The following is a 50,376-nucleotide window of genomic DNA, read 5'->3' on the forward strand; positions in this document are numbered from 1 at the left end:
TGGCCTGGCAGCACGGCGGGACCACCGGGATCAGCAATCTCGGACAGCCCTGCCCGAAGCACCACAAACTCCGGCACTCCACCGGCTGGGAACCAACACCGGCCACCAAGGATGACCCACCCGGCTGGACCTCACCGTCCGGGCGGCACTACAAAAGCGAACACCAGGACTGGGAACCACCCCACTGGCCGGAGTCTGCCCTGTCCGCCATGCCCGCGGGACTAAAACCGGAGGAGCAGCCCCGGGAACGTCATAAGGGACAAGCGCACCGCCCGCCGCACTGCACGTCCACGCCCACTGAGCCCGGCGGCCACGTGGACTATCTGTACATTCCACGATCCCCGGCGGAAGACAGCCTGCGCCGATTCCTCTACGGCGGCTCCTGATCGTTGTGCAGCTCTCCCCGTCGAGCCCGACTTCAGCGTGACGCCGATTCAGCCCGGCTGCGCACGTTCAGCAGCATTTTGCGCATCATCCAGAAGTCGCCGAACTCAAGCAAGAGGGAGAAAGCTATGGTGGGTGAAAGCCACCGGTACCGCGAGCGCACACGGCTGATCAACCGCGTTGAGCCGTCCGGCATGGGATCGAGCTGCCACGTCCAGGTGGTGTCACCGGGCGTACCCCAGATCATGGACTTCGGTGCGTCCATCGCCTGGACTGGCATGCCGTGCTTGCCGTCGGGGCTCATCGGCACAATGTCGCCGACGGCGAGGTGTTGAAATTCGGGGATGATGCGCCGGGCGCTTGGACGGCCCAGGTTGTCGAGGATGTCGTAGCTGTACCAGCCGGCACGGGTCAGGCCGGCCTGGACCAGCCACGGCCAGATCCGCTCCGGTGGCGCGCCAACCGTGACCGCTCGCGTGGCGTTGAAGGTTGGTCTCGGCACGAGCTCATCTCCGGGCAAAGCACGTGAGATCTCTGCAGGCGTCGCGCCCCAATGGAGCTGCCACGCACGCACGTACCGGGCATAGGTTGCGACCGCAGCGCCAGCTGCGAACACGATGACCAAACGCCTGTGGAACCGCATTACCCCAGTCTGCGCGTCACCCCCGTGCCGGATCCAGAGGCCAAACGTCCCGGGCGGTTCAGCGACCGCCGAGGCCTTGGAGGATTGCTGCGCCCCACTGCACGCTGTTAGCCAGGACCACGAAACCGACTGCCGGAACGCTCAACGCCCAGGCTGCCTGCCGCCGTCGTGCTTGTTCAACCATCTTCCGGAGGGCAGTGAAGCTGTCCTGAAGGGCCGGCAGATCGCTCGCGGCAGGTGGATTCCGGCACCAGGTCCCCGGCCGGACGGCCGCCGACGCGATCTGGGTTACCTGCTCCGGGCCCAGGGCGGGCTGGCTCCGGCGCAGCCAGGCAAGGAGCCGTGCGTCCCTCACCACGGCCACGCGCTCGGGCCGCGCTTTGATGGTCAGGCTCTTCGGCTGGACGATGACCACGACGCCAGTCACCTCGACGGGGAAGCCAGCAGCGGAGCCCAGAAGTTTTGCCGCCCGGGCAGCTTCGTACGCAGCGCTCCGAATGTGGTGTGTCCTCTTTCCCGCAACCAGGAGTGCCCGCCCGGCCACCCACACGGGCTGGCCGGAGTGGTTCTTGGTGTTCAAGGTGAACACTCCCGCTGGCCCTACCAGCACGTGGTCTATATCCGCGGAGCCTGCGCCCACCGGCACTGCATGCAGGACCAGCCACTCGGGGCCGAGCCCCTCAAGGATCCGCCCAACGGCGATCTCGCCGAGCACCCCCTTGTACCCCATGATGGTTTCCGGTCTGAGCGGGCTGGCACCAAACACCCGCTGCAGCCAGTTGCGGGGCGGAACGCGGCTTTGGAGCGCCATCAACTCTTCGAGCACTGCCTGCCCGGGAACCCGCTCGCCCAACAGCAGTGGTGTGGCATCAGCGCTCATGGCCGTCTCCCAAACTTTCGGATGCTGGACAGCGTAGATCCGGAAGGGTTCGAAAAACAGCGGCTGACGGCCCGGTTCCTGAATGCTTCCGGAATATTGACAGGACGTTGAGCACTTCTTGCGGAAGAGTGAATGTGGTGCCCTATCCAACGCTTCGCAGCGTCCCGCCACGTACCTTCTACGGCAGCCCGTCCGCCGCGCCGAGCCCACGCCGGGCCACAACGTACCCCCACAGCAACAGCGCGTGTGGACGCGTTCCCCGCCAGCTGAAGGGGACAGAAAAGCCGTCCCGCTCCACAACAGTGGCCGACCACCGGCGGCGTACCAGCCTGGGCCGGCGGAGCCGGAGGTTGGTGAGGGAGGCATACGGGATCCAACGTCCTTCGTGCTGCTTCGCGAGCCTGACGGCACGCGCCGGTGTAACGGTGGCGCGCTGAAAACGGGGGTTCTCGCCCTGGTCCAACGGACCGTGCGGGATGGTTCCAGCGGGCAGGATAAGGATGCCGTTCATGTTGACCCACACTTGAACCCGCCGGCCATCGCTGGCGGCGTCCCCGCAAACCAGCCGGCACAGGTCATCGTCCTCTTCAGGTTCCACCGGCTGCTCCGGATGGGACACAGTTGCTGAAACGTCCAAAGTGACGGCGCCACCGGCCGGGACTTCCGGCCGCTCCGCGACAGAGGGGTCATGCGCCCTCACGTTGGCAGCTGCGACAGCCTGCATCACGGCTGCGCGCAGTCCATCGGCACACAACCGGGGCGCGTCAACGGCAAACACCTCCCGATCGAGCTGGACAACCGAGCGGACGCCGGCCTGCCCGCCCAAGAATTCGGCCAGATCGTCATGGTCGGGGCGAACAAACAGACCTACTTCATCACCCAGTCCCACCTGCCAGCCGTGACCGGGAATCTCGGGTTCGGCCTCGAGCTCCACATCGATCCAGCCCGCCAACTCCGCCGCACCAACGGGTCTGAGATCCTCCCCCGCAATGCAGGGCACGAGGAGTCCCAAACGCCGGACAACATCAGCGGTGTGAACAGTACAGTCATATTTGTTCACTCGGTGCTGCACCAGCAAGCTCCCCCAGAATTAGTGCGGACCAGGACCGGGACCGCCCTAAGGGCGGGCATCGGTACCCGTCCTGGGTCCGCAGCGACATGTCATCGAATCAGCCTGTCTCGAAGTGAGTTCGATCGTAAGTCATTTCGCCTGGGATGAAGCAGACCCCGGACCAATAGTTTTGATCCTGTACCTGGGTATGGGCTCTATTTCCGCGCCGCCTGCCCAGGTGTGGCCCTGGCTGGTGCAGATGAGGGTTCACGGGGCTGGACTGCAGTTCATCCTCCACGAAGCGGACGACGGCGGGACGCAGCTGCTGCTGCGGACACGCACCGGTCCGGGGCGGCCGGCAGGACTGCGCTTCATGGACTTCCTGCTTCAGCCGGGTTATTTGGTCATGGATCGCGCGATGCTGTTGGGCATCAAGCAGCGCGCTGAGCTGGCGAAGAAGGATCAAACCTTTGCGGGAAGCCCGCTCAGCTGATTCCGGCCTGTGCTCCGGGCGATCGGGACAGAGCGAGTGCCCATCCACCGGCGGTTCCAATGGCCAGCAGCACGGTGACGAAGCCGATGGCCGGTGCGCTCGGCCATGTCAGGGCGCCGCCATACCGCAGCAGGGCAAGCGCCTGCAGAATGACGAAGGCAACCGAGGTCAGGGCCACGGGGCGTACGGTGCGGAGGTCGGCGCTGGACTGGCCCTGCGCAGCCGACCATCCCAGGCCGACCAGCCACGCTCCGACCGCCCTCGCCGTGAGCTCGGACAGTGTCCAGGGCCACCACGTGGCGGCATAAGCCGGTACTGCCAGAAGCGCCATACCATAGCACAGCAGTACTCCGGCGATCCCCGCCATGAGCAGCCGTAGCGCAGGGGGCAGCACCGGCCGACCCGCCGTCACGGACGTTGGGGCAGGACGCCGGGAGCGGATCTGCATCCAGCTGATCACGAGCATCGCCACGGGCACCATGGCATAGATCGCCAGCCACGCCCAAGTGGCTATCTGGGCCAGTGCGCCATTTTCTGGCGAGAGGTGGAAGCGATCCAGATGAAGCAGGGTGACCCCAAGAGTCAGCGTGGTGAAGACGAACACGGGCCAGACTGCCAGCCTCGCTGACTCCCAACTCGCTGAGCGGGCGCCCGTCACCTCCAGGCCGGCGGCCGACCAGTATGCCGCCCCGAGGAAGACGGCGGTCATGGGCGGATTGACTGTCCATGCGAACCATTCCGCTGTCCGCAGCGGAAACACGAACAGCACGAGCCCGGCAAGAAATACCAGGAATGCAGCAACGTAGAGCAACAGCCTCATCGCCGGGATCAACGGTGTGGCCTCAGTTGAAGCGGACATCTCCGGGCAGCTCCTCGGGTACGGCAGCATCACCTGGGGCAGGGGGCGAAGCAGGCAGGGGGTGCTCGGCCAGGTACGTGTGGAGCATAGAAACCACGGTGGCGCCGTCCCCCACGGCGGTAGCCACCCTTTTGATGGAACCGGCCCGCACGTCGCCGATCGCGAAGATGCCGGGCATGCTGGTTTCCAGGGCCAGCGGATTCCTGCCGGGCCTGAAGGACCCGGCGTCATTCACATCCCGGTTGGCGCCAGTGCGGAGGAAGCCGGCCTGGTCACGCTCTACGGTGTCGGGCAGCCAGGAGGTCCGCGGCACCGAACCGATGAGCACAAATAAACCGCCGGCTTCGATCTCCTCACCCGGCGCTGCGTCGGGGGCGCCGGGTGCGGCGACCTTAACCGAGGCAAGGAATCCGTCCCGGTCGCGTGCGCCCACGATCACGGTGCCATAGCGGATCGCAACGTTCCTGGTGGCCTCCAGCTGGGAGATGAGGTATTCCGACATGCTCACCGACAGAGTGGGTCCACGCACCAGCAGCGTCACCTTCTTCGCGAACTTCGCAAGGTGCAGGACCGCCTGTCCGGCCGAGTTGCCGCCCCCCACAACGCAGACGTTCTTTCCGGCCATCGACGGCGCCTCGGAGACTGTGGCCCCGTAGAAGACGCCCCTGCCCACCAGATCCTCTATCTGGGGTATCCCAAGGCGGCGGTAGTCCACTCCGGTGGCCACCACCACTGTTCGGCACCGCACCACGCTGCCATCGGAAATCGACACAGAGTACAGTGCTCCGTCCGCGCCGAGGCCCTCCACCTTCCGTAAGAACAGGAAGTCCGTGCCCAAAGTCCAGGCCTGGTGGAACGAGCGGTAGGCCAGATGGGCGCCACTTACACCGCGGGAGAAGCCAGGGTAGTTGCGGATCAAGGAGCTGGTGCCGGCTTGGCCCCCCACAGCCTCTCCCTCAACCACCATGGTGGCGAGGCCCTCCGAGGAGGCATAGACGGCGGTCGCAAGACCGGAGGGGCCGGCCCCAACCACCACTACATCGAAAATCTTGTCCGGTGGTGGCGGTCGCGTCACCCCCATCGCTTCGGCAATCTCCAGGTCAGTTGGGTTCTGGAGGACAATGGGTGAAGCAGTGAACTCCAGCACCAGGACCGGCAGCATGGGGTCGCGCAGGCCAAGGCTCTCCAGCGTCCGTTCCGCCGTCTCGGACCCCACAGGATGGAAGCCCACCGGGATGTGGTTTCGGCTCAGGGAGTCGCGCAGCGAATGGGTCCTCCCGTCGCCGACCTCCCCGATCAGCCGGACCGCCTCGAACCCGACCCCCTGGGCCAGGTGCCAGTCGTCGAGGGCGTCAGTGATCGCCCCGTGGAATTCTTCGTCGCGCGGGCGTTCGGGGCGGATGATCAGCAGTTCGGCATAACCCTGCCCGATCGCACGGAATACGGTGGGGGCGCTGGCGAAGTCACCCCAGGTCACCACAACTGCACGCTTTGCAGCCGGGTGGAAGCCATAGGCACGACGCAGGAAATCGAGCCCACCGCGGTCAGCCGGTCCGTAACACCCGAGTATGAGCGCGACCGGGCGGTTCCAGCGCCTTAGCCCCTCAAGCACCGCCCGCCCGTGGGCGTGCCCCTCGCAGGCCACCACCTCATAGTCGGCGCCGTAGCGTCGGCGTAACTCATCTCCCAGAATGCGCCGGGAGTCCGAGTCTGAGGTGGCAATCAGCATGATCGGAACCGAGTGATCCATGGCCGCCGTCTTTCCGGTTCAATGGTTCGGTGGCGCTCACGATACTCGCGCTGGGACAGTGCAGACAAGGGCGCGGAGATTCTGCCAGAATTGCTCCCGACAGGGGCAGCCGGGATGACCTGAGCAGGACCGGAGTGATGGACATGGAGTACCCCTTGGAGGACCGCCCTATCGCGGGAATCAACCTTGCTGCCACACCCAGTGGAACAGGGTGCCTGGAGTGCCTTGGCGGTGACGGCCCGGGTTGGTGGCTGCATCTTCGCCGCTGCGCACAGTGCGGCCACATCGGATGCTGCGATTCATCTCCCTCCCAGCATGCCAGTGCCCACGTGCGAAAAGCTGGTCACCCCGTGATGCGGTCCTTTGAACCTGGGGAGGCCTGGTTCTACGAACACACCACAAAGAAGTTCTTCCGCGGACCAAGGCTTCCGGATCCCCAATCCAGGCCACCGGAACAGCCGGCACCTGCACCGGCGGACAAGGTACCGGCAGACTGGCGGGAGCGCCTGCACCCAGTAGGTAGCGATCCGGAGTAAACCGGGCCAACTCCTGCTAATGACCCGGAAGCTGGGAGTGGCTAAAATCAGGGTTCAACGCTCCAACCGGCTGAGGGCACGGCGTCCGTGGAGCCGAAGAGTCCCCGGCGAGCAGAGAGGCCAGCCATGGATTTCAGTGCGTCCCCTGAATATCAGCTCAACCCTTTCCCCTACTACGAACGCATGCGGGAAACTGCCCCCGTCTATTACGACGAACAATCTGGCAGTTGGCACGTCTTCCGGTACGACGACGTTCAGCGGGCTTTGTCCGAATATGCCACCTTCTCGTCGCACATGGGAGGTGATGATGCATCGGGGACCGGCCAACTGTTTTCCTCGAGCCTGATCGCCACCGATCCTCCAAGGCACCGGCAGCTGCGCTCCCTTGTTACCCAGGCGTTCACTCCCAAGGCCGTGGATGCGCTGGCTCCCCGCATCGCCGGGCTCACGGACGAGCTGCTGGAGGGGATCGCGGACCGCGGCAGCGCGGACCTGATCAAGGAGTTGGCCTACCCGTTGCCTGTCATAGTGATCTCTGAACTCATGGGAATCCCCCCGCAGGACCGTGAGCGCTTCAAACGGTGGTCGGATGTGATTGTCAGCCAAACGCGGACCGGTTCGGCCGGTGAGAATCACACCGCAGCGCACATGGAGATGACGGAGTACTTCCTGGCCTTGATCGACGAACGCAGGAGCCGCCCGGGCCAGGACCTGATCAGCACCCTGCTGGCAGCGGAGATTGACGGCCAAAAACTGACGGTGCCCGAACTGCTCGGTTTTTGCGCTTTGCTGCTTGTCGCAGGCAATGAAACCACCACCAATCTGATCGGCAACGCAGTTCTGTGCCTGTCCGAGAACCCCGGCACCATGGACCGTCTGATAAGGGAACCCGCTCTGCTGCCCCAGACCATCGAAGAGGTGCTGCGTTTTCGATCGCCGGTCCAGTCCATGTATCGAATGACTGTCGCGGAGGCAGCCTTGGGAGACGAAGTTATTCCTGTCGGCGCACCGGTCGTGGCCTGGATAGGCTCCGCCAACCGCGACGAGAGGCAGTTCCAGCGGCCTGCCGAGTTCGATGTTGATCGCGGCCACAACCGGCACCTGGCATTCGGCCACGGCATACACTTCTGCCTCGGCGCGCCGCTGGCCCGGCTAGAGGCCAGGATCGTCCTGGAGGCACTGCTGGCCCGTTTGCCCGGGCTTTCCCTGGAACAGGGCGTTCACCTGGAACGAATGGACAGCACCATTGTCTATGGGGTGAAGGCACTCCCGGTGAGTTGGCAGCCGGCCTGACCGGTAAGACTTGGTGCGACTATGGCGGCGAGGGACAGGCGGCAGGTGGTTGCGCTTGCCGCGTGCTCGTTAATGACCCTGATGGGGTGCTCTTATGACTACCCTGAGCCGGAGTATCCGCCAGCAAGTGGCACTGATCCATTGAACAAGCCAACCTCTGCCCCGGATGCGCCGGCCGTGTCCCCGCCGGTGTACGTTGACCCGCTGGTCCTGGAGCGGGAGGTCAAGAACTATGGTGAGCTGGACCGGCTCCTCAAGGCAGTGCCGGGACCCGCCATTCTTTTTGAGGAGGGGCCATTGGATGGCCCGGTCAGGGGCTTTGGAGCAATGGAGAAGGTGCCGGCGGCCGGACAGTACACCGTCACCGCAGCCTGTGTTGGTGCATCAGGCGCCAAGGTTTCCGTTGGCCAGGAGCATCCGGGCGCGCCCTTTCAGCCTCTGGAGCTGGCGCTAGATTGTGCCGGGTCCACTTCGGAAGTCATTGAACTCGAACAGGGCTACATTTTCGCGCACCTGGTCCTTCCCGGGCGCGGTGATACGCCGTGGACGGGCGAAGTTGGCGGGGTCCGCGTGACAGGCCCCCTTCCCGCAGCAGAAGGCGGACGATAACGTCCCACTGCTCACCCCGGCTGGTCCTCAAGGGACGAGATGATACTGCCGCAGCCCTGGAAGAACATCCGGCGGCCAAGACCGCCGTCGGCCCAGATCCAGACAATGGAGTGGTCGCCCGTCATGGCATCCACGACGCCCGTGCCGGACAGGCCGGCGTCCAGGAAGCTCACCCTCTCCCCTACAGTGAACCGCGGATGCCGGGTCCTCTTCCGGCGCAGCCTCGAGTGGGAGGTTCCGGCTACCACTGGAGGACGCCTGTTGGCTGGGAGGTGAACACGTTCATGAAATTCCTTGGGTCGCGGGCGGTTCTGCCAGCTCATTACAACCCTGCCCGCTGCTCCCAGGTCACGCATACACGTGGTGAAGCCACAGTATCCGTATTGGTGGGACGCTGCACCGGGAACGCTTGTTTTTCGAATGTGACCGGACAACACCTTCCAGCCATAGACTGCATCCATGAAAACGGGTTGGGGGATCCTGGGCGTCGCCGCGCTGATCGCGGTCACGCTGCCGGCTGCGGGCTGCAGTACGGCGTGTCCCGCCATTGGCTACGTCAGCACCCTCGAAGTGACCGTTCAAGGCGGTGCGGAAGCTGTCGACGACGTCCAGCTATGCACGGACGAGGGGTGCTCGGCGCCGGAACCCACTGCAGCCCCAGCCGCTTCCCTCGCAGTCACCGACCACTGGATACAGCTTCCCGGTGGAGGATTCTCCCCCGCACCCGGCCCAAGTGTCCCGCCGCCCGCCTACCCCGACACCCGCTACATCGGCAGCAGGCAGGGCGAGGACACCTGGCGGTTCACCTTCATCCCTGGCCCGGTACCCAGTTACATCACCCTGCGCGCCCTCGCTACGGACGGCTCGGTGCTTGCCGAGCAGGTGAACGATCTGGAGTGGACCAGGGAAGACCCCTTCAATCCTTGCCCCGGCCCGGTCACTACTCCCCCGGTGGTCTTCTTGGTGGGTGAACGATCACCGTGAGTGGCCTGTGACCTGTGGCCGGCCGGTTTCCATGGGCCCGGGTGCACACTGCCATCGTGAGGGTGGATAGGCTGGGTGGATGGCGACAGTTATCCTCGTGCGGCACGGACGCACCACAGCCAATGCCACTGGACTGCTGGCCGGGCGGGCCGCCGGTGTCAGCCTGGACCAGACCGGGCGCGAGCAGGCGGCTTTGACCGGAGAACGGCTCGCGGCGGTGCCGGTCGTCGGGGTGGTATCGAGCCCGCTCGAGCGTTGTCAGCAAACCGCCCAGCTCATCCTCGACCGCCAGGCCGGCACTCCGTACGCGCCGGTGGAACCCGACCTTACCGAGTGCGACTACGGCCAGTGGCAGGGCCGCATGCTCAGTGACCTCGCAACCGAAGATCTGTGGTCGGCTGTGCAATCGCAGCCGTCCGCCGTCGTCTTTCCCGGCGGCGAATCCATGGCCGGAATGCAGGCCCGGGCGGTGGCAGCCATTCGACGCCACGATGCAGCCTTCGAAACCGGGTACGGGCCAGGAGCCGTATGGGTGGCGGTGAGTCACGGTGACGTCATCAAAGCAATCCTTGCCGACGCGCTGGGCATGCACCTGGACCTGTTCCAGCGAATTAATATTGGCCCGGCATCCGTATCGATCGTGCGCTACAGCGCCACAAGGCCAAGCGTTTACGCGACCAACACCGATGCCGGGGACCTGTCGTGGCTGTCGAACAGCATCCTTTCTGCCGACGCGCCGGTGGGCGGCGGTGCAGGGCAACAGGCGCCATGAAGCGCCTGTGCCTAAAATGCTCTTATGCCTACACGTGTTCATGAGTTCGACTGGCCCGATCGGGTCGTCGTCGGCACCATTGGCCTTCCGGGGGCACGGACGTTCTACCTGCAGGTGCGGGCTGGGAACCAGATCGTCAGTATCGCCATGGAGAAGCAGCAGTCAGCCCTGCTCGCGGAGAAGATCGACGAAATCCTCGACCAGCTTCTCACCGTCGAGGGAAACCCCCACAGCGTTCCCACCAGCACTCCCATTGAGCTGGTTGACAATGACGGGCTTGAGGCCGTTGAGGAGCAGTTTCGGACCGGCGCCATGGGCTTAGGGTGGGACCCGACGACGGCGCAGGTGGTGATCGAGGCCTACCCGATCACCGATGTCGACGCTGATAGTGATGACGAATCGCCAGATGCGGATGACGCCGAGGTGCCCGAAATGCTGCTGGTGCGGATTCCCGTTGGCACCGCCCGCGCATTTGCTAAGCGCACGCGGGAGGTTGTGGGCGCAGGGCGTCCCGCGTGCCCGCTCTGCGGTTACCCCTTAGACGCCGACGGGCACGTCTGCACTTTGCCCGAGGCCTGATGCCGGCGCCGGACCTGGTGGCGGCCGAGCTGACGCTCACCGGACGCATTACGACGGCGTCCAACGCCACTTTCGTAGGCAGCATCGGCGACACCACGGTTGTCTATAAGCCGATAGCCGGGGAGAAGCCGCTGTGGGATTTTCCTGACGGCGTCCTTGCCCACAGAGAAGTTGCCGCCTACCTGGTCTCGGAGGTCCTCGGCTGGAATGTGGTGCCCCGCACCTGGTTGCGCGATGGTCCGTTAGGCGAAGGGATGGTGCAACTGTGGCAGGAGACAGACCCCGACCAGAACGCGGTGGACCTCGTTGCGTCGGACGACGTACCTGAGATCGGCTGGAAACACGTCCTCGAGGGTCAGGATGAGACCGGTCGGATGGTCGCCCTCATCCACGAGGACTCCCCGGCGCTCAGGCGCATGGCGGTGTTCGACGTCGTCGTAAACAATGCCGACCGCAAAGGCGATCACATCCTTGCCATGACGGACGGACACCGGCACGGCGTGGACCACGGGCTTACCTTCCACTGTGACCACAAGCTGCGCACGGTGCTGTGGGGGTGGCTGGGGGACGCCCTGACCGCCGAGGAACTTGAGGGCATCGACCGCGTCAGCGCAGGACTGGACGGTGAGCTGGGCCGAAACCTGGCGGACCTGCTCAGCGCTGGGGAAATTGCTTCACTCGCCGCACGCTGCGCCCGGTTGCGCTCGGCGGGCCGGTTCCCCGCTCCACGCGGTCAGATGTCGGCGGTGCCCTGGCCGCTGTTCTAAGCAGGAACCGCAGCTTCTGCAAAACAAGGCACAAAAGAGGCCCGAACCCGCGAATCACGCGGGTCCGGGCCATGACCAGCCCTTTGGGCGGGCCTCAGACGGAAACTCTTAGAAGTCCCAGTCCTCATCTTCGGTGTTGACAGCCTTGCCGATCACGTAGGAAGAACCTGACCCGCTAAAGAAGTCGTGGTTCTCGTCCGCGTTCGGCGACAGGGCGGAGAGGATGGCCGGGTTCACGTCGGTAACGGAAGCCGGGAACATCGCCTCGTAGCCCAGGTTCATCAGGGCCTTGTTGGCGTTGTAGTGCAGGAACTTCTTGACGTCCTCGGCCAGTCCCACGCCGTCGTAAAGATCGTGCGTGTACTGGACTTCGTTCTCGTACAGCTCGAACAGCAGCTCGAAAGTGTAGTCCTTGATTTCCTGGCGGCGCTCCGGGGAAACAGCCTCCAGGCCACGCTGGAACTTGTAACCGATGTAGTAGCCGTGCACTGCCTCATCGCGGATGATCAGGCGGATCAGGTCAGCCGTGTTCGTCAGCTTGGCGCGCGAGGACCAGTACATGGGCAGGTAGAAGCCCGAGTAGAACAGGAAGCTCTCCAGCAGCGTGGAGGCCACCTTGCGCTTCAGGGGGTCGTCACCCTGGTAGTAGTCCATCACGATCTGGGCCTTCTTCTGAAGGTTCTCGTTCTCGGTGGACCAGCGGAATGCCTCGTCGATCTCCTTGGTGGAGGCCAGCGTGGAGAAGATCGAGGAGTAGCTCTTGGCGTGCACGGACTCCATGAACGCGATGTTCGTGTAGACGGCTTCCTCGTGCGGGGTCAGCGCATCCGGAATCAGGGAGACCGCACCTACCGTGCCCTGGATGGTGTCCAGCAGGGTCAGGCCCGTGAACACGCGCATGGTGAGCTGCTGCTCCGCCGGGGTCAGCGTGTTCCACGACTGGACGTCGTTGGACAGCGGCACCTTCTCGGGCAGCCAGAAGTTGTTGACCAGTCGGTTCCAGACGTCCACGTCCTTGTCGTCCTGGATGCGGTTCCAGTTGATGGCCTCGACGTGGCTAAGCAGCTTGACCTTCTCGGTCATGTCATCCCCTAAACGTTGGGTGGTTTTCTCTAAGTTAAAGCGTACGACGGCGGGCGGGCACCCGCCGTCGTACTTGGCTAGTTAGTTGAAGCTAAAACTAAAGCATGCATGAAACACAGCCCTCCACCTCAGTCCCTTCCAGCGCGAGCTGGCGGAGACGGATGTAGTAGATGGTCTTGATGCCCTTCTTCCAGGCGTAGATCTGGGCCTTGTTGATGTCGCGCGTGGTGGCGGTGTCCTTGAAGAACAGCGTCAGGGACAGGCCCTGGTCCACGTGCTGGGTGGCTGCGGCGTAGGTGTCGATGACCTTCTCGTAACCGATCTCGTACGCGTCCTGGTAGTACTCCAGGTTGTCGTTGGTGAGGTACGGCGCCGGGTAGTACACGCGGCCCAGCTTGCCTTCCTTGCGGATCTCGATCTTGGACGCCACCGGGTGGATCGAGGAGGTGGAGTTGTTGATGTAGGAGATCGAGCCGGTGGGCGGAACAGCCTGCAGGTTCTGGTTGTAGATGCCGTGCTCCATGACCGAAGCCTTCAGCGCCAGCCAGTCAGCCTGCGTGGGGATGTGCACGTTCTTGAACAGCTCCGCAACCTTCTCGGTCTGCGGAACCCATTCCTGCTCCGTGTACTTGTCGAAGAACTCGCCGGAGGCGTACTTGGACTTCTCGAACCCGCCGAAGGTCTGGCCGGTTTCGATGGCCAGCAGGTTGGACGCGCGGACTGCGTGGTACACCACCGAGTAGAAGTAGATGTTGGTGAAATCCAGGCCCTCTTCGGAACCGTAGTGCACCCGCTCACGCGCCAGGTAGCCGTGCAGGTTCATCTGGCCCAGGCCGATGGCGTGGCTCTGGTCGTTGCCCTTGGCGATGGACGGGACCGAGGTGATGTTGGACATGTCCGACACTGCCGAGAGGGAGCGGATGGCCGTCTCGATGGTCAGGCCGAAGTCCGGGCTGTCCATGGTCTTCGCGATGTTCAGCGAGCCCAGGTTGCAGGAGATGTCCTTGCCGGTGTCGTCGTAGGACAGGTCATCGTTGTACGTGGTGGGCTGGGAAACCTGGAGGATCTCCGAGCACAGGTTGGACATGATGATCTTGCCGTCGATCGGGTTGGCCCGGTTCACGGTGTCCTCGAACATGATGTACGGGTAGCCGGATTCGAACTGGATCTCGGCGAGGGTCTGGAAGAACTCGCGCGCCTTGATCTTGGTCTTCTTGATCCGGGAATCGTCCACCATCTCGTAGTACTTCTCGGTGACGGAGACGTCGGAGAACGGCATACCGTAGACGCGTTCAACGTCGTACGGGGAGAACAGGTACATGTCCTCATCCCGCTTGGCCAGCTCGAACGTGATGTCCGGGATGACAACGCCGAGCGAGAGGGTCTTGATGCGGATCTTCTCATCCGCGTTCTCGCGCTTGGTGTCCAGGAACCGGTAGATGTCCGGGTGGTGTGCGTGCAGGTAAACGGCGCCGGCACCCTGGCGGGCACCAAGCTGGTTGGCGTAGGAGAAGCTGTCTTCGAGGAGCTTCATCACGGGGATGACGCCGGAGGACTGGTTCTCGATCTGCTTGATGGGTGCGCCCACCTCGCGGATGTTGGTCAGCGCGAAGGCCACGCCGCCACCGCGCTTGGACAGCTGCAGGGCGGAATTGATGGAGCGGCCGATCGACTCCATGTTGTCTTCGATGCGGAGCAGGAAGCAGGAGACCAGCTCGCCGCGCTGCTTCTTGCCGGCGTTCAAGAAGGTGGGCGTGGCCGGCTGGAAGCGGCCCTCGATGATCTCATCCACCATCTGCAGGGCGAGCTGCTCGTTGCCGCGGGCCAGGTGCAGGGCGACCATGCACACGCGGTCCTCGTAGCGCTCCAGGAAACGCTTGCCGTCGAACGTCTTCAGTGTGTAGGACGTGTAGAACTTGAACGCGCCCAGGAAGGTCTCGAAGCGGAACTTCTTCTTGTAGGCGCGGTTGAACAGCTCACGGATGAAGTTCATCGTGTACTGGTCCAGCGTTTCACGCTCGTAGTAGTCGTTCTTGACCAGGTACTCGAGCTTCTCTTCCAGGTCATGGAAGAACACGGTGTTGTTGTTGACGTGCTGCAGGAAGTACTGGTGCGCAGCCTCACGGTCGGCCTCGAACTGGATCTCGCCGTTGGGGCCGTACAGGTTCAGCATCGCGTTGAGCTCGTGGTAGCCCAGGCCCTTGTACGCTGCGGGCATCTCGGGCTTCTGGGCCCTGGTTACTTCTGTGTCTGCGACAGTCGTGTCCAAAACGTGTCCAATCCATTGTTTACGCGGGCCACGTCTTCTGGCGTGCCCATTAATTCGAAGCGGTAGAGGTGCGGCACTCCGCACTTGGCGGCGATGATGTCCCCCGCCATGCAGTAGTTGTCCCCAAAGTTCGTGTTGCCGGCCCCAATAACACCGCGCAGAAGCTCCCTGTTCTGCGGGGTGTTCAGGAACCGGATGACCTGCTTGGGCACGGAACCTTCTCCCCCGGTGCCGCCATAGGTGGGCACCACCAGCACGAACGGCCGGGTGGCGAGGAGGGGGGCATCCTTGGCCAGCAGCGGGATCCGCGCCGCGTCACGGCCAAGCTTCGAGACAAAGCGGCTGGTGTTCTCGGATGCCGAGGAAAAGTAGATGAGCCGGCTGCCGGTGACCACCGGCGGGACCGGCACTGAAGGGTCCACACGCTGAGCCGTGTGGATGTCCTGGACTGCTGGTGCTGCCGTTGAAGTCACCTCGGCTGGTTGCTGGCTGCCGGAAGCCGGCAGGGAAAGGGTCCTTATGCCACAGAGGAAACGGCGGAGAGGGCCAGTTCCTCGATCTTGTCCGGGCGGAAACCTGACCAGTGGTCCTGGTCCGTGACCACAACGGGAGCCTGCATGTAGCCCAGTGACTTCAGGCGCTCGAGGGCCTCGGCGTCCTGGGAGATGTCAACGCTCTGGTAGGTGATGCCCTTTTTGTCGAGCGCCCGGTAGGTGGCGTTGCACTGAACACAAGCAGGCTTTGTGTAAACCGTTACGGTCATGGTTCCTGTCCCCTTTTCTGGAAAACTTGCTGGTCCGGTGTCCCCGCCCAAGCTGTACCTAGATACTACATCTAGTGCAGACGCCTCTTTGGAACCCCAAGATGATGTATTACAAGTATGTCATTTAATGCACTTTTAATCCACAGGCAGGTGCCCCCAAAATGTCCGGAATCCCGCTGTTTTTGGGGACGGCGTCCACACCCTGTGGAGTACTTAGCCACAATTTTCGCCCAGCGTGTCGGGGAAAAGACGGCGTGTCGCGCGCCCCCGGCCAGCTGCACGGGGCACCAAAAAGGGGCCCCGACGTGAGCTTCGGAACCCCTTATGGTGATGAAACACACGGCGGCTGCAGCCGCCCGGGTGCAGCCGCTACAGCTGCGCCTCCCGGCGGTCCAGCACAACCTGCTGCACGTCCAGGTAGCCGGACTGGAAGCCTGCCCGCGAGTAGCACAGGTAGAACAGCCACATCCGTTGGAACACCGAATCGAATCCCAGCTCCCCTACCTCCTGCGAGCGCGAAAGGAACCGTTCCTCCCACAGCCGCAGCGTGGCGGCGTAGTGGTCCCCCATGCCCATTCGTTCGCGCACCCGCAGCGTGGTGTGCTGCTGGGTGATGCTCTCGATGGCGCGGACGGAGGGCAGGAAGCCGCCGGGGAAAATGTACTTGTGCACCCAGGTGTAGGCGTTCCGGGTGGCGAGCATCCGGCCGTGCGGCATGGTGATCGCCTGGATGGCAACCTTGCCGCCGGGCGCCAGCACCCGGTCGATGGTCTGGAAGTAGATGGGCCAGTACTCGTAGCCCACGGCCTCGATCATCTCCACGGAAACAACGGCGTCGTACTCCCCCTCAACAGCCCGGTAGTCCTGCAGCGCCACGGTCACCTTGTCCGCATAGCCGGCAGCCGCGATGCGTTCCTGCGCGAGGGCCTGCTGTTCACTGGACAGGGTGACGCTGTAGACGGTGGCGCCGCGGGCCGCTGCCCTCAGCGCCAGCTCACCCCAGCCGGTGCCAATCTCCAGGAGCCGGGTGCCGGCCCCGACGCCGGCCTTGTCCAGCAGCCTGTCGATCTTCGCCTGCTGCGCTTTCGCCAGTTCCTCCCAGCCAACAGAAGCCAGCGGTCCCGAGGTAAGCGGAAACAGGGCCGACGAGTAGCTCATGGTGGAGTCGAGGAAGTTGGAGAAGAGCTCGTTGGAGAGGTCGTAGTGCCGCGAGATGTTGCTGCGGGTGTTCTGCTCTGCGTTCCGCTCCTGCCGGGGCGTGCGCGGCAGGTACAACGCGCGCAGCTTCTGCAGCGGCGTGGGAATGAGCGTGTCCACCGATGCGGCAAACACCTCCAGGACACCTGCGAGGTCGCTGGCTTCCCAGTCCCCCGCCATGAAGGACTCGCCCAGCCCGATCAGTCCGTTGTCGCCGATCCGGGCTTCAAACGCGTCCGGCCGGACCATGGTCATCACCGGCGCCTCCGGGCCGCCCGTGCCCAGCACGGTGCCGTCGGGGTACTCCACGCGCAGGGGCAGACGCTTCACGGCCCCCTTGAAAAGGAAGCCGGCCGCTTTTCCTGCCACCGCGGCTTTTGCTCCCGACGGCGGCTGCGCAACTTCCGGCCACAGGTCCGGATCGATGGTGGCGGGCGACGCCGGCACCCCCGTTGCGGTCCATGCCGCGGCGTAGGGCGTGGCAGCAGCCTCGAGAGTCCTGCGCTGCGCCTTGCCTTCGGCGGATGCAGTTGCCTGGTTGTCGTCCGTCATTGTCATTGAACTGCCTCCTGTGAGGGGTGGTGTGGTCGGGCGACGACCGGCAGGCGTCTTGCCCAGAGTGTAATGCCCTGCACCCTGATGAGTGCGGAAACCAGCAGTGGCGCGGCGGGTACGGCAACCGCCGCTGCCAGGATGTTCCGGACCGTGGCGGGCCGGCGCGTGCCGTCCATCGAGGCCACGAAAGGCCGGTGGCCCTCGCGCTCCAGCACGATGGACACCCCCAGCTTCTCCCCCGGCGCGGGCAGCTTCATGCGGTACTGCCCGTCCACCTCGTTGAACGGCGAAACGTAGAACGCCTTCGGCACCGAGGCGCGGCCCGCTGCATCCGTCTGCAGCAGGTAGCAGTGGCGCTCCCCGTAGGTGTTGTGGACTTCTGCCACCACGCACTCAAGTTCGCCGCTGGTCCGGTAGCACCAGAACAGCGTGAGGGGGTTGAAAACGTAGCCGAAAACCCTGGCGCTGGTCAGCATGTGGATCGCGCCGCCGTCGGGCTCCATGCCCTGGGTGCGCAGGAACCGCTCCACGTTGCTCCGGATGCTGGCCCCGGGGTCCCCCAGGTGGTCACCGGACCGGAAAACCGCGAGCGGCCGGAGCAGGAACGGAAGACTGGGCAGATGGTCCACGTCCACGAACCAGGAGTAGCTGCGGTACGTGAACGCGTTCTTCAGCGGCGTGCGCCGCACATGCGAAATGGCTGTGCGGTAGATCGCTGCCTCAATGGTCATGCCGGCTCAGCCGCGGAAAGCAGCTCCCGTTCCCCGCCGTCCCGGGAATCAACCTGGTCAGCGGCCTCCGCAGCCACCCAGGAGCGGCCCAGCGCCCCGGCCGCCCGCACGCCCGAGAGCGCGCCGTCCTCATGGAAACCCCAGCCCAGGTAGGCGCCGGCGTACGCGATTCTGTTGTCGCTGAGCCCGGCAATCGCCTGCTGGGCCCGCAGCGATTCGGGCGTGTACTGCGGGTGCTCGTATACCATCCGCTCCAGGACCCGGTCCTCCGCGATCAGCTCCGATTCCCCCAGGCTCACCAGGTAGGGCTTGCCGTCCGCCGGACTGAGCCGCTGCAGCCGCGTGAGGTCGTAGCTGACAAGGACCTTGTCCGGCCGGGCTTCGCAGGAGGGCAGGCGGTAGTTCCAGGACGCCTTGGCGTTGTCCGCGGAGGGCAGGACGGCCGGATCCTGGTGGAAGACAGTGTGGTTGACCGAGTACGGCATGCCTCCCAGCGCCTCCTTCTCGGCCGGGGTGGCGTCGGCGAGGAACCCCAGTGCCTGGGCCGGGTGGGTGGCGATGACGACGGCGGCGAAGTCTTCCTGCCCGTGTGCAGTGGTGATCTCCACGCCGTCGGGAGTGCGCCGGATGGCGGTCACGGGGGTGTTGAGCCGGACGTCCGTCAGCGTGGCGGCCAGTTTTTCGACGTACCTGGCGGAACCGCCGGTGACGGTACGCCACTGCGGGGAGCCCTTGACGCCCAGCAGGCCGTGATGGCCCAGGAAGGTGAAGAGGTACCGCGCCGGGTAGGCCAGCGCGGTGGTGGGGTCGCAGGACCACACGGCACTGACCACCGGGGTCATGAAGTGCGAAACAAAGTAGGGGCTGAACTTCTCGCGTTCCAGGAACTCGCCGAGGGTGGGTTCGGGAACCTCGAGGTCCGGGGTGACCGAAGAAACCGGTGCCGTCTCCAGCAGCGCCCGCGCCCTGCGGTAAAAACGGGTCACTTCCAGCAGCATCAGCAGATAGCGGCCACGCAGCAGGCTGGAGGGCCGGGCAATGATTCCGCGTCCGCCCTCGCGGGCGCCTGCATATTCCAGCCCGCAGCCATCACACCGGATGGACATGCTCATCTCGGAGTCCTGCGTCTCCACCCCAAGTTCCGCAAAGAGCCGCAGAAGCGTGGGATAGGTCCGCGTGTTGTGGACTATGAAACCGGTATCCACGCCGATGGTGGAGCCGTCCGCCTGCGGCATGTCGTGCGTGTGCGCGTGCCCTCCCAGCCGGGAATCCGCTTCAAACAGCGTGACGTCGTCCTGCCTGTTGAGGACGTAGGCTGCGGTCAGGCCGGCCACGCCGCTGCCGATGACGGCCACCCGCCGTCGCCCGCCTCCGGTTACTGCTGGGTCAGGTGACAATGCATGCTCCTCTACTGGACATTTGCCAATGCTAGAGGGCAATTCGGCACCACCGTGCCAGCGGATGGGTGCCGCGCCGGGCAACTTCTTCAGCGCCGGGCGGCGGAGTACTGTGGGCAGGTGGTAAACCCGGTACACCTGAAGACCCTCCTGGAGGTCAGCCGCCTCGGCTCCTTCGCGGCCGCGGCCGCCACGTTGGGCTATACGGCCTCAGCCGTCTCCCAACAGATGTCCGCCCTGGAACGGGACACCGGCGTCGTCCTGTTCCAGCGCTCGGCACGCAGCGTGGTGCCCACGGAAGCCGCCGTCGTTATGACCCGGCACGCCGCCAAGGTGCTGACGGACATCGAGGCGCTGATGGCTGCCGCCTCCAAAACCCAGGACTCGGCCAACCAGGAACTGCGGCTGGGGATCTTTCCCAGCCTGGCCACCTACGTCCTGCCGCGGATCCTGAAGAACCCGGCATGGAAGAACCTGGGAATCGACCTCAAAGTATCCGTCGCTGAACCCGGGCAGACCATCCAGGGGCTGCGCACCGGCGGCGAACTGGACCTCGCCGTGGTTTTCCAGGTGGGGCAGACCGGTTTCGCATGGCCCAACACCATCAACCGGCAATGGATCGGCGACGACGACTTCCGGGTGGTGCTGCCCGCCGGCTGGGGCTTCCGCAGTGACGCAAAGGTCGCCGCCGACCACCTCTCCGAAATGCCGTGGATCATGCACCATCCGGGAACCAGCGACGCCATGGTGATCGAGCGGCTCTTCGCCGGCTGCAACCTGCACCCGCGCGTGGTGGCCCACAGCGACGACTTCCACGCCAGCCTGGAGATGGCGGCCGCAGGACTGGGAGCGGCCCTGGTTCCGGAACTCGCGCTGCGAAACAAGCCGGCCGGTGTTGTGGTACTGGACGTTCCGGAGATCCGGCTGGCCAGGAACGTCTTTGCCCTCATTATCAATGACAGGAAAACGGCACGGGTCCAGCTCTTCGTGGACCTCCTGGCCGAGACGCTCGCAGGAATGCGAACGGCCGTGAATTAGGCCTGAATGCTGGAATGCGCCGCTGTTCGGGTCTATGTTGAAACTATGAGCAAGGTAGCGAGCCGGCACTTCGGAGAGATCGAACTCAACCACGGCAAGGATCACTTAGTGGCCGCGAAGCATGAGCTTCGCGGACATCCGCTGGAACTCGACCTCAACATCACGGCGCACGACCACTTCGATGAAGCCGCCCTCCGGAAAGTGGACTACCGCCTGCGGTTCCTGCCCGAACTCGTGGACGAGGTCCGGGACATGATCGCCGAGGAGCTGGAGCAGGAAGGCACCAGCCCCCAGGAATACCTGCACTTCCACTGCAACGCCCTCAAGGACGAACACCTGCAAAAAGTCTTCGGCGTCACCGACCGCAGCCAGCTCACCAACGACGTCTTCCTCAAAGCCCTGAAGCTGGGCCACGTGGGCATCTATCCCGGCCAGCCCGAGCGCTACTTCGTCCTGGACTTCACCCTGGGCGAGCACTTCACCGATGAGGTGCTGGTGGCCTCGGCCGACGAGGACGGCGTGGTGGACGACGAGATCGTCTGGGAGTCCTGAATCGAGTGCTCCGTACCTGCCGTTTTGAACGTCGATAACGGCAAGTACGGAGCAATGGATGGTTAAATGCCGACGGCGGCCGGTCACGCGGGCTTCCCACGTGACTGGCCGCCGTCGTACTTGTTACTTGGCTGCTTCCAGCAGGTTGGCGCGGACCGTCTGGGTTGCCTTGACCAGGTTCCGCAGGGAATCCTCGGTCTCGGCGTAGCCGCGGGTCTTCAGGCCGCAGTCCGGGTTCACCCACAGCTGGCGGGAGGGGACGTGCTTGACGGCGGTGGCCAGCAGTTCGGTCACCTCCGCCTCGCCCGGCACACGCGGTGAGTGGATGTCGTAGACGCCCGGGCCAACGCCGCGGCCGAAGCCGTGGGACTCGAGGTCGTGGACAACCTCCATGCGGGACCGGGCGGCCTCGATGGACGTGACGTCCGCATCCAGTCCGTCGATCGCGTCGATGATCACGCCGAACTCGGAGTAGCACAGGTGGGTGTGGATCTGGGTGGCGTCGGCAGCACCGGCGGTAGCCAGGCGGAAGGAGTCCACGGACCACTTCAGGTAGTCGGCGTGGTCGGCCTTCCTCAGCGGAAGGAGTTCGCGCAGCGCGGGCTCGTCCACCTGGATGACCTTGATGCCGGCAGCTTCGAGGTCTGCGATTTCGTCCCGCAGGGCCAGGCCAACCTGGTTGGCGGTCTCGCCCAGGGGCTGGTCGTCGCGGACGAAGGACCAGGCCAGGATGGTGACCGGACCGGTGAGCATGCCCTTCATCGGCTTGCTGGTCAGGGACTGCGCGTACTTTGCCCACTCAACCGTGATGGGAGCACTGCGGGTGACGTCGCCCCACAGGATGGACGGACGGGTGCAGCGTGAGCCGTAGGACTGGACCCAGCCGTGGACAGTGACGTCGAAGCCCTCCAGGTTCTCGGCGAAGTACTGGACCATGTCGTTGCGCTCGGGCTCGCCATGCACCAGGACGTCGTAGCCAAGCTCTTCCTGCAGCTCGACAACGCGCTTGATCTCGTCCTTCATCAGCTTTTCATACTGCTCGTCGGTGAGGTCCCCCTTGTTGTTGCGGGCCCGCGCCGAACGGATCTCGGAGGTCTGCGGGAAGGAGCCGATGGTGGTGGTGGGCAGCGGCGGCAGGTGCAGCGCCTCTTCCTGGGCGGCTTGGCGGACTTCGTAGGCCGAGCGGGTGAAGTCGGCTGCGGTCAGCGCTTCGGTGCGTGCACCGACGTCGGAGCGGCGCACGCCTTCTGCGGAGGCCCGGGAGGCGATCACGGCCGTTGCCTCGTCGATGGCCGCCTGGGCGGAGGCGGGATCGGCCAGGTAGGACGCGAGGGTCTTCACCTCGGCGGCCTTCTGATCCGAGAACGCCAGCCAGCTGCGGAGCTGCTCGGAGAGCTGGGATTCCTCGGCAACATCATGCGGGACGTGCTGGGTGGAGGTGGAGGTGGAGACGGCAACCCTGCCCGCCGCCGCCTTCAGTGCATCCAGTTTGGCTGCGGACGCGGCAAGGTCGTTGCGCCAGATGTTGTGGCCGTCCACGACGCCGGCAACCAGGGTCTTGTCGCCCAGGCCGGCGAGTGCCGCGGCGGAGGGAACAGCGCCCTTGAAGACATCGATGTGGAGCGCGTCGATGTTGGTGGCGGCGAGGGTGCCGAGCTGGCCGTCCAGTGAGCCGTACGGTGTTGAGACGAGGATCTGCGGGCGGTTGGCCGCTGAGGAGAGGACCTCGTAGGCGCGGGCCACGGCGGCCTCGACCTCGCCGGCCGGGGTGTCCTGGTCCACCACCAGGGCGGGCTCGTCGAGCTGGACCCAGCTGGCGCCCGCGGCGGAGAGCTTCTCCAGGAGCTGGATGTAGACGGGCAGGATGTCCTCGAGGCGGGACAGCGGCGCGAACCCGGCGGGGGCGCCGTCGGACGCCTTGGACAGGAGCAGGTAGGTGACAGGACCCACGATGTAGGGGCGGGTCTCGATGCCGTTGGCCAGTGCGAAGGCGAACTCGTCAACCTTGGCGGTGGAGGCGAGGGTGAACTCGGATTCCGGGCCGATCTCCGGGACCAGGTAGTGGTAGTTGGTGTCGAACCACTTGGTCATTTCGAGGGGCTGCTGGTCCTTTGTGCCGCGGGCAAGGGTGAAGTAGCCGTCGATGTCCAGCTGTCCCTGGCCGTTGAGGAGCTTGCCGAACCGGGCGGGCACGGCGCCGAGGTGGGCGGTGGTGTCCAGGACCTGGTCGTAGTAGGAGAAAGTGCCCGGCACTGCGGCCGGTTCGGTGAGCCCGAGCTCTCGCAAGCGGTTGGCGATGCTCAGCTGGATGTCCTTGGCGGCAGCGTCCAGGGCGGCGGCGTCGATCTTTCCTGCCCAGTAGGCTTCGACGGCCTTCTTAAGCTCGCGGCGGCGGCCGATACGCGGGTAGCCCAGGAGGGACGCGGCGGGGAACGGAGTGTGGTTGGGCGTGGTGTTTTTAGACATGGGAAATCCTAAGGGTTGGGTACAGGTCCGCCGTGGGCGGAAAGATTCAGTGCAGGAAGGGGTGCGTCAGCTGGCGAGCTGGCGGGCAGCTGCGTCCGGGCGGATGCCCGAATGGGTGCGCCGCGGAAGGGCCAGCTTGTCCAGCAACTCCAGGGCACTCTGGTGCTCATTAAAGGTGTAGATGTGGATGCCGGGCGCGCCGGCCTGCAGGGCTGCGTTGGCAAGGTCCACCGTGGCATCGACACCAATGCGGAGGCGTTCGACGTCATTGTCCGCTGAGGCCAGGCGTTCCAGCAGCTCGGGAGCGGGCTCCACGCCGGTCAGTTCGCCGAGGCGCCTGACGCGCCGGAGACTGGTGAGGGGCATAACTCCAGGGATGATCGGGATGGTGACCCCTGCACGGCGTGCCCTGGTGAGGAGGTCCGCGTACTGGTCGGTGTGGAAGAAGACCTGTGTGATGGCGAAGTCCGCGCCGGAACGCTGCTTGGCCAGCAGCACCTCGACGTCGTGCTCCTCGCTGGGCGACTCAGGGTGGCGCGTGGGATACGCCGCCACGCCTACCGCGATCTTTCCGGCGCAGAGCAATGCCGAACGGCGCTGCTCAACGCGGCGGATCAGCTCGATCAGGTCCTGGGCGTACCGGAGCGAACCGGAAACCGGCGCCGCGCCGTCCTTGGGCAGGTCGCCGCGGAGCGCCAGGATCCCACGCACCCCGGTGTCCAGCAGTTCACCGATGATTCCCGCCAGTTCCTGGGGCGTGTTGCCCACGCAAGTCAGGTGCGCCAGCGGCCGGAGGGTGGTTTCCAGCAGGAGCCGGTTGATGAGTTCGACGGCGGTGTCCCGGTTTGAGCCGCTGGCACCATAGGTAACGGAGACGTAGTCCGGTGCGGTGGTTTCGAGTTCCCGGATGGTGGTCCAGAGGGTTTCCGCGGCTGCCGGCGAACGGGGCGGGAACAGCTCGTAGGAGAGCGCCACCGGAGCGGTGTCGGAGAGATTCGGGTGTGCGTCAATAAGGCTTGGTGGAGACATTTGCATCCTTGGCTTTGGGCCATTGGGGGCTGCCGTCGAATGCGACGGCGGACCGGCAATGAATTTGAGTTTGGGGAACACAGAAGAACTCCACAGGACGCAGCCGCGACTGTTACGCCTGGATTGAAGTTCTCCGTGAGCAAATGTCAGGCCCACATGGGGGCACCCACACCCTCCAGAAGGAGGATCGCTGACACGTTACCTCGGTAACTTGTATAAGACTCTATGAGGGGCAGGTGCCGCTTTCAAGTTGACTCCCGAATTAAGACGCAGTTTTACGGCTTGCAGCTCGTCCCCACGGAATTTTGTTTCGCGCCTGTGCCCTACCACGGCCTGCTGGTACCGGCAGAGTCCCCTGAGTCGTCCAGGTAGTCCTCCCTTTCGCGGCCGCTGTTGCGCTCACGCTGGGCCTGCCGGGCACTGTCCTCAAGTTGTTCAAGCTTGCTCTGCTGCGCGGATTCCTGACTGTCCTCCCCTGGGCCTTCCTCCTGCCCGGTTTGCGGGGCCGGATCCGGGTCCTGGCGGGTGTCAGCGAGTTTCTCCTGCAACCGCACTTCCGCTCCGGCCAGCCTGTCCCCCGTATCCGCCGGAAGGTGTTCGGAAAAACAGTCGTCCGGCGCCGCCGCGACGGCGGCGAGCGCTTCCTCGAACAAGACGGCGGCCGCTGCCGGGTCCCCCGCACCGAGCTTTTCGTCGCCCAGCCGCTCAATGGCCAGGACGAGGTTCACCCTGATGACACAGGCCTCGGCTGATCCGGATTGCCGTGGAGGGACGAGGCCAAGCGCTTCCTCGAACCGGAGCCGGGCGGCTGCGAAATCCCCTGCAAGGACGTCGGCGTCCCCGGCTGCGAGGGGCGCTTTGTGCGGCTCGATGAGGTTCACGACGTGGAGTGCTTCCGCCGCGGACCGGACCGATGCGGCGTCGTTCGCTTCATAGGCGCCGGCAGCCCGTGCTCCCAACAGGCCAAGGCTCAGGAGTTTGGCCGCAACACACAGCATGAGGATCACGGGTATGGCCGACCAGGCCAGGAGGCGCCGCCTTGACGTCCGCCGGTCCATGCCATGCCTGGCGGACGTCACCGGATAACCCCCTTGCCAGCGCTGGATTTTTGGACGCCGGAGCGCCCGGCAGCATCCGGAGCGGTGCGTGCAGAAGCGGCGCGTGAAGGAGCTGTGTTTGAAGCAGGGCCTGCCGGGATCCTGCGAAGTTCCCGGAACTGGCGAAGGAGAAGAACCAGCTCCCCCAGGCCAAAGACGAAGGCTCCTGCCGCCGGTATCCAGTACAGCTCGGTCCGTGCGGCCAGGGAGCCGTCCTGGCCGGCGTTGGTGAGGGCGCCGGCGTCCAAGGCGGCGGGGCGGGCGTCCTGCAGCATCGGCGCGGCGGGGTCCCCGGCTGACCGGTGTACGTAGGGGACGCCCAGTTGCCCCGCGATCTGCTGGAGCCGGCCTTCATCAATCGTGGAAAGTGCATATCCGGAGCCATCACCGCTGCTGTCCCGGAGATAGGAGACGTCCCCACCTCCTGTGGAACCGTCGTCGTAATCCTCCCCGGTGTTCTCCCGCATCCTGCCGCCGCTGGCAGTGCCGTAGCCCAGCACCGCTCCCCCGGCCACGAGGCCGTCCTCAAGGTCCATCGGCGCCGGTGCTTTCGCGCTGGTCTGTTCGCCGTCGCCGAGGTAGAACACGAGCCGGGGCCGCCCGGGGTGGCTCTGCCGGGCAAGGGTAAGGCGTTCGGACAGCATCTGGCGGGCCGCCGTGATGCTGCTTCCCTTGGCATAGGCGGTCACCTGCGGCTCAAGGACGGACGTGATGGTGTCCAGCGCCAGCGTGTCGGTGGTCAGGGGCATCCGGACGTGGGCCGCGGTGTCGAAGGTGACGACGGAGAACCGGGCGCCGGGCAATTCTTCGGCGATGGCCGCGATGTCCTGCCGTACCCCCGCCATCCGTGGTTCCGCGTTGCCGTAGTCCTCCGCCACCATGCTGGTGGTGGTGTCCACCACGAAGAACACGTTCAGGTCGGCCGCGGCTGACTGGACCTTTCCTCCCGGAAGGCCTGGGCGCAGCGCAGCCCCCACAAGCAACAGGACCAGCATGGCGTGCCGGACCCCGGCGCGGCGGCCCGGCACGCCATGCTGATGCCGGCTGTTCCCCGGCCCGCGGAGCTGCCATCCCAGGACGGCCACGGCGGCAGCGGTGAGGGGAAGAAGCAGCCACCAGGGCAGCACCGGCTGGAGGGTCATGGCCGCAACCGCCAGCCGGCAACCGCGAGGACCAGTCCGGACAGGAGGGCAGCGGCCAGCGGAAGGCCCGGCTCATCGGAGACGACTGCCCGCGGGGCGCCGCTGAGCGCTGTTTTTTCTGTTTCCTCAACGCCCCCCACCACACCCGTTACGGCCTCGGGGTTGTCCAGAGCGTAGTAGGCCCCGCCGGTGGACTCTGCCGCGGCCCGCAGCTGCGCTCCCGGCTGGTCCGGGCCGGCGCCGTAGTCGAGGTCACCGGGATTGAGCGCGTAGACATGCACCGCCCTTTCCCGGGCCAGGGCCGCGGCTTCGCCAAGGGTCATGATGGGCTCCCCGGAGAGGAAGTTGTCCGTCGCCAGGACCACGGACCGCGAGCGCTGCGGCTGGCCGGCGGTGCGGGGGAAGCTGTTGAGGCAGGACGCCAGGCCGTCCCCGATCAGGGAGGAGCCCCGGCCGCTCCACGTTCCGTCCAGGAATCCGGAACTGCCGGGCTTGCCGTCGAACGCGTCCCGGGCCAGCTCCAACTGCTCCCGGGCGTAGTGGTAGTCGTCGGTCAGCGGAAATACCTGGATGGCCGTGCTGTCAAAGATGGTGAGGCCGATCCGTTCTCCATCGAACTCCGCAGCGAGTGTGGCGAAGACGTCCACCACCGCGGCGTCGGCGCTGCTCATGGAACCCGAGGTGTCCAAACACAGCATGATGTCCCGGTTGTGCTGTTCGGGCCGCGTGGTTGTCACTCCGGCGGGCCGGGCTGCTGCCACCGCCGTGGAGGCGAGCAGCGCGGCGCAGGCGATCAGGGCGACCGCAAGCCAGCGGCGGTGCCGCCGCAGGGCCGCCTGGTATTCCGGGAGGAGGGTGAGCCGGTCCGCATGCGCCACCGGCCGTCGTCGTGCGTTGGCTGTGCTGTCCGTCCGTTTGGCTGCCCACCAGGCTGCGCCTGCCGCCACCGCGGCGAGGGGAAGCAGCCACCACCACATCAATTCCATGCCTGCACCGCCCTTCGGGCTGCGGCAGCGGACGAGGCTACGGAAGGAACGGGGTCGGGGCCGAACGCGGCCGGGTACAGGGCTCCGACGGCGGCCGCAGCCGCGGGAAGGGGATGCCTGGCCAGGTCCGCCTGCGTCATGCGGGGCGCGTCCACTCCGGTGGCGTCGCGGACGAACTTCCTCAACAGGAGGCTGATTTCCTGGTGGGAGTCGCGGGCGCTCCGCGTTCCGGCGGCGGCGTCCCGTTCCACATCATCGATCCGCTGCAGGTACGCGGCCTTGAGTGCTGCCAGGTCCGTCAGCTGGGCAGGACGCTGCATGCCGTGCGCCTCCAGCGGCCTGCGCGTGGCTGCCAGCACAAAGACATACCAGGCGGCCACCAGGACCAGCAGCGCCACGCCGGCCCACATCCATTCCGGGCCATACTGCAGGGGGCCGTAGAACCCGGAGTCAGCCTGCACGGCGGCGCCTTTCCAGGAGAGCGAACAGCGCGGTGACCACGTCCCGGCTGCCCGCCACCTCGCCCTCCGTGATGCCGGCCTGGCGCAGCATGGCTTTCCGGCCGGCGTCGCGAGCGGCGACGGCGGTGGCATAGGCAGAGGCGACAGCCGGGTCCCTGGCAAGGTGTGCAAGAAGCGGGTAGGAGCCGGAGACGCTGTAGGAGTCCGGAACCTGGTCCGGCGGCAGGAGGGGTGCGCCCGGGACCAGTCCGGCGTCCCTGACCGTAAGCCAGAGGATCTCGTGCTGGGCCTGAAGGCGGCGCAGCAGCTGGCTGGTGGCCGGGCTCGCCGCCACCTCATCGGCGACGACGAACAGCAGGTTGCGGCCTTTGATGGTCCGCGCCACGTGCTCCAGCTGGTCCTCGATCCTGCTGGGCGCGGCGTCCAGTGTTGCCGCAGAATCCACCCGCCGGAGAAGCCGTTCCAGGTGGGCCTCGCCTCCCTTGGCCGGCAACGCGGTCGCGCCCCCTGAATCGCCGGCCACCAGTCCCACCACGTCGCCGTGACGGTGGGCAAGGTACCCCATGACGCCCAGTGCCATCACCGCGATGTCCTTTTTCGTTTCCCCGCCGCGGGCCGCCGCGGCCATGTTGCGGCCGGTGTCGGTGACAAGGATGACTGTCTGCCGGCGGACCGCCACGTACCTCCTGATCAGCGGTGAACCGTGCCGTGCCGATGCCTTCCAGTCGATGTCGCGGACCTCGTCCCCCGGGATGTAGGCGCGGAGGTCATCGAAGTCCAGGCTGCGGCCGCGGAACACCGAGCCGTATTCGCCGTCAAGCATGCCGCGGGCTTTGCGGTGGGCGAAGATGGCCATATCCGACTTCACCCGCTGGAGGAGGCTGGTCACCCGGGCCTCAGGGGGTCTGGACGGCAGCGACGACGGCGTCGATCACCGTTTCCACCCGCACCTGTTCCGCCACTGCGTCGAAGTTCAGGATCAGGCGGTGGCGCAGTACCCGGTGGGCCAGCGTTTTGACGTCCTCGGGAATGACGTGGTCCCTGCCGTTCAGCAGTGCCACTGCACGGGCGGCCTGGCTAAAGGCAATACTGGCCCGGGGGCTCGCGCCGAACTCGATGAAGCCGGCCAGCCGGGAGTCGATGTACTGGTGGGCGTTCCTGGTGACGAAGACCAGGCCCACGATGTAGTTGATGACGGCGGGATCGATGTAAACACGCCGGACCAGTTCCTGGGCGGCGGTGACGGCCTCCAGGGAGGCGGCGGCGGCGGGCACCTGCTCCGGCGTGTACACCCCGGCATCGATGCGCCGGATGATCTCGGCTTCCTCCGCGGGGGACGGATAGTCCAGCACGTCCTTGAGCATGAAACGGTCCATCTGGGCTTCCGGCAGCTGGTAGGTGCCCTCCTGCTCGATGGGGTTCTGGGTGGCCAGGACCAGGAAGGGCGAGGGCAGCGGGTACTCCTGGCCGCCGATGGAGGTCTGGCGTTCCTGCATTGCCTCAAGCATGGCGCTCTGCGTTTTGGCGCTGGAACGGTTGATTTCGTCGAGGAGCACAATGTTGGCGTGGACCGGTCCCAGCTGCGTGACGAAGGTGCCGTTGACGGCGTCGTAGATCTGGGTACCCACAATGTCGCTGGGCAGCAGGTCCGGGGTGCACTGGATCCGCCGGAAATCGGCGCTCACTGCGTCTGCAACGGCCTGGGCGGCCGTGGTCTTGGCAAGGCCCGGGACGCTTTCCAGGAGGATATGCCCGCCGGTCAGCAGCCCCACCAGCAGCGATTCACGCAGCCGGGCCTGCCCCACAACCTTAGCGTCAAAGCTGCCGGCAATCTTCGCCGCCACCTGCTGTGCCCGGGCCAGTTCCGAGGGTTCGATTCTCGCGGACGCACTGGTCGAAAGCACTGGATTTTCCCCCTGGTAACTGATCTGGGCGTGGCTGCCGGCCGGCTGCACTCCGCCCGCCATCCTATCCAAGACCGCCCCGGCATTTTGGACAATGGGGACCCCTCCCCATCAGCCGTTGCCAGGTCTATCCTTTTGGCATGAGCGAGCTTCCAGCCAGTTACAAGGAGTTTCTCGCCGACAAAAGCGAGATGTTCATCAGCACCGTCAAGCCCGTCCTGCAGCAGTCCGCGGCAGACAGGCTTCATGGAGTACGGGTCACGTACAACCCGGGTTCCACCGGCCACCAGGCCCACCTCGACGAGACCCTTCCGTTCGGTGTGGTCCTGGAGGACATCGACTGAAACCGTTCCTCCTGCCCGTCCGGCTGCGGCAGCAAAGCCCGTTCAGCCCCGCACCGCTCCGGACAGGGCAAAGGAACCGCTGCCGCCCCTCGCCACGATGACGTAGAGAACCAGCACCGGCAGCGAATACAGAATGGAGAATGCGGCCAGCTGGCCGTAGGCCACTGCACCATGCTGTCCGAAGAAACTGAAGATGGACACCGCCGCGGGCTGCCGTGCTTCCGAGAGGAGCAGCACGAATGGGACGAAGAAGTTTCCCCAGGCCTGGATGAACACAAAAATGAACACCACCCCCAGCCCCTGCTTCATCAGCGGCAGGACAATGGTCCGCAGTGCCGTCATCCGCGATGCGCCATCCACCCAGGCTGCTTCTTCCAGCGACACCGGCACGCCCTCCATGAAGTTCCGGGTCATCCAGATGGCCATGGGCAAGGTGGTGGTGGCCATAAAGAAGATGGTGGCAGTCATCGAGTCAAGCAATTCAAGCTGCACGAAGAGCCCATACACGGGGACCATGATCGCCGTGATGGGCAGGCAGGTCCCAAAGAGGACGGTGTACATGAAGCGCCGGTTGAACCTGGACCGGTAGCGGGACAGCGGGTAGGCCGCCAGTACAGCGGCCACAACGGTGACCGTCGCCGTCCCCCCGGACAGCAGCACACTGTTCCATAAGGGCCGGAGCAGCAACTCCGGCGTCAGCACTGCGGCGAAGTTGTCCAGGCCGGCCCGGTCCGGAAGCTTCAGCTCATGCCCGGCTTCGGCGTCCAGCGAAGCCAGGATGAGCCAGAGCAGGGGCAGCAGGAAGCAGGCGCCAATCAGCAGCAGCACCAGGTCAGCCGGGGTGCTGCCGGCCTGGCGCCGCCTGGGCGCGGCGGGCCGGAGCGGAAGGCTGCCCAGCGTCCTGGTGGGGGCGGTCATGGCCGCGGCTCCCGGAGCAGCCGCACGTACGCCAGCCCAAACGCGGCGCCGATCAGGATCAGCACCGAAGCCACGGCTGTCCCGTAGCCGATATCCCCGAACTTGAAGGCCTCCTGGTAGGCAAGGACAGGCAGGGTGGTGCTGGCGTTGGCGGGCCCGCCCGCCGTCATCACCCAGACGAGCGTAAAGACGGCGAGGGTCTGCAGCGTGATCAGCATCAGGTTGGTGGTGATGCTCCCCCGGATCATCGGCAGCGTAATGAACGCGAACCGCTGCCAGCCGTGGGCTCCATCCATCTGGGCCGCCTCGGTCACCTCCGCCGGAACCTCATTCAATGCGGCCCGGTACACCAGCATGGAAAAGGCTGTCCCCCGCCACACGTTGGCGAGCATCACGGCCACCATGGGAAAGGCGTACAGCCACTCCTGCCGGACAAGTCCCAGGCCGCCCAGTAGCTGGTTCAGGGTCCCGTCCCCGCTGAAGTACGCATAGGCGGCGAAGGCGGCCACGATTTCCGGCAGCACCCAGGCGGCCACCACGGTGGTGCCGACGACGGCGGACACCAGCGGCCGTGCCCGCCGCATCAGCACGGCCAGCGCGAGGCCCAGCAGGTTCTGCCCCAGTACCGCCGAACCCGCCACGAACACCACCGTGAGGAGGACGGAGAGCGGAAACACCGGGTCCGCCAGCAGCCGCTGGTAGTTCTCCAGCCCCACCCATGAGGGATTGCGGGCACTGCGGCCGGTGAGGCCGGCGTCCGTGAGGGATGCGTGGAAGGCCCAGAGCACGGGGCCCGCCAGGAAGACAAGGAGGAGCAGGACAGCAGGAAGGACCGGAAGGTAACGGAGCAGTTGCCGTGCCGTGGCTGGAGACCGCACCCGCTACTTCCGGACGGTCTTGGCGGCACCCACGATGTCCGCCACGGCGGCGTCATAGTCCGCAGCCGCTTCCTGGGGCGACCTGGTGCCGGTGATGACGGCCTCGGTGGCTTCCTGAACAGCCGCGGAAATACGGGGGTAGTCGGCAGTTGCAGGGCGGTACTTCGTCACCGAAACGAGGGCGGAAACATCCCTGACGAACGGGTTGGCGTCAAGGTACCCGGGGTCGGCGGCCACGTCTTTCCGGACGGCAATCTGCGAGCTTTCCACGGTGAAGCTGAGGGAGTTCTGTTCGTTGAGCGCAGTGGTCAGGAAGCTGAACGCCAGCTCAGGCTCCTTGGTCTCCGCCCCGAGCGCCAGCGTCCAGCCGCCGGACATGCTCACAGCCCCCGGTGCCTGGCCGTCCTGGGTGGGGAAGGGGGCAACGCCCATCTCCTGTTCGTAGCCCGGCCACTCATAGCTCCCGCCATCCTGCCAGAACGACGGCGCGTAGGACCCTTCAACGGTGGCGCCCATCTTTGCGTTGGGCAGCCACTCCCCGAACACTTTCTTCCACACGTTGGCATCGAGGGCCTCGGCTGGTGAAACGGCCAGCTGTTCGTCATAAAGGGTCTTGAGGAAGGCCAGCGAGTCCTGGAAGCCGGCCGAGCCCACCACCCATTTCCCGGTCTCTTCGTCATAGAGCGAGGATCCCGTGCCGTAGAGCAGCTCGTAGAAGCTCTGCATGACGGTTCCCTCGCCGGTTCCCTTGCCTGCGTACATGTTGAACGGGACAACGGTGGGGTCGTTGGCCTTGATCTTCCGTGCCGTGTCCAGGATGTCCTGCCAGCTGCGCGGCTCCCAGGGAAGGGTGACCCCGGCAGCTTCCAGGACTTTCCGGTTGTACCAGATGGCGCGGGTGTCGGTGCCAAGGGGCACTGCGTACGTCCCGCCGTCGTCCGCACGCCCTGCCGCCTTGGCGCCGTCGTCGAACGTGTCCCATTCCTCCCAGCCCTCCAGGTAGCTGTCCAGTTTCAGGAGGTAGCCGGCGTCCACGTCGGAGCGGACCTTGAACGTGTCCTCGTAGAAAACGTCGGGCGCCGTGGATGGCGAGCGCAGCGCGAGGGCCAGTTTTGTCCCGTAGTCGTCGTCGTTGGCCTGGATGGGCTGCAGTTCAACGGTCACTCCCTGGTTAGCCGCCTCAAACTCCTGTTTGGCGGCCTGGAGCATGGTGTCCAGGGCGGTGAAGGAGTCCGTTTTCTGATACGCAACTTTCAGGGTTTTGGACGAAGCGCCGGGATCGTCCGGGCTGCAGGCCGCCAGGGCTACCGTTGCCGCGGCAATCAGGGACATGGTCTTCAGGGCCCGGCGACGCATGGCGCTCCATTCGGTCGATGGCGGCGGCCCTGTTGTTGGCGGGCCCCAAACCGCACAGTATGCACATGCTAGATTGACGTCCTGCCGCAGGCAAGACGCTGCGAACAGCCCGCCGGGTCAGCTCTCGAGGAGGAGCCGCTGGGCCCGCGGGGCCAGCGTATGTTCCAGGACCAGGGAAGCCGCCCCGATGGCGCCGACGTCGTCCCCCACCCCGGTGCCCACAACCTCGATGGGATGGATGAGCCGGGTGTCGCTGTGGGCGTCCAGCAGCGCCGGGATCTTCTCGAGGTATCGGTCCGCCAGGCGGCTCCAGAACGGCCCACCGAACACCACCCGTTCAACGTCCAGCGTGTTGGTCACCACGGCCACCGCCCGGGCCACGCGCACCGCGGACCGGTCGATGATGGCAAGGGCCTGCTCGTTGCCCTGGTCCGCGAGGTCGCACAACCGGGAAAAGCTCTGCTGGATTTCCGCTCCGCTGTTGCCTGAACGGGAGCCGTCCAGGATGCCGGCGTTTTCCGCTTCGGACACCAGCACCTGCGGGATGCAGGTGGATTTTACGCAGCCGCGCAGGCCGCAATCACAGGGGGCGCCGTCAGGATCCACAATGATGTGGCCGATCTCGCCGGCATTTCCGGAGGTTCCCCGGATCACCTCGTCATTGAGGACAATGCCGCAGCCTATGCCGGTGCCCATGTACATGAAGATGAAGCTGCCGGAGCCGCTGGGGCCGCCGGCCCAGGTTTCCGCTACGGCCGCGCTGGTGACGTCCTTGTCCACCAGGACCGAGTATCCGGTGGCTTCGGAAAGGGCGCTGCGCAGTTCCACCCTGTCCCAGCCGGGCAGCAGCGGCGGATCCACCACAGTGCCGTTGTCCAGGTCGATGGGGCCCGGTGCGGCCACTCCCAGGCCGGCGATCCGCTCCCGGTCCACGCCGGAATCCTCCACCAACTGGTCGATCTCGGCCGCGATGGTGGCGATGACCGCCGAGGGGTCGTTGCCGCCGGGGGTTTTGATCCGGGAATGCCGCACCACCGATCCCACCAGGTCCAGGACCACGAACGTGGTCACCGCGGGATCGAGGTGGACGCCGAGGGCGTACACACCGCCAGGGTTGAGCCGGAGGATGGTGCGCGGCTTGCCCGGGCCGCTGCCTTCCTTGCCGGCTTCCACGATCAGGTTCTGGTCCAGGAGGCGCCGTGAGATGTTGGAGATGGTCTGCGGCGACAGGCCCACAATCTGGGCAAGTTCCACGCGGCTGAGGCCGCCGGAGGACCTGCGGATGGCGTCCAGGATCACCGTGAGGTTGAAGTCCCCCATTTTGGGCAGGTTGGTTCCGCGCCTCGGAGAGGATTGGCGGATCTCAGTCACAGCGTCCCCTAAACGTCTTCGGCCACGTACATATGGTGATGCTTGAATCGTACGTTACGCGTGGTCAGAGACCCATAGGACGGCACGACGGCGCGGCGCGGCCCCGTGCGCGGGCCCGGCAGCGAAGGTGGCGCTGCCCGCCATGGAAGGTGGCGCTGCCCGACAGGCTGCGGGCCACGGCTCAGGCCCCTGCCTGGTCCGCGCTGCGGCGGGTGCTCAAGGTCACCGTGAACTTGGGGTTCCGGCCCTTCACCACGGTTGGCCCCACGTGCCGCTCAAGCGCCGGCAGGTAGGGCAGGTGGCGGTTGAAGACCGTCCACAGTTCTCCCTTCGGAGCGAGCACCCTGCCCGCGGCTTCAATCATTTTCAAACCTGCTCCTGCATGGACGCCCGCACCTACATGGAACGGCGGGTTGAGCAGGACCAGGTCCACGCTGCCGTCCGCCATGGTGCCGAGGGCGTCGTCCTGCAGGACCGTGATGCGCTCGGCCAGGCCGTTGGCCTGTGCCGTGGCCTGGGCGGAGGCCACGGCCGCGGCGGACTGGTCCGTGGCGGTCACCTGCGAACCGGGGTGCTGCCGGGCGTACATGGCGGCGAGGATTCCGGTGCCGCAGCCGAGGTCGACAGCGTGCCGGGCTGCCTTCATGGAGGGAAGGAACGTCAGCAGGAACCTGGTGCCAATATCCAGTTTGGTGCCTGCGAAGACGGCACCATGGGCGGCGACCTTGAGGTCCAGTTCAGCGAGGTGTTCGACGACGGGATAGCGTTCCTGCTCCCCGCTCCCCTGCGGCCCGCCCGCCAGGATCACGCGGGATTTCTGCCGGGCGAGCTGGGGCCGGACCGAGCGGAAGTGCCGTTCCAGCACCGAGTTCATGCCGAGGGACATGTGCTTAACCCGCCCGCCCGCGAGCAGCGTGACGTCAGGCGCGGCGTACCGGGCCACGGCGGCAGCAACTTCATCCAGTTCCGCCAGGGTCTTGGGCAGCTGCAAAAGCACCGTTTGGGCGCCGGCAAGGAGCTCAGGCCCGAGCGGCACCTGCGTGAAGCCGGGCTGGTTCCCGGCGCCGCCGTCGGGCATTCCTGCTGTAGCGTCCGGCACCTGGGCGGCGGTACGACGTGAGGCCGCGTTGGGACATGTGGCCGCGTTGAGCTGCAAAGCGCGCACTCCGGTGATCAGGTCCTGGTGTACGCGCACCGACGCCGGGCTGAGCGTGACCAGGGCACCGAGGGTCAGGGCACCGTACCGGTCCCCGATGACGGCAACCGTGCTTCCGCCGGAGACCAAGTCCGCAGCTGCCTCCAGCAGGAGCCGGTCCGTGGCGTCCCACGCCTGCAGGTTGGGCGCTTCCACATCCGGCCTCCGGCGAAGTGCGCTGAAGACGTCCTCAAGAGTGTCTGATGCCAAGTGTTCCTGCCGCTTCCGTTGTGCGTTAAGTGTGTGCGTTTTGCTGAGTGCGTGGACCGGGCACGGACCGTGCCCCGCCGTCAGCCCCAACTTACTGGTGTTGCCGCCGGACTGATCCCGGGGAGTTTCAGGATGGCCGCCACGGCGGCGCGTCCGGCTCTGTTGGCCCCGATTGTGGACGACGACGGCCCGTAACCTACCAAGTGGACGCGGGGTTCCGAGGCTACCCGGGTTCCTTCCATCACGATTCCGCCGCCGGGTCCCCTCAGGTGCAGCGGCGCGAGATGCTCCAGCTCCGCACGGAAACCGGTGGCCCACAGGATCGCGCCTGCCGGCTGGAAACCTCCGTCCGCGAGCCTGACGCCGCCGGGCTCTATGGAGGTGAACATCGGCTGCCGGTCCAGGGCGCCCCTGGCCGCCGCCGCCTTGAATGCCGGCGTCCAGATCAGGCCGGTCACCGACACCACGCTCTGCGGCGGCAGGCCCCTGCGGACCCGTTCCTCCACCAGGGCCACCGCGTGGTGTCCCGCCCTGGCGTCGAACTCCTCATCCCGCCACACCGGTTCCCGGCGGGTGAACCAGCTGGTGGTGGTGACGCGCGAGATTTCGTCAAGGAGGCCGACAGCCGAGATGCCGCCGCCCACCACAATCACGTGCTGTCCTTTGAACTCCTCCGCGGAGACGTAGTCCGCCACGTGGAGCTGGCGTTGGCGGAAGGTGGACTGCCCGGGGTAGGTAGGCCAGAACGGGCGGGTCCAGGTGCCGGTGGCGTTGATGACGGCCCCGGCTGTCCAGTCTCCGTCCGATGTGGCGATTCCCAGAAGGCCGGCAGGGTTTGCGTCCTCCCGGCTGACCGACCGGACCTTCACGGGCCGCCGGACGGACAGCCCCAGTTCCTCCTCGTAGTCACGGAAGTAGCGCGCCAGGAATTCCGAGCTGGGTTCCCGCGGATCCACGGCGGGCTTGGCGATCCCGGGAAGATCACTGATGCCGTTGACCGTTTCCATCCGCAGGCTCTTCCACCGGTGCCGCCACGCGCCGCCGGGACCATCCTCGGCGTCGAAAAGCACGTGGTCTACGCCACGGCGCTGAAGGTGGTAGGCAGCCGAGAGCCCGGCCTGGCCCGCGCCGATAACGACGACGTCGGCACGGGCGGAATTCACTCCCCCATGATAGTCGCGGGGCGTCTCCCGGCCTTAGTCTTGGCCCATGGAGACGGGAGGACCACCATGACCACAAGCAAAGGACATGCAGCGCGCCTGGCCCAGGCCCTGTCAGTTGTGCTGGACACCGAAGAGATACCGTTGCGCCTGCGGGCCTGGGACGGGTCAGAGGCAGGGCCGGAGGGTGCACCTGTCCTGGAGTTCCATTCCCGCCGGGCCCTCCGCCGGATCCTGTGGTCCCCGGGCCAGCTCGGCTTGAGCCGGGCCTACGTGGCGGGAGATATCGACTCCCCCGGGGACATCTTCGCTGCCTTCACTGCCTTGAGTTCAGCGGGGAAGTTCGCGGAGCCCGGCCCGTTCCGGCGGCCCACGGCCCGGGAAATGTGGACGCTGCTGCGCACGGCCGTCCGGCTGGGTGCGCTGGGCCCGAATCCGGCGCCGCCGCCAGAGGAGGCAAAGGTTGTAAAGAAGGGCCGGTTGCATTCGCGCCGGCGCGACTCGGCAGCCATTTCCCATCATTACGATGTGGGCAACGATTTCTACGCCCTGGTGCTGGGGCAGTCCATGGTCTACTCGTGCGCGGTCTGGCCGGACGGCAGCTACGGCACGGAATCCCCGGAGTCAGGCAACCTGCTCGCCGCAGGCCTGGACGAGGCCCAGGAGGAAAAACTGGACCTGGTGTGCCGGAAGCTGGGCCTGCGGCCGGGAATGCGGGTGCTGGACGTAGGCTGCGGGTGGGGAAGTTTCGCCCTCCATGCTGCCGGACAGTACGGCGCAACAGTGGTGGGCATCACCCTTTCCGCGGAGCAGGCAAACCTTGCACGCAAGCGGGCTGCCGAGGCCGGCCTGACGGAGCGGGTGGACATCCGGGTCCAGGACTACCGGGACATCGGGGACGGACCTTTCGATGCCATCAGCTCCATCGGGATGTCCGAACATGTGGGCAGGGAGCAGACGCCAGCCTACGCAACGGCCTTGTTCAGCCTGCTCCGGCCCGGCGGGCGGCTGCTGAACCATGCAATTTCCTGGAACGCCGGGCCCACCAAGCCGGATCCCGATTCGTTCATTCCCCGCTATGTGTTTCCGGACGGGGAGATGATCAGCCTTGGCGAGATGGTGTCCGCCCTGGAGGGCGCCGGATTCGAGGTCCTGGATGTGGAGGCGCTGCGGCGGCACTATGCGTTGACCCTCCGTGCCTGGGTCAGCAGGCTGGAGGCCAACTGGGACCACGCCGTGAAGCTGGCCAGCCTGGGCAGGGCGCGGGTGTGGCGGTTGTATATGGCTTCCAGCGCGCTTGGCTTTGAGAGCGGCCTGACGGGCGTCAACCAGCTCCTGGTTCAGCGGCCGGGCGGTGATGAGCCCCCGCTGAGGCGGACAGCCTGGCTCTGAAAGGGCTTCCGGCTTAACGCGAAAAAGGACGGTCCCGATGGGGACCGTCTCTTCCGATGCTCCTGTGCCTTCCGGCTTGTTGCAGGATGCCTACCGGTGGAGCTGAGGGGACTCGAACCCCTGACCCCCTGCATGCCATGCAGGTGCGCTACCAGCTGCGCCACAGCCCCGGACTTGCCGCTTTCGGAGTAACTCCCCGAAGCAACCTGTTCAGCTTAATGCACTTTCGCCCCGCACGCCAATCGTGGTGCCGTGTCCCGGACTGCGGTCCGTCCGGGCCTGCCGGCCGGGTCCGCGGGTCACAGCAACAAAAAATCCGCCGGAATCACAGTGATTCCGGCGGATTATTCGGTGGAGCTGAGGGGACTCGAACCCCTGACCCCCTGCATGCCATGCAGGTGCGCTACCAGCTGCGCCACAGCCCCGAACTATTGCTGCCCTGTCGAGCTTTTTCGGCTTTCCCCGAAGCAACTCAAATATCTTAGAACAGCAATTCCGAAAATTCCAAATCGGGCATATTCCGCGCGATTCCGCGGATTTATTCGGTCTCGGACCCTGCGGTGGCTTTGGCCGACGCGTCGTCCCCGAGCTGCAGGTCCACCACGGGGCAGTCCTTCCAGAGGCGTTCCAGGGCGTAGAACACCCGGTCCTCCTCATGCTGGACGTGGATGACAATGTCCGAGTAATCCAGCAGCACCCAGCGGCCACCGGAGCGGCCCTCACGGCGAACGGGCCGCAGGTCCTGCTTGGCGAGTTCTTCCTCAATGCCGTCAACAATGGCATTGACCTGGCGTTCGCTGGGTGCCGAAGCGATGAGGAAAACGTCGGCCAGGGCCAGCCGCTCGCTGACGTCCAAGGCAACAATATCCTGGGCAATCTTGTCCGCGGCTGCCCTGGCGGCGGCGCGGGCTATGGTGATGGACGATTCTGATGCAGTCACGTGACTCCTTGTTGGGTTAAATATGCAGTGGCCGACCGTTGCCGGCCGGCGGTTGGTGATCAGCGGGACATGCCGTTGATGATCAGGATGACGCCCGAGACCAGTGCCACGACGCCAAATGCCAGGACCAGGAACTGCAGGACCCTGGTCCTGTTCGCCCGGGCCAGTCCCGCCGTGGCTGCGTCCAGGGGATCCAGGCCGTGGGCGGACGAAGCCGGGATTCGAGGAAGGTCCTCGAAGAGGTCGTCTCCCTGCCGCTCTTCCGTCACTGCCACCTGCGGGAGCTCCGCGGCCCGGGCAGCAGCTTCAGCCCTGGCGATCACCTGCGAGCGGCCGGGTCCGGCATCAGCAGGGGCAGTGCGCTGGGGGCCTGGTGATCGCCGCTTCTTGGTACCGGAAGGCGTGACCTTGGTTCCCTGGCGTGTGGTGACCGGTACGTGCGAGGTTGCGGGCGGCTTCATGACGGGCCGGTCGATGCCGGGGACCTGCACGAATTCCAGCGGCGTGACCATGGCCAGATTGTTGGCAGTAGAGGGGGCGGGGCGTTGTCCGGCCGCCGGCTTCCCGGCCTGGTCCTTCTTGCCGGCATCCCCGGGACGCTTTCCGGCATCCCGCGAACGTCCCTGGACGGGATTTTTCGGAGGGGCCGCCGGAGCCGCCGGAACCGCGGGGGTACCGGCCTGCTCGGCCAGCTTTTGCTTGGCCATGGCCCGGCGGTTCATGACCGCCGCACGCTCCGCCAGGGCGATTTGCTCGGCCAGGATCTCCGGATCAACCGCTTCGGGATCCAGGGAGGCGATGTGCTCCATTCTCGCGATCTGGTTTTTGGCCTGCTCCGCGAGCAGGGACCGGGCCGCCAGCGCCTGTTCCACGGTCATGCCCTCGGGGCCCGGTGAACCGGCCTTAACGCCAGGGGTGGTTGTCCCGCCCTGACGGGCCTGCTCCCCCGCGCCGATGTTTTTCGCGTCGGTGGACGGGCCACTGCCCTGGCTGCTGCCGCTGTGACTGTCCTCGTGGCCGCTGTCCTTGTGGCTGACGCCATTCCGGGGCCCGTCCGTTGAACGCTGAGGAGTGGAAGCAGGCGAAGTGGAAGCAGGCGGAGTGGAAGCCAACGGCACAATGGGGTTAGCCGCAGTCAGCGCCTGTTCCTTGAGCTGCTGGAGGCGGAGCTGCCGACGGGTGGGAGGACCACCGGCGGAGAGCTGGCCTTCCTTTTCCTCCAGCTCCTTGATGGCGCGAAGGGCTGCACGGTCCCGCGCCCGGATCTGGGATGACCGCTGGGTGTTGGCCTGCCCGGCGGTCGCTCCGGCGGCACCGGGTCCCGAGGGAGCAACGGGCCCCGAGGGGGCAGCAGCACCCGGCGCACTAGCATCCGTCTTTAGGGCAGGCTGGAGCTGCTCCGTGCCCTTGGAAGCAGACTCCTGCTGGGCGTCCCTGGCCTTCCGGAGTTCCCGGCGGCTGCGGATGGGGGGCTGTTCCTGACTCATTGAGAACTCATTCAGTACTGGCTGGTTCACGTGCTAGGGACGGTGGGGCATCGGCTTCCGCGGCGGCTTCGTACAGGCCGTACTTGGCGATGTACTGCACGACGCCGTCCGGTACCAGGTACCAGACCGGATGGTTCGCGGCCACGCGCGCGCGGCAGTCCGTCGAGGAGATGGCCATGGCCGGGACCTCCAGGAGGCTGACGTCATCGCGTCCCATGCCGTCCAGGACATGCCCGGGCCTGGTGACCCCGACGAAATGGGCCAGCGACCACAGTTCGTCGATGTCCTTCCAGGAGAGGATCTGTGCCAGGGCGTCCGCCCCGGTGATGAAGAAGAGATCGGCGTCGGGGCGCTGGGCCCGGAGGTCGCGAAGGGTATCGATGGTGTACGTGGGACCTGGCCGGTCGACGTCCACCCTGCTGACCGTAAAGCGCGGGTTGGACGCCGTGGCGATGACGGTCATCAGGTAGCGGTGCTCGGGTTCGCTGACGTGCTTGTGGGACTTCTGCCACGGTTGGCCGGTGGGGACGAAAACCACCTCGTCCAGGTCGAATTCCGCCGCCACCTCGCTGGCAGCCACCAGGTGGCCGTGGTGGATGGGATCGAACGTCCCGCCCATCACGCCCAGCCGCAGCCTGCCGTTGGCACCCGAGCGGTGCAAAACGCGGGAAATGTTAGTGGCCCTGCCCGTGGTCGTGCTTGTTCGGGTGCTGGCGGTGCGGATCCGCGTGCTCCTCGGTGGCCGTGTGGCGGTTGCCCAGGTTGGAGTAGGACAGCGTGATGAACATCATGACCAGCAGGATGGCGAAGATGACCACACCGAAGACCCACGGCTCAGCCCACAGCGGCGCGAGTTCGTGTTCTTCGCCTTCGGCGACGGACGTGGCAATCTGCTGGAACAGCATGTTCTCCCCTTGGGCTCAAACGATTGTGGCAGCGGAAAGCTCCGCCGTTTCTGGCTTCTGGTCTATGTTACCGTGCGCTACCCGCGCACCTGGCCCTCACCCTGCACGATCCACTTCGTGGTGGTGAGTTCGGTCAGCCCCATGGGACCGCGGGCGTGCAGTTTCTGGGTGGAGATGCCCACCTCGGCACCCAGCCCCAACTCCCCGCCGTCGGTAAACCGGGTGGACGCATTGACAATGACGGCCGCGGAATCCACCTCGGCGATGAAGCGCTCGGCGTTGGACAGGTCATTGGTGAGGATGGCCTCGGTATGGCCGGTAGACCAGGTGCGGATGTGACTGACTGCCTCGTCGAGGCTGTCCACCATGGCAACCGCAAGGTCAAGGTCCATGTATTCGGTGGCCCAGTCCTCGTCGGTGGCCGGTTCGGACTCGATGGAGGCGGGAAGCGCGGCGCGGGTGCGCTCATCGGTGTGCAGCCTGACGCCGGCCTTACGCAGGGCGGCCGCTACGGCCGGGAGCACGCGTGAACCGGAGTGGACCAGGAGGGTCTCCACCGTGTTGCAGACGCTGGGCCGTTGCGTCTTGGCGTTCAGGAGGATCTCCACCGCCATGTCCTCGCTGGCCGACTCGTCGATAAAGATGTGCACGTTCCCTTCACCGGTTTCGATGACGGGGACGGCGGAGTTGGTGACGACAGTCTGGATCAACTCGCGGCCGCCGCGGGGAATCAGGACGTCCACCCTGCCGCGGGCCTTCATCAGGACATTGGCGCCGGCGCGGCCATACTGGTCGACCGTCTGGACCGCGTCTGCGGGCAGGCCCACGGAGTCGAGCGCTTCGCGCAGCACCCGCACCAACACCTCGTTGGTTGCCTGGGCGGCGCTGCCACCGCGCAGGATCACGGCGTTGCCGCTCTTGAGTGCCAGCCCGGCAATGTCCACCGTGACGTTCGGCCGTGCTTCATAGATGGCGGCCACCACGCCCATGGGGACGTTGACCTGGCGGAGGCGCAGGCCGTTGGGGAGTGTCTGCCCGCGCACAACGTTGCCTACGGGATCGGGCAGGTTGGCCAGGTTTTCCAGGGCTGACACCAGGCCCGCGATGCGGGTTTCCGTCAGGGTGAGGCGGTCCAGCATGGCAGCGGAGGTGCCGTTGGCCTTTCCTGCCGCCACATCCATGGCGTTGGCGGTGATGATGGATTCAGTGCTCTCCTGCAGGGCGGTGCCCACTGCGCGGAGGGCGCGGTCCTTCCATGCCCGGTTGGCCATGGCCATCCGCCGCGCCGCATGGCGGGAACGGTCGGCGATGGCGTGCACTGCTGCCTCGACGTCGCCGGAAGACAGCGGAATGTCAGCCGGGACCGGTGCTGCCGATGACTCAACGGGCTGCGTGGCGGCAGCGGTGTCTCCGGAATTTTCGGCAGTCTTGTGGATCAGGGCCTCAGTCATGTTCCAAGTTTAGGCGAGCCGGAAGCTCAGACCAGCACCAGGTCGTCAACATGAACAACTTCACGGTCGTAGCCGCTGCCCAGCGCCTCACCGAGGTCCCTGGTGGACCGGCCCAGCATCTGGGGCAGTTCCGCGGACGAGTAGTTCACCAGCCCGCGCGCAACCACCGTTCCGTCGGCACCTGCTATCTCCACGGCGTCGCCCGCTTCGAAATCACCGTGGACGGCGGAAATGCCGGCAGGCAGGAGTGACGTGCGGTGGTGGCGGATGGCCTTCACGGCGCCGTCGTCCAGCACGAGCCGTCCCTGGACGGAGGCCACGTGCGCCAGCCAGAGAAGGCGGACGGGCTTCCGGGCGCCGTTGACGGTGAACCAGGTGCCCACGTCCTCGCCGTTAAGGGCTGCGGCGGCGTTGGGCGTGGAAGTGACCAGGGCGTGGATGCCGGATCCCGCTGCCATGGACGCTGCCTCCACTTTGGTGAGCATGCCGCCGGTGCCGACGCCGGCCTTGCCGGTCTTGCCAATGGAGACGCCGTCGAGGTCGTGCGCCCCTTCCACAAGCGGGATCCGCTTCGCGCCAAGGGACGGCGGGCCGTCGTAGAGGGAGTCGACGTCGGACAGCAGGACCAGCGCGTCGGCGCGGACCAGGTGGGCCACGAGGGCAGCGAGCCGGTCGTTGTCGCCGAAGCGGATTTCATGCGTGGCTACGGTGTCGTTTTCGTTGACCACAGGGACCACGCCGAGGCTGAGCAGCCGGTTGAGGGCGCGGAACGCGTTGGTGTGCTGGCTGCGGCGCATCAGGTCTTCGGCGGTGAGGAGTACCTGGCTGACCGTCACGCCGTGGGCCCCGAAGGCCTGGGTGTAGCGGGCCATCAGCAGGCCCTGGCCCACGCTGGCGGCCGCCTGCTGGGTGGCCAGGTCGCGGGGCCGCTTGGCGAGCCCCAGTGGTGCGAGACCCGCCGCGATGGCACCGGAGGAAACCAGGATGATCTCTGTCCCGGTGTTGCGCTTGGTGGCCAGCGCGTCCGCGAGAGCGGTCAGCGATTCTTCCGAGATACCGCCCTTGATGCTGGTCAGCGACGACGAGCCCACCTTGACCACGATCCGGTGCGCGTTGGCCAGCACGCTCCTGTCCACGGACCGCGCCAGCGGTTCCGCGGACGCAGCCCTAGATGTCATCGTCTGCGCCCAGTCCACTCTCCTTGAGCGGCTTGGCAACCCTGCGGCTGCTCACGGATTCGGTCCAGATGCCGGCCTTGCGCTCCGCTTCGAGTTCAGCGCGGGCAGCGGCCCTGGCGTCCTTGCGTTCCTGCTGCTCTTCACGTTTCTGCCCACGCGTGGGGCGGTCGCCGATGTCTGCAAAACGGACGTCCGTCCCGCGTGGCGAAGCCAGCAGTTCGGCGCCTGCCATCATGGTGGGCTCCCAGTCGAAGACGACGCCGTCATCCTCGCCGATAACAACCGTGTCGCCCGGCTTGGCACCCTGCTTGAACAGTTCCGTCTCCACGCCGAGCTTGGCAAGCCGGTCGGCCAGGTAACCGATGGCTTCCTCGTTGGTGAAGTCGGTCTGCTTGACCCAGCGCACCGGCTTTTCGCCCAGCACGCGGAACAGCGGCTCAAGGCCCTTCTCCTCCCGGCGGATCCGGAACCCGGTTTCGTTGACGGCGCGGGGCTTGATGACCACAGGCTGGACCTTGGGCGGCGCGGCTGCCACCGCGTCCCGGGCTGCCTGCACGATTTCGGCCATCGCGAAGCCCAACTGGCGCAGGCCCTCGTGGCTGGTCGCGGAGATTTCGAAGACCCGGTAGCCGCGGGACTCGAGTTCCGGGCGGACGAATTCGGCCATGTCCTTGCCGTCGGGCAGGTCCACCTTGTTCAGGGCCACGAGGCGGGGACGGTGGTTCAGCGGAACCACTTCGCCGTCCTGGCCTGCGTAGCTCATGTCCACGGCGTACTTCTCCAGCTCGGCCTCAATCACGGCCAGGTCCGAGAGCGGATCGCGGTCTGCCTCAAGGGTGCCGCAGTCCAGCACGTGGACCAGGGCCGCGCAGCGCTCCACGTGGCGCAGGAAGTGGTGGCCCAGGCCCTTGCCTTCGCTGGCGCCTTCAATCAGCCCGGGCACGTCGGCAATGGTGAAGCGGACGTCGCCGGCCTGCACGACGCCAAGGTTGGGGACCAGCGTGGTGAACGGATAGTCGGCGATCTTGGGGCGGGCCGCGGACATGGCCGCGATCAGGCTCGATTTTCCGGCGGACGGGAAACCCACCAGGGCGATGTCCGCAATGGACTTCAGTTCCAGGACGACGTCGCTGGATTCGCCTTCGATGCCGAGCAGGGCAAAGCCGGGCGCGCGGCGCTTCTGGGAGGAGAGGGCGGCGTTACCCAGGCCGCCGATGCCGCCGGCCGCCGCCACGAATTCGGTGCCTTCGCCGACGAGGTCCGCCAGGACGGTGCCGTCCTTGGACTTGACCACGGTGCCGTCCGGGACGGGAAGGATGAGCGTCTCGCCGTTCTTGCCGCCGCGCCAGTCGCCCATGCCGGGGCCGCCGTTGGTGGCGTGGCGGTGGGGTGCGTGGTGGTAGTCCAGGAGCGTGGTGGTCTGGTGGTCCACGCGAAGGATCACGTCGCCGCCATTGCCGCCATTGCCGCCGTCGGGGCCGCCCAGCGGCTTGAACTTCTCGCGGTGGACGGAGACGCACCCGTGGCCGCCGGTACCGCCGGATACGTGCAGTACTACCCGGTCTACAAAGCTGGCCACGTGGATCTCCTCAGTGCTGTTTCCTGGACGCCCAAGGGCGCCAAGATGATTGTAATGCGGTTAAAAGAACAGTGGAGCGGACCATATGGCCCGCTCCACCGCTTCAGATCTGGTTGTTACTCTGCAGCTGCAGCAGCAACGATGTTGACGACGCGACGACCGCGGCGGGTACCGAACTCAACGGCGCCCGGGGTCAGTGCGAACAGGGTGTCGTCGCCGCCACGGCCAACGCCGGCGCCCGGGTGGAAGTGGGTGCCGCGCTGGCGGACGATGATCTCGCCGGCGGAAACTACCTGGCCGCCGAACCGCTTGACGCCGAGGTACTGTGCGTTGGAGTCACGACCGTTGCGAGTGGAGCTCGCGCCCTTTTTATGTGCCATCTGAAATGCCTGCCTCTAAATTCTGGGGAATCTGCTGAAAAACCTGAACAGTAACGGAAGGTTACTTGATACCAGTGATCTTGACCTTGGTCAGTTCCTGGCGGTGACCCTGGCGCTTCTTGTAACCGGTCTTGTTCTTGAACTTCTGGATCACAATCTTAGGACCACGGAGGTCCTGGAGGATCTCAGCCGTAACAGTTACCTTGGCCAGGTCAGCAGCGGCGGAGGTGACCTTGTCACCGTCAACCAGGAGCAGTGCGGGCAGCTGAATGGTGCTGCCAGCTCCACCGGCGACGCGGTTCAGGGTAACGAAGTCTCCAACGGAAACCTTCTCTTGGCGGCCGCCTGCGCGGACAATCGCGTACACCACTTGGGAACTCACTTCTCTCGACGTTTATTACAAATTTGCGTGCGGAACCCGGTTCCATGATTGGGTGGGCTCTCGCTGTGCCTCAACGCCGTGGGGTCATAACCCAAGTGTTGGCGTAAGCACCGAAGATCTAGAATACGCTAGTTTTGGCTTCGGCCGCAAATGAGGCTGGTTCCGGCGGGTTGTCTGTGATAGGCACCACAGCCCAGGTCCACGCCCTTACCTGTGCCCCACCATAGTACCGGCGGGACGCGCCACCAGGTGTCAGGAATGAATGCGCGGCGCGTCGAAAAAGTCCACTTCGAGGCGGCAGGACTGCCTGAACGCCGTCACCATGGCATCCCGGTCCCCCGCGGAAGCAGCGCGGCCGGCCCCGTCCACCATGGCAACCGCCGTGCGGGTGGCGGCAGCGAAGTCCTCGTCCGCGTACGTGCGCAGCCACTCGGCGTAGGGGTGGCCGCTTGGTTCCCCGGCAGCCACGAACTGGGCGTGGAGTGTTGTGCCCACCTCGGCATACAGCCAGAAGCAGGGCAGGACTGCTGCGGCCAGCACGGCGTAACTGCCCGACGCCGATGCCGCCGTCAGGTGGTCCACGTAGGACTTGGTCACGGGTCCTAGCTGCGGCTCAACGGTCCGTGTACTGAGCCAGGAGCGGTGCAGCTCAGACTCCACCTCCAGGCACTGTGCGGCGGAACGTGCCCAGAAGAGCTGCTCCTCTTCGGTGGGGGCCAGTGCACTGGTCCGCGCGAGCACCCGTGAGTAGCCGTTGAGGTAGATGGCGTCCTGGGCGAGGTAGTAGGCAAACTCCTTCTCCGGCAGGCTGCCGGAAACCAGGCCGCGGATGAAGTCCAGCGCGTAGATGTCCTCGAGGTCCTTTGCGGCGCCCGCCCAGAGCTGCGCCGCGAAGCTCCCCTTCCCGCGCACCGCGGGCACGTGATGGAAGTGGTGCACGGGCCCGTTGCCGGCCCCCACCTCCAGGGGCTCCGAGGCCTCCAGCGCGCCGGCAAGCCAGGGCTTGACCTCGCGCAGGGCTGCCTCCCAGTCCCCCACCCGGGCCTGGACCGTGGCCATGGCCGCCGACAGGGAGCATCCGGTGCCGTGGCTGTTCACTGTTGCCACCCGCTGTCCGGGAACCACCACCACGTCCCTGGACAACAGGCCTGCGGTGTTAACGAGGGCGTCGGGGCATTCGGCCCCTACGAGGTGCCCGCCCTTGACCAGAACCGTGGCTCCCGTGGCGGCGGAAAGATTCCGGCCCTGTTCCAGGGCGCCTTCCCAGGTCTCCTGCACGTCGCCGCCCACAAGCATGGCGAGTTCAGCCAGGTTGGGCGTGATGAGGTGCGCCAGCGGCAGCAGGCCGCGAAGCGCGGCTTCGGCGGATTCCTGGAGAAGCCGGTCGCCGCTGGTGGCCACCATGACAGGGTCCAGGACCACGACGGCGGGACGCACCTTTTCGAGCCACGCACGGACGGCGTCGATCACCCCGGCATCGCCCAGCATTCCGATCTTCACGGCGTCGATACTGATGTCGTCGCTCAGGGCATCGAGCTGCTGGGTGAGGAAGGCGGCGGGGGGAACGTGCACGCCGCGCACGCCGCGGGTGTTCTGCGCGGTGAGGGCAGTGATGGCGGCCATTCCGTAACCGCCGTGGGCGGCGATGCTTTTCAGGTCCGCCTGGACGCCGGCCCCGCCGGAAGGATCGGATCCGGCAATGGAAAGCACCCGGGGCGTGTCGCGGTACTCGCGGACGGGGGCTGCAGACGCAGAAACAGCTGCAGGCCCGGAAGCGGGCGCAAGTGTGCGCTGGATGGTGGCAGTGGGCATTGCAAAGGTGGAAGACAAGAGACATCCCTTCGCCGGTGCTAGCCGGACAGGTTCAACGGGTCTGGATCTCAGCCGGCTCTCTGCGCGGCACCCCGTGTCGGTTCCCCAGCCTAGCTTTTTTGCGGTCCACAGCGTGAAGGTGACACAGTGCGACCGGAGCGGGGTGGATCGCCGGTGTTCAATGCGGGTGTTCAAGAGCGCTGCGGAACGCGCCTTAAATGACGGATGCCCGGCCGGCCACTGTCTGTGGCCGGCCGGGCATCCGCTCAATGCTCTCCCTGGGTTCGCGATTCCTGGAGCTCCGGTCCCTGGAGATTCCGTTCCTGGAGCTCCGGTTCCTAGAGCTCCGAGGCGGGAACCCCGACACCGAGGATAATCGGTGCGTCCGACGGCTTGCTGCTGGCCGGCTTGGAAGCACCCGCCTGGTCCGCTCCCGGTGCCTTGGCGGCGTGGGAATGCCCGGCCGAGGCGGCGGGAACATTCTCGTGCTGCTGGACCGAGGTCTCGTTGGCTGCTCCCTGTGCGCGGCTGGCACTGCGGTTGCGGCGTGCCCTGCGCGGGCGTGACTGCTCCAGGGTGTGGTCGGAGTAGTCCTTCTCCGCTGCGGCGGCCACCGGTCGCTGCTGCGGCTGGACGTTGGCCGGTTCCCGCTGTTCCGGGGCCTGCTCCTGCTCGGGGGTCTGCTCCGGGGCAAGAGCCTGCTGGGGAGCCTCTTCCGCCCCGCGCTGTACCGGCTGCCCCGCCGGCGTTTCAGCTGCCGGGACGGGCTCGCCCAGATGGGCGAAAGCCGCGGCAAGGCGGTCCAGGGTGAGGGCGGGCTTTGGCTGCTGCTCCTCTGCGTGCTCCACGAAGGGCAGGACGACTTTTTCTCCGCCAAAGGTCAGGACGGCAGCGGGCCTGGACGCATCGCCGTCGTGCTTCTCCGTTTCTGCAGGCGCTGGAGGCTGGGCCTGCGTTGCCTGCCTGGCGGCAGCCAACTCATCGTCATGCAGGTGGGCAGCGTGCGCAGCTGCCGCGATGTTGGCAAGGGCCAGCCTGGTGGCCTCCGCTTTCGCGTGCCGCTCGGCGTCCGTCGGATCAGGGTGGACCGTGTGGACGTGGACGGCAGCTGCGCACGCTGCCCACCTGCATGACGATGAGTTGGCTGCCGCCAGGCAGGCAACGCAGG

The 50,376-nt window shown here is 66.0% G+C and carries 49 protein-coding genes, 2 tRNA genes, 2 pseudogenes and 1 riboswitch; of the genes and pseudogenes, 13 read left to right on the forward strand and 40 right to left on the reverse strand.

Annotated elements, in window-relative coordinates; genetic code table 11:
- A pseudogene (locus ACKAE7_RS08255) lies at positions 1–386 on the forward strand (endonuclease); the annotation flags it as partial.
- A gap of 32 nt (positions 387–418) precedes the next feature.
- Here the strand turns inward: ACKAE7_RS08255 and ACKAE7_RS08260 are convergent.
- The 3 genes from ACKAE7_RS08260 to ACKAE7_RS08270 all read right to left on the reverse strand — a co-directional run bounded on the left by ACKAE7_RS08260 (position 419) and on the right by ACKAE7_RS08270 (position 2,907).
- Positions 419–1,027, reverse strand: coding sequence for a hypothetical protein (locus ACKAE7_RS08260; RefSeq protein WP_202986606.1), 609 nt, complete (start codon positions 1,025–1,027; stop codon positions 419–421).
- 58 nt (positions 1,028–1,085) lie between these two features.
- On the reverse strand, positions 1,086–1,907 hold the full coding sequence (locus ACKAE7_RS08265; RefSeq protein WP_408978917.1) for a nuclease-related domain-containing protein: 822 nt from the start codon (positions 1,905–1,907) through the stop codon (positions 1,086–1,088).
- A gap of 178 nt (positions 1,908–2,085) precedes the next feature.
- Complete coding sequence (locus ACKAE7_RS08270; protein ID WP_408978918.1) at positions 2,086–2,907, reverse strand: hypothetical protein; 822 nt, start codon at positions 2,905–2,907, stop codon at positions 2,086–2,088.
- A 241-nt stretch (positions 2,908–3,148) separates the two neighbouring features.
- Here ACKAE7_RS08270 and ACKAE7_RS08275 point away from each other — a divergent pair, with 241 nt between their 5' ends.
- Positions 3,149–3,451 carry a hypothetical protein gene (locus ACKAE7_RS08275; protein WP_408978919.1) on the forward strand — a complete coding sequence of 101 codons (303 nt, stop codon included), beginning with the start codon at positions 3,149–3,151 and terminating at the stop codon, positions 3,449–3,451.
- On the opposite strand, the gene ACKAE7_RS08280 is transcribed toward ACKAE7_RS08275, so the two are convergent.
- Positions 3,444–4,310: a hypothetical protein gene (locus ACKAE7_RS08280; RefSeq protein ID WP_408978920.1), complete on the reverse strand. Its 867-nt coding sequence runs from the start codon at positions 4,308–4,310 to the stop codon at positions 3,444–3,446. The genes ACKAE7_RS08275 and ACKAE7_RS08280 overlap by 8 nt on opposite strands.
- The gene (locus ACKAE7_RS08285) at positions 4,294–6,060 is read right to left on the reverse strand and encodes an FAD-dependent oxidoreductase (RefSeq protein WP_408978921.1); all 1,767 of its coding nucleotides are present in this window, start codon (positions 6,058–6,060) and stop codon (positions 4,294–4,296) included. Before ACKAE7_RS08285 ends, ACKAE7_RS08280 begins: the two co-directional genes overlap by 17 nt.
- A 143-nt stretch (positions 6,061–6,203) precedes the next feature.
- On the opposite strand from ACKAE7_RS08285, the gene ACKAE7_RS08290 reads away from it, so the two are divergent.
- From ACKAE7_RS08290 to ACKAE7_RS08300, 3 genes are all read left to right on the forward strand, one after another.
- Positions 6,204–6,596 (forward strand): UBP-type zinc finger domain-containing protein, encoded by a 393-nt coding sequence (locus ACKAE7_RS08290; RefSeq protein ID WP_408978939.1) that lies wholly within the window; start codon positions 6,204–6,206, stop codon positions 6,594–6,596.
- Between the two features lie 126 nt (positions 6,597–6,722).
- Positions 6,723–7,889, forward strand: a complete 1,167-nt coding sequence (locus ACKAE7_RS08295; protein WP_408978922.1) for a cytochrome P450 — start codon at positions 6,723–6,725, stop codon at positions 7,887–7,889.
- Positions 7,890–8,030: 141 nt separating this feature from the next.
- On the forward strand, positions 8,031–8,498 hold the full coding sequence (locus tag ACKAE7_RS08300) for a hypothetical protein (RefSeq protein ID WP_408978923.1): 468 nt from the start codon (positions 8,031–8,033) through the stop codon (positions 8,496–8,498).
- Between the two features lie 11 nt (positions 8,499–8,509).
- Here ACKAE7_RS08300 and ACKAE7_RS08305 read toward each other — a convergent pair whose 3' ends face one another.
- Positions 8,510–8,671: a hypothetical protein gene (locus ACKAE7_RS08305; protein WP_229675296.1), complete on the reverse strand. Its 162-nt coding sequence runs from the start codon at positions 8,669–8,671 to the stop codon at positions 8,510–8,512.
- A 286-nt stretch (positions 8,672–8,957) separates the two neighbouring features.
- On the opposite strand from ACKAE7_RS08305, the gene ACKAE7_RS08310 reads away from it, so the two are divergent.
- The 4 genes from ACKAE7_RS08310 (at position 8,958) to ACKAE7_RS08325 (ending at position 11,600) form a co-directional block, all read left to right on the forward strand.
- A complete protein-coding gene (locus ACKAE7_RS08310) occupies positions 8,958–9,482 on the forward strand; it encodes a hypothetical protein (RefSeq protein WP_190612305.1) in 525 nt (174 codons plus the stop codon).
- A 79-nt stretch (positions 9,483–9,561) separates the two neighbouring features.
- A complete protein-coding gene (locus tag ACKAE7_RS08315) occupies positions 9,562–10,254 on the forward strand; it encodes a histidine phosphatase family protein (RefSeq protein WP_408978924.1) in 693 nt (230 codons plus the stop codon).
- A gap of 24 nt (positions 10,255–10,278) precedes the next feature.
- The gene (locus ACKAE7_RS08320; RefSeq protein WP_408978925.1) at positions 10,279–10,833 is read left to right on the forward strand and encodes a DUF3090 domain-containing protein; all 555 of its coding nucleotides are present in this window, start codon (positions 10,279–10,281) and stop codon (positions 10,831–10,833) included.
- Positions 10,833–11,600 carry an SCO1664 family protein gene (locus ACKAE7_RS08325; protein WP_408978926.1) on the forward strand — a complete coding sequence of 256 codons (768 nt, stop codon included), beginning with the start codon at positions 10,833–10,835 and terminating at the stop codon, positions 11,598–11,600. The genes ACKAE7_RS08320 and ACKAE7_RS08325 overlap by 1 nt, the downstream gene beginning before the upstream one ends.
- A 108-nt stretch (positions 11,601–11,708) precedes the next feature.
- On the opposite strand, the gene nrdF is transcribed toward ACKAE7_RS08325, so the two are convergent.
- The 7 genes from nrdF to ACKAE7_RS08360 form a co-directional block, all read right to left on the reverse strand.
- On the reverse strand, positions 11,709–12,683 hold the full coding sequence (nrdF, locus tag ACKAE7_RS08330; protein WP_013601219.1) for a class 1b ribonucleoside-diphosphate reductase subunit beta: 975 nt from the start codon (positions 12,681–12,683) through the stop codon (positions 11,709–11,711).
- Positions 12,684–12,780: 97 nt separating this feature from the next.
- Entirely contained in the window at positions 12,781–14,901 is a 2,121-nt protein-coding gene (nrdE, locus tag ACKAE7_RS08335) for a class 1b ribonucleoside-diphosphate reductase subunit alpha (protein ID WP_188808735.1), read from the reverse strand.
- A 20-nt stretch (positions 14,902–14,921) separates the two neighbouring features.
- Positions 14,922–15,392 carry a class Ib ribonucleoside-diphosphate reductase assembly flavoprotein NrdI gene (gene nrdI / locus ACKAE7_RS08340; RefSeq protein ID WP_188809043.1) on the reverse strand — a complete coding sequence of 157 codons (471 nt, stop codon included), beginning with the start codon at positions 15,390–15,392 and terminating at the stop codon, positions 14,922–14,924.
- 77 nt (positions 15,393–15,469) lie between these two features.
- On the reverse strand, positions 15,470–15,715 hold the full coding sequence (nrdH, locus tag ACKAE7_RS08345; RefSeq protein WP_066276552.1) for a glutaredoxin-like protein NrdH: 246 nt from the start codon (positions 15,713–15,715) through the stop codon (positions 15,470–15,472).
- 369 nt (positions 15,716–16,084) lie between these two features.
- Positions 16,085–17,470, reverse strand: coding sequence for a class I SAM-dependent methyltransferase (locus ACKAE7_RS08350; RefSeq protein WP_408978927.1), 1,386 nt, complete (start codon positions 17,468–17,470; stop codon positions 16,085–16,087).
- Positions 17,467–18,198 carry a DUF1365 domain-containing protein gene (locus tag ACKAE7_RS08355; RefSeq protein WP_191035977.1) on the reverse strand — a complete coding sequence of 244 codons (732 nt, stop codon included), beginning with the start codon at positions 18,196–18,198 and terminating at the stop codon, positions 17,467–17,469. The genes ACKAE7_RS08350 and ACKAE7_RS08355 overlap by 4 nt, the downstream gene beginning before the upstream one ends.
- On the reverse strand, positions 18,195–19,595 hold the full coding sequence (locus tag ACKAE7_RS08360) for an NAD(P)/FAD-dependent oxidoreductase (protein ID WP_188808732.1): 1,401 nt from the start codon (positions 19,593–19,595) through the stop codon (positions 18,195–18,197). The genes ACKAE7_RS08355 and ACKAE7_RS08360 overlap by 4 nt, the downstream gene beginning before the upstream one ends.
- Before the next feature lie 120 nt (positions 19,596–19,715).
- On the opposite strand from ACKAE7_RS08360, the gene ACKAE7_RS08365 reads away from it, so the two are divergent.
- Both ACKAE7_RS08365 and ACKAE7_RS08370 read left to right on the forward strand, forming a co-directional pair.
- Complete coding sequence (locus ACKAE7_RS08365; RefSeq protein ID WP_188808731.1) at positions 19,716–20,633, forward strand: LysR family transcriptional regulator; 918 nt, start codon at positions 19,716–19,718, stop codon at positions 20,631–20,633.
- A 45-nt stretch (positions 20,634–20,678) separates the two neighbouring features.
- The gene (locus ACKAE7_RS08370) at positions 20,679–21,185 is read left to right on the forward strand and encodes a DUF2004 domain-containing protein (protein WP_188808730.1); all 507 of its coding nucleotides are present in this window, start codon (positions 20,679–20,681) and stop codon (positions 21,183–21,185) included.
- Positions 21,186–21,308: 123 nt separating this feature from the next.
- Here ACKAE7_RS08370 and metE read toward each other — a convergent pair whose 3' ends face one another.
- From metE to ACKAE7_RS08410, 8 genes are all read right to left on the reverse strand, one after another.
- Entirely contained in the window at positions 21,309–23,651 is a 2,343-nt protein-coding gene (gene metE, locus ACKAE7_RS08375; RefSeq protein ID WP_408978928.1) for a 5-methyltetrahydropteroyltriglutamate--homocysteine S-methyltransferase, read from the reverse strand.
- A 66-nt stretch (positions 23,652–23,717) separates the two neighbouring features.
- Complete coding sequence (locus tag ACKAE7_RS08380) at positions 23,718–24,680, reverse strand: methylenetetrahydrofolate reductase (protein ID WP_408978929.1); 963 nt, start codon at positions 24,678–24,680, stop codon at positions 23,718–23,720.
- A 323-nt stretch (positions 24,681–25,003) separates the two neighbouring features.
- Positions 25,004–25,759 carry a hypothetical protein gene (locus ACKAE7_RS08385; protein ID WP_408978930.1) on the reverse strand — a complete coding sequence of 252 codons (756 nt, stop codon included), beginning with the start codon at positions 25,757–25,759 and terminating at the stop codon, positions 25,004–25,006.
- Entirely contained in the window at positions 25,756–26,919 is a 1,164-nt protein-coding gene (locus ACKAE7_RS08390; protein WP_408978931.1) for a VWA domain-containing protein, read from the reverse strand. The genes ACKAE7_RS08385 and ACKAE7_RS08390 overlap by 4 nt, the downstream gene beginning before the upstream one ends.
- Complete coding sequence (locus ACKAE7_RS08395) at positions 26,916–27,905, reverse strand: vWA domain-containing protein (RefSeq protein ID WP_408978932.1); 990 nt, start codon at positions 27,903–27,905, stop codon at positions 26,916–26,918. The genes ACKAE7_RS08390 and ACKAE7_RS08395 overlap by 4 nt, the downstream gene beginning before the upstream one ends.
- Positions 27,896–28,366: a hypothetical protein gene (locus ACKAE7_RS08400; RefSeq protein WP_408978933.1), complete on the reverse strand. Its 471-nt coding sequence runs from the start codon at positions 28,364–28,366 to the stop codon at positions 27,896–27,898. The genes ACKAE7_RS08395 and ACKAE7_RS08400 overlap by 10 nt, the downstream gene beginning before the upstream one ends.
- Positions 28,356–29,255, reverse strand: a complete 900-nt coding sequence (locus ACKAE7_RS08405; RefSeq protein WP_408978934.1) for a DUF58 domain-containing protein — start codon at positions 29,253–29,255, stop codon at positions 28,356–28,358. Before ACKAE7_RS08405 ends, ACKAE7_RS08400 begins: the two co-directional genes overlap by 11 nt.
- Before the next feature lie 7 nt (positions 29,256–29,262).
- Positions 29,263–30,270 (reverse strand): MoxR family ATPase, encoded by a 1,008-nt coding sequence (locus ACKAE7_RS08410; RefSeq protein ID WP_188808723.1) that lies wholly within the window; start codon positions 30,268–30,270, stop codon positions 29,263–29,265.
- A gap of 140 nt (positions 30,271–30,410) precedes the next feature.
- Here ACKAE7_RS08410 and ACKAE7_RS08415 point away from each other — a divergent pair, with 140 nt between their 5' ends.
- Entirely contained in the window at positions 30,411–30,614 is a 204-nt protein-coding gene (locus ACKAE7_RS08415) for a hypothetical protein (protein ID WP_188808722.1), read from the forward strand.
- Between the two features lie 42 nt (positions 30,615–30,656).
- Here the strand turns inward: ACKAE7_RS08415 and ACKAE7_RS08420 are convergent, their stop codons facing one another.
- The 6 genes from ACKAE7_RS08420 to ACKAE7_RS08445 form a co-directional block, all read right to left on the reverse strand.
- Positions 30,657–31,532: a carbohydrate ABC transporter permease gene (locus ACKAE7_RS08420; RefSeq protein WP_188808721.1), complete on the reverse strand. Its 876-nt coding sequence runs from the start codon at positions 31,530–31,532 to the stop codon at positions 30,657–30,659.
- Positions 31,529–32,410 carry a carbohydrate ABC transporter permease gene (locus tag ACKAE7_RS08425; RefSeq protein WP_188808720.1) on the reverse strand — a complete coding sequence of 294 codons (882 nt, stop codon included), beginning with the start codon at positions 32,408–32,410 and terminating at the stop codon, positions 31,529–31,531. The genes ACKAE7_RS08420 and ACKAE7_RS08425 overlap by 4 nt, the downstream gene beginning before the upstream one ends.
- 3 nt (positions 32,411–32,413) lie before the next feature.
- A complete protein-coding gene (locus ACKAE7_RS08430) occupies positions 32,414–33,766 on the reverse strand; it encodes an extracellular solute-binding protein (RefSeq protein WP_188808719.1) in 1,353 nt (450 codons plus the stop codon).
- A 117-nt stretch (positions 33,767–33,883) separates the two neighbouring features.
- Positions 33,884–35,086, reverse strand: a complete 1,203-nt coding sequence (locus ACKAE7_RS08435; protein ID WP_188809041.1) for an ROK family transcriptional regulator — start codon at positions 35,084–35,086, stop codon at positions 33,884–33,886.
- Positions 35,087–35,318: 232 nt separating this feature from the next.
- Positions 35,319–36,542 carry a methyltransferase gene (locus ACKAE7_RS08440; RefSeq protein ID WP_190612266.1) on the reverse strand — a complete coding sequence of 408 codons (1,224 nt, stop codon included), beginning with the start codon at positions 36,540–36,542 and terminating at the stop codon, positions 35,319–35,321.
- Between the two features lie 80 nt (positions 36,543–36,622).
- A complete protein-coding gene (locus tag ACKAE7_RS08445) occupies positions 36,623–37,705 on the reverse strand; it encodes an FAD-dependent oxidoreductase (protein WP_408978935.1) in 1,083 nt (360 codons plus the stop codon).
- A gap of 66 nt (positions 37,706–37,771) precedes the next feature.
- Here ACKAE7_RS08445 and ACKAE7_RS08450 point away from each other — a divergent pair, with 66 nt between their 5' ends.
- Positions 37,772–39,094 (forward strand): class I SAM-dependent methyltransferase, encoded by a 1,323-nt coding sequence (locus ACKAE7_RS08450; protein WP_190612260.1) that lies wholly within the window; start codon positions 37,772–37,774, stop codon positions 39,092–39,094.
- 97 nt (positions 39,095–39,191) lie between these two features.
- Here ACKAE7_RS08450 and ACKAE7_RS08455 read toward each other — a convergent pair.
- The 13 genes and pseudogenes from ACKAE7_RS08455 to ACKAE7_RS08515 form a co-directional block, all read right to left on the reverse strand.
- Positions 39,192–39,264, reverse strand: a tRNA-Ala gene (locus tag ACKAE7_RS08455).
- Positions 39,265–39,446: 182 nt separating this feature from the next.
- A tRNA-Ala gene (locus ACKAE7_RS08460) sits at positions 39,447–39,519 on the reverse strand.
- A gap of 113 nt (positions 39,520–39,632) precedes the next feature.
- Positions 39,633–40,034, reverse strand: a complete 402-nt coding sequence (gene rsfS, locus ACKAE7_RS08465) for a ribosome silencing factor (protein WP_066276611.1) — start codon at positions 40,032–40,034, stop codon at positions 39,633–39,635.
- 59 nt (positions 40,035–40,093) lie between these two features.
- Positions 40,094–41,521 carry a hypothetical protein gene (locus ACKAE7_RS08470; RefSeq protein WP_408978936.1) on the reverse strand — a complete coding sequence of 476 codons (1,428 nt, stop codon included), beginning with the start codon at positions 41,519–41,521 and terminating at the stop codon, positions 40,094–40,096.
- Between the two features lie 7 nt (positions 41,522–41,528).
- Positions 41,529–42,182: a nicotinate-nucleotide adenylyltransferase gene (gene nadD / locus ACKAE7_RS08475; RefSeq protein ID WP_192044147.1), complete on the reverse strand. Its 654-nt coding sequence runs from the start codon at positions 42,180–42,182 to the stop codon at positions 41,529–41,531.
- A gap of 13 nt (positions 42,183–42,195) precedes the next feature.
- Positions 42,196–42,426 (reverse strand): hypothetical protein, encoded by a 231-nt coding sequence (locus tag ACKAE7_RS08480; protein ID WP_104186060.1) that lies wholly within the window; start codon positions 42,424–42,426, stop codon positions 42,196–42,198.
- Between the two features lie 77 nt (positions 42,427–42,503).
- On the reverse strand, positions 42,504–43,877 hold the full coding sequence (locus ACKAE7_RS08485) for a glutamate-5-semialdehyde dehydrogenase (RefSeq protein WP_408978937.1): 1,374 nt from the start codon (positions 43,875–43,877) through the stop codon (positions 42,504–42,506).
- Positions 43,878–43,903: 26 nt separating this feature from the next.
- A complete protein-coding gene (proB, locus tag ACKAE7_RS08490; RefSeq protein WP_188729337.1) occupies positions 43,904–45,055 on the reverse strand; it encodes a glutamate 5-kinase in 1,152 nt (383 codons plus the stop codon).
- Positions 45,045–46,634 carry a GTPase ObgE gene (gene obgE / locus ACKAE7_RS08495; protein ID WP_408978938.1) on the reverse strand — a complete coding sequence of 530 codons (1,590 nt, stop codon included), beginning with the start codon at positions 46,632–46,634 and terminating at the stop codon, positions 45,045–45,047. The genes proB and obgE overlap by 11 nt, the downstream gene beginning before the upstream one ends.
- A gap of 116 nt (positions 46,635–46,750) precedes the next feature.
- Positions 46,751–47,014, reverse strand: a complete 264-nt coding sequence (gene rpmA, locus ACKAE7_RS08500; protein ID WP_009372867.1) for a 50S ribosomal protein L27 — start codon at positions 47,012–47,014, stop codon at positions 46,751–46,753.
- A gap of 61 nt (positions 47,015–47,075) precedes the next feature.
- Positions 47,076–47,384 (reverse strand): 50S ribosomal protein L21, encoded by a 309-nt coding sequence (rplU, locus tag ACKAE7_RS08505; RefSeq protein ID WP_066276623.1) that lies wholly within the window; start codon positions 47,382–47,384, stop codon positions 47,076–47,078.
- 264 nt (positions 47,385–47,648) lie between these two features.
- A complete protein-coding gene (thiD, locus tag ACKAE7_RS08510) occupies positions 47,649–49,208 on the reverse strand; it encodes a bifunctional hydroxymethylpyrimidine kinase/phosphomethylpyrimidine kinase (protein ID WP_408978940.1) in 1,560 nt (519 codons plus the stop codon).
- Positions 49,209–49,215: 7 nt separating this feature from the next.
- A riboswitch (TPP riboswitch) is annotated at positions 49,216–49,313 on the reverse strand.
- A 233-nt stretch (positions 49,314–49,546) separates the two neighbouring features.
- Positions 49,547–50,376, reverse strand: a pseudogene (locus tag ACKAE7_RS08515) (ribonuclease E/G); the annotation flags it as partial.

Origin of the sequence: Pseudarthrobacter sp. NKDBFgelt (assembly GCF_046097905.1) — a bacterium.
Classification (GTDB): Bacteria; Actinomycetota; Actinomycetes; order Actinomycetales; family Micrococcaceae; genus Arthrobacter; species Arthrobacter polychromogenes.

Excerpts from the sequence above, each read along its gene's own strand:
- ACKAE7_RS08350 (WP_408978927.1), bottom strand. The coding sequence starts at position 17,470 with ATGACAATGACGGACGACAACCAGGCAACTGCATCCGCCGAAGGCAAG.
- ACKAE7_RS08260 (WP_202986606.1), bottom strand. The coding sequence starts at position 1,027 with ATGCGGTTCCACAGGCGTTTGGTCATCGTGTTCGCAGCTGGCGCTGCG.
- ACKAE7_RS08310 (WP_190612305.1), top strand. The coding sequence starts at position 8,958 with ATGAAAACGGGTTGGGGGATCCTGGGCGTCGCCGCGCTGATCGCGGTC.
- ACKAE7_RS08435 (WP_188809041.1), bottom strand. The coding sequence starts at position 35,086 with ATGGGGGACTTCAACCTCACGGTGATCCTGGACGCCATCCGCAGGTCC.
- ACKAE7_RS08420 (WP_188808721.1), bottom strand. The coding sequence starts at position 31,532 with ATGACCGCCCCCACCAGGACGCTGGGCAGCCTTCCGCTCCGGCCCGCC.
- proB (WP_188729337.1), bottom strand. The coding sequence starts at position 45,055 with ATGACATCTAGGGCTGCGTCCGCGGAACCGCTGGCGCGGTCCGTGGAC.
- nrdF (WP_013601219.1), bottom strand. The coding sequence starts at position 12,683 with ATGACCGAGAAGGTCAAGCTGCTTAGCCACGTCGAGGCCATCAACTGG.
- rpmA (WP_009372867.1), bottom strand. The coding sequence starts at position 47,014 with ATGGCACATAAAAAGGGCGCGAGCTCCACTCGCAACGGTCGTGACTCC.
- ACKAE7_RS08415 (WP_188808722.1), top strand. The coding sequence starts at position 30,411 with ATGAGCGAGCTTCCAGCCAGTTACAAGGAGTTTCTCGCCGACAAAAGC.
- ACKAE7_RS08480 (WP_104186060.1), bottom strand. The coding sequence starts at position 42,426 with ATGCTGTTCCAGCAGATTGCCACGTCCGTCGCCGAAGGCGAAGAACAC.
- ACKAE7_RS08295 (WP_408978922.1), top strand. The coding sequence starts at position 6,723 with ATGGATTTCAGTGCGTCCCCTGAATATCAGCTCAACCCTTTCCCCTAC.
- ACKAE7_RS08395 (WP_408978932.1), bottom strand. The coding sequence starts at position 27,905 with ATGGAATTGATGTGGTGGTGGCTGCTTCCCCTCGCCGCGGTGGCGGCA.
- ACKAE7_RS08265 (WP_408978917.1), bottom strand. The coding sequence starts at position 1,907 with ATGAGCGCTGATGCCACACCACTGCTGTTGGGCGAGCGGGTTCCCGGG.
- ACKAE7_RS08320 (WP_408978925.1), top strand. The coding sequence starts at position 10,279 with ATGCCTACACGTGTTCATGAGTTCGACTGGCCCGATCGGGTCGTCGTC.
- ACKAE7_RS08470 (WP_408978936.1), bottom strand. The coding sequence starts at position 41,521 with ATGAGTCAGGAACAGCCCCCCATCCGCAGCCGCCGGGAACTCCGGAAG.
- ACKAE7_RS08485 (WP_408978937.1), bottom strand. The coding sequence starts at position 43,877 with ATGACTGAGGCCCTGATCCACAAGACTGCCGAAAATTCCGGAGACACC.
- ACKAE7_RS08430 (WP_188808719.1), bottom strand. The coding sequence starts at position 33,766 with ATGCGTCGCCGGGCCCTGAAGACCATGTCCCTGATTGCCGCGGCAACG.
- thiD (WP_408978940.1), bottom strand. The coding sequence starts at position 49,208 with ATGCCCACTGCCACCATCCAGCGCACACTTGCGCCCGCTTCCGGGCCT.
- nrdH (WP_066276552.1), bottom strand. The coding sequence starts at position 15,715 with ATGACCGTAACGGTTTACACAAAGCCTGCTTGTGTTCAGTGCAACGCC.
- ACKAE7_RS08370 (WP_188808730.1), top strand. The coding sequence starts at position 20,679 with ATGAGCAAGGTAGCGAGCCGGCACTTCGGAGAGATCGAACTCAACCAC.
- ACKAE7_RS08390 (WP_408978931.1), bottom strand. The coding sequence starts at position 26,919 with ATGACCCTCCAGCCGGTGCTGCCCTGGTGGCTGCTTCTTCCCCTCACC.
- ACKAE7_RS08450 (WP_190612260.1), top strand. The coding sequence starts at position 37,772 with ATGACCACAAGCAAAGGACATGCAGCGCGCCTGGCCCAGGCCCTGTCA.
- nrdE (WP_188808735.1), bottom strand. The coding sequence starts at position 14,901 with ATGCCCGCAGCGTACAAGGGCCTGGGCTACCACGAGCTCAACGCGATG.
- ACKAE7_RS08285 (WP_408978921.1), bottom strand. The coding sequence starts at position 6,060 with ATGGATCACTCGGTTCCGATCATGCTGATTGCCACCTCAGACTCGGAC.
- ACKAE7_RS08315 (WP_408978924.1), top strand. The coding sequence starts at position 9,562 with ATGGCGACAGTTATCCTCGTGCGGCACGGACGCACCACAGCCAATGCC.
- metE (WP_408978928.1), bottom strand. The coding sequence starts at position 23,651 with ATGTCTAAAAACACCACGCCCAACCACACTCCGTTCCCCGCCGCGTCC.
- ACKAE7_RS08380 (WP_408978929.1), bottom strand. The coding sequence starts at position 24,680 with ATGTCTCCACCAAGCCTTATTGACGCACACCCGAATCTCTCCGACACC.
- ACKAE7_RS08280 (WP_408978920.1), bottom strand. The coding sequence starts at position 4,310 with ATGTCCGCTTCAACTGAGGCCACACCGTTGATCCCGGCGATGAGGCTG.
- ACKAE7_RS08290 (WP_408978939.1), top strand. The coding sequence starts at position 6,204 with ATGGAGTACCCCTTGGAGGACCGCCCTATCGCGGGAATCAACCTTGCT.
- ACKAE7_RS08325 (WP_408978926.1), top strand. The coding sequence starts at position 10,833 with ATGCCGGCGCCGGACCTGGTGGCGGCCGAGCTGACGCTCACCGGACGC.
- ACKAE7_RS08355 (WP_191035977.1), bottom strand. The coding sequence starts at position 18,198 with ATGACCATTGAGGCAGCGATCTACCGCACAGCCATTTCGCATGTGCGG.